This window comes from Rothia sp. HMSC069C10, from assembly GCF_001812205.1.
Lineage (GTDB): Bacteria > Actinomycetota > Actinomycetes > Actinomycetales > Micrococcaceae > Rothia > Rothia mucilaginosa.
This window is the reverse complement of the sequence record NZ_KV808291.1, coordinates 1-57,671: the sequence shown is the minus strand read 5'-3', so window position 1 is coordinate 57,671 and position 57,671 is coordinate 1. Positions and strand designations below refer to the sequence as shown.

The following is a 57,671-nucleotide window of genomic DNA, read 5'->3' as shown; positions in this document are numbered from 1 at the left end:
AGCCTTCCCACAGTTCCTTATCGCCGTACTTCTCGCCGTAGCGCACGATACCGCCGTCAATCTGGTAGATCTCCTTGAAACCGCGGTTCTTCATGAGCGCGGAGAGAATCTCGCAGCGAATACCGCCGGTGCAGTAGGTGACGACCGGCTTGTCCTTAATGTGATCGTACTTGCCGGACTCAATCTCGCGGATGAAGTCGTGGGTGGTGCGCACGTCGGGAACGATAGCGTTCTTGAACTTGCCGATCTTCGCCTCGAACGCGTTACGGCCGTCGAAGAAGACCACTTCGTCGCCGCGCTCTTCAACAAGCTTGTTGACCTCTTCAGGCTTCAGGTGCACGCCGCCGCCAACGACGCCGTTCTCGTCCACCTGCAGCTCGTCGGGAGCGCCGAAAGCCACAATCTCGTCGCGTGCCTTCACGGACAGGCGGGGGAAGTCCTCCGCGCCACCCTCGGACCACTTGAACTCCATGTTCTTGAAGCCGGGGTACTTGCGGGTTTCCTTGGTGTACGCCTTGACCGCGTTGATTTCGCCGCCGAGGGTGCCGTTAATACCGTGCTTGGAAATGAGGATGCGCCCGCGCAGGCCGAGCTTCTCACAGAGGACACGCTGCCAGAGCATGACCGCCTGCGGGTCGGCGATGGGGGCGAACTGGTAATACAGAATAATCTTATTTTGAGCCACGAAACTATTTTATCGTCATATACGCCTAAAGCATGCAGATTTTTTGATATGTGCGCGCTGACTACGGGGTCGGCAGCACAAAAGCGGTGCCGAGGCGGGGTTCAGACAGGCACGGGGCACAGATTCAGGACGGCACATGACCGGCGGCAGGTCGGGTTTTCGCCCGCCGCTCTACAATGGAACCCATGCCGCACAGCACCTCCTCGCAGAACGCCAACCAACACCCCGAACAGCAACCCACGCACCAGCCTGTACACCAGCCCGAACAGCCGCAGGGGCAGTCTGCGGCGCGCCCAAAAACACTACGCTACCGCGAGCTGCCCACGAGCGCACAGCAGGTGCTGGCATCCCTGCTGCCGGAGGCGGAACGTACCGGAATCCTGCCCGAGCAGGTGACCCATATTCACACCATTGCCGCCAGGGAGGCGAGCTACGCGCCGTGGCCGCAGTGGTTGCATCCGCGTGTGGTGGAGGCTTTTGAATCGCTCGGTATTGCCGAGCCCTACGCCCATCAGGTGCAGGCGGCGAACGCCGCCCATGCGGGCCTTGATGCGGCACTGGCGGCGAGCGCGGCGCGCTACGGCTGGCAGGCGGGGCGCATCGAAGCTGAGCGTATCGAAGCATCGGCAGCAACGCGCACCGAAGACGCGAAGAGTGCAGGCAGCGGCGGGCACGTGATTGTGGCGACGGGTACCGCCTCGGGCAAGACCCTGAGCTACCTGATGCCCACTCTGGACGCTATTTATCGCGCATCGTGCGGCGAACCGGTGAGCTCAACTTCCGCGTATTCCGGGACTGAGAACCTCAATAATAGAGCGAACGTTCTCTACATTTCGCCGGCGAAGGCACTCTCCGCCGACCAACTCACCGCCCTCACCTCCTACAACCTACCCGGACTCCACGCGGCAAGCTACGACGGCGACACCCCCACCGGCGAACGCCGCTGGATCCGCGAACACGCCAACTTCATCCTCACCACCCCGGACATGCTCAACTACTCAATTCTGAGCAACCACCGGCAGTGGGCGTCCTTCCTGCGCGGGCTGCGCTACGTGGTGCTCGACGAAGCACACAGCTACCGCGGCGTTTTTGGTGCGCACATCGCCAACCTGCTACGCCGCCTGCGCCGTGTCTGCGCGCTCTACCGCACCGTGCCCGTGTTCTACGGTGCCTCCGCGACCAGTTCCAACCCGGTCGAGTCTTTCTCCAAGCTCATTGGCGTGCCGCAGCAGGCGGTTACCGCCATTACCGAGTCCACCTCCGCGCGCGGTGAAACCACCGTCGCGCTCTGGGAGCCAGAATTCATGCCGCCCAAGGCGCACGATCAACTCGCCAAGGGTGCCCGCAGCACCCAGCAGCAGGCGGTCCAATCGAAGGCAGAGCAGGAGGCGCCGCGCCGCGTCTCCCCCGTGGAGCAGGGCGCGCAAATGCTCACCGACCTGGTGCTTTCCCGCACCCGCTCCCTGGTTTTCGCCGGTTCGCGCCGCAGCGTAGAAATCCTCTCGCAGAAGACCCAACGCTACCTCGACGAGGTGGAGGCGGGCCTCGCCCACCGCGTCGCCGCATACCGCGCCGGGTACACCCCCGAAGAGCGCCGCGAACTCGAACGCAAACTCCGCAACGGCGAACTGCTCGGCCTGGCGAGCACCTCCGCACTGGAGCTGGGCATTGACATCTCCGGACTGGACGCCGTACTCGTGGCGGGCTGGCCGGGTACCCGCGCCTCCTTCATGCAGCGCGTGGGCCGGGCGGGTCGAAGCGGCCAGGACGCGCTCGCAGTGCTCATTGCCGACGACAACCCGCTCGACACCTACCTGGTGCACCACCCGGAGGCGATTTTCGGGCAGGAGGTTGAGGCGACCGTATTCGACCCGACCAACCCGTACGTACTCTCCCCGCAGCTGTGCGCCGCCGCGCAGGAGGCGCCCATCCGCGCCGAAGAGCTGAGCCTGTTCGGGCCGCACACCGCCGCGCTACTGGACCGGCTGGTGCAGCAGGGGTACCTGCGTCGCCGCCCGGACGGCTGGTACTGGACACACGCCGAATCCGCCGCCGACCTGGTCGACATTCGCGGCACCGGAGGCGGCCCCTACCAGCTCATCGACGCCGAAGACGGCACCCTCGTCGGCACGATGGACGCCGCGCACGCCATGAGTCAGGGGCACCCCGGCGCGATCTACATTCACCAGAGCGTGCAGTACGTGGTCGAGTCCCTCAGCGAGGGCGAGCGCGTGATTCTGCTCAGCCACGTCTACCCGGACTACTACACGCGCGCCGTTGAGAGCACGGAGGTGCGTATTCTCGCAGAGCGTGCGAGGGTCAGCTACGGTGCGCACAACATGGTTGGGGAGGCGGTTCCCGGCGAGCCTGTTCCCGCAATCTCCACCCCCGAAACCGACGCACAGCAGCTCGCCCCGCTCACCATGCACCGCGGGCAGGTTCAGGTCACCGACCAGGTCACCGGCTACCGGCGCTTCTCCGTCTACGGCGGCGAATACCTGGGCGAAGAGGCGCAACCCATGCCGCCGGAAGTGCTCATGACCGAGGCGGTCTGGTTCACCTTCGAGCCCAGCTACCTGTTCGGCGCGGGCGTGACCGAAGAGGACGGCCCCGGCACCCTGCACGCCGCCGAACACGCCGCCATCGGGCTGCTACCGCTCATCGCCACCAGCGACCGCTGGGACTTGGGCGGACTCTCCACGCTGCTTCACGTGGACACCGGCAGGCCCACCATTTTCGTCTACGACGCCGCACCCGGCGGCGCCGGCATTAGCGAGCGCGGCTTCAACGCGGTTGCGCAGTGGCTGAGCGCCACCCTCGAAGCGATTGAAAGCTGCGGATGCGAAAACGGTTGCCCCTCCTGCGTGCACTCGCCCAAGTGCGGCAACCGTAACGAGCCGCTCAGCAAGCACGGCGCGCGGGCGCTACTGCAGGCGATGCTGCAGAGTATGGCGGAGGCGTAGGTTATTACAGGGGCGTAGATTACTGCAGGAGGCACGGGGCGTACAGGAGGCGCGGGGCGTGCTGGGGGGGTAGAGCATACCGGAATGACAACTCCCGATGAACGTAAATAGCCTAGTCGGTTAGGTTTTCTGGCTCAGGCGGGTTTTCTGGCTCAACTGGATTCTCTGATTCTGCGGAGCTTTCTGGTGCGGGAGGCTCGGGCGCTGAGTCCTGCGCAGCTTCCAGCTCTTCCTCCAGCTCGGCTACCTCATCGGGGCTCAGCTCCTCCACGTTGCCCGCCGCGTGCTCTTCTTCGGGGCGCCCTTCTTCGAGATGCTCAGCCCCTGCGCGGGCACGCACCCTCGCCGGGCCCAGCGCACCCATGGGCCCCGCGACCGGGACGGCGACCGTCACCTCCACCGTTTCGGGGCGATCCGGAAAAGTGCAGGATTCCAGGTGCGCGCCGTGGCGTTCGGCAAGATCCGCCGCGACCGCGCACGGGTCCCCCTCGGTGAGCCCGCGGTAGGCGTCTGCCGCCGCGAGCGCACTCAAATCGGCGGCCGCGGAAGCCCTGCGGTTTGCGGACACCACCCCAATGAGCCCGGCAATCACCACGGTCACCACCAGTAGCGCGGCAATAATGGTGAGGGCAAGGACGGTGCCGCTACCCGCTTCGGGGTATTGATTCTCGGAGGCTGTTTTCGGGGTGGGACCCATAGCGGCTCTACTCACCTTCATGACCCGCACCGTTTTCAGCATCGTTTTCAGCGCCGGCTTCAACGCGGGCGTGGGCGTCCGCCCGCAGCACCCAGCCGGTTGCCGAACCAATCACACCGGGGGCGGGGCGGCTCACCCGCACGTGCACCTGCCGGGTGCGCCCCGCCTCCGTCGCGGCTACATCATCAGGAGAAACAGAAATCTGCACGCTCTGCGCAGGGTCGATGCGGCTGACGGCGGAGCGAATCTGCGCCTCGGAGTCTCCGCGGGCGGCGGCTCGTGCAGCCGTTCGCGCGGACTCCTCCACCTTCAGCTGCGCAACCCCCGTGGAGGCGGCACCCAGGCAGAGGGCGAGCACCACCGTCACGGCGGGTAGGGCGACCGCAAATTCGGCGGTGATCACACCCTCTTCTGCCGGGCTCTTGTGCGGGGTCGAGAGTGTCGGGTCCACACTGGTTTTCCCTGCGGAGCAAGTGCGCCGCAAAGCACCCAAATTCACATGAGCGTTCATTCTTTATTCCTCCCTTCTGGCTTGATTTTCCAAAGAACCTAGCATCTAGGGACAAAACCCTACGGCGGGTTTTCCAATACCTCTAGACTAAGGCCTCTAGAGCAGTCCCGTATTGCCCGCAATGGACAGGGCGTTACGCACAATATCCAGGAGCATGGAACGCACCTCATCTGACTTGAGAATCAGCACCAGCAGGCCCGCGAAACCGACCGCCGCGAGCATCACGATGCCGTACTCCGCGGTGGAGGCGCCTTCCTCCGGGTCCCCCGCCGGGGCGTACTCTTCGAGTACCTTATCGTCGCTCTCAGCTGGTACATATTCGGTGCAGCCGGGCGCGTGCTCACCCAGGCTGCGGCAGGTGGCGCCGCATTCGTCCAGGGTGCAGCCCTCGGCGAGCGCACGGGCAATGGTCAGCGCCTGCTCGGGGCTCAGGCTGTTCGTGTTCATATCAATCTCCATTTCGTTAGGGTCAATCCTGGGGCCGGCATGCTTCTGTTCAGCGCCGGCGGAAAGTTCAGCATCATTGAAAAACTCGGCATCGCTGAAGAGCCCAGTATCGGCGAAAAGCTCGGGGCATTCTTCGCGCAACTGCTTCATGGTGGTTGCGATGGCAACGGACAGCGGCACGGGGCCCAGAATGGTCTGCGCCTCTGCGCCGGGTGCGGCGGGCTGAATTTCGCTCGGAATGCCACCCGGAGCACCGGCCGGGGCGTTGACCGGAGTGCCGACCGGAACATCGGCAGTGTGCAGGTCGTGGCGGATTGCTTCGCAGAGGGTGTTCGTCATTGGTTTTCCTTTCGTTGTGCCCCGTTCATTCGGGGCGGGGTGGGTGCTCATCCGCGTTCGCTGCAGATGGGCGAGGGTCTAAACTTTTCGGCATTTCAGCTGGTCAACAGCGCTTATGCGCATGGTTCTTTAGCCGGTCAGCGTGGGTAGTAGCGAAATGATGATGGGCACAATACCCAAGCAGATAAAGGCGGGCAGCGAGCACAGCCCGAGGGGTACCACGAGCGCTACGGAGAGCTTTCCGGCGGCGCGTTCTGCCGCGCGGCGCTCGCTGAGGCGGTGCGCATCGGCAAGGGAGAGCAGCAGCGCAGTGCTGGGTGCGCCACCCGTGTAGGCGGGAGCGAGCGCATCCCGAAGCTCACCGAAGGTTCCCGCCGCGGAGCCCGACCAGGCGCTCCCCCAGCTACTGCCCATCTGTAGGCGCTGGCAGACCGTATACAGGGGTCGGCTGTTGAGCGCCTCAGCGAGGGTACCCAAGGCGGCGAGCGGTGCAAGCCCGGCTCTCAACTGCGCGGCGAGTAGTTCCAGTACGAGGGCGGTATCAACAGTCGGTGCATTCAAGGCCTGCTCGCCTCCTGTATGCCCAGCTCGTGTGCTCTCCACCTCCGCCCGATGCACGAGCGCGGCGGTCCAGCGGCGCCCGGCGAAGGCGAGCCCCAGCCCGAACAAACCGGTAAGCGCCCCGAGAATGGAGCCGGTCAACACGCCCACGGGGTCGCTTCCCATGAGCACACCCAGACCCAGGCCGAGCAACGGCAGCCAGGAGAGGATTCTGCCGGTGGCGCGCGGTGCGGCGAGGGCGCTCTGCCTACCCAGGAGCGCGTCAATGCGTTCTTCGGCGTGTTCGGCGGCGCGTTCCAGGCTCGTGGCGAGCGGCGCGCCGGCGCTCTCACTCATACGAAGGCTCAGCTGCAGGTCGTGCAGGCGCTCGCGACTGTGCGGGCGCATCCGGGCGCTGTTTTCGAGCAGTTGGGCGCAGGCGAGGTGCGCTGGGGCACCCCAGGAGGTGACCGTGGCGAGCGCCTGCGTGAAGCGGCGAATATCTTCGGCGCACCGCTTCTGCCCGTAGTCTTCGGAGAGCGGCGAGGAGCTTCGCGCTCGTCGGAGTCGGGTGCTTTTCCGGGCGGTTGTTTTCTTCGCGTGCGTTTTCCCCGCACCCTGCACCAGCTCGTTCTCCCCGAACTGCCCGGACTCCCCGAGTTGCCCGGAGCCCGGGTTGGCGTGCACCGCTTCCTGCAGAGGAATACCGGCGCGCAGGCTCAGCGCGAGGGTGCGCAACATGAGCGGCCACATGCGCATTTCCTCGGCACTGGCGGGCCCGGCGATACGCTCAACCCAGCACTCAGCCCAGCGTCCGCGAGGGCTTCCATTACTCTTCTCTTTCTGCTTCATTGCTTCCTCCTTTCACGTTTTCCGTTTCCCCCATTTCGGGGGCTAGTACCCAACATTGGATTCGACAGAAATACGCCTGACCTGCAGGTACTTTTCGCTCCCCTGCGTGGCGGGGTGCAGACTGTAGATACCCTCGATGCGGCGGCGACCGTCCCGGTGTTCCAGGTGGATAATGCGTTCAAAAGCCGTCGCCGTATGTAGAGCGACCGTTCTACTATCCAGTCCGGCGAGCGCACCCAGAGCACACAAACGCAGAGGCACCGCCTGCGCACTATTGGCATGCAGGGTCGTTCCAGCACCGCGGTGACCGGTATTCATGGCGGTCAGCAGGTGCACCACCTCCGCCCCGCGGCACTCCCCCACCACGAGCCGATCCGGGCCCATGCGCAGCGCCTGCACGATCAGCTCACCCAGCCCGATTTCGCCGGCACCCTCGGAGTTCGCGGCGCGGGTTTTGAGGGCGATTACCTGCTCATGCTGCGGCGCAAGTTCCGGGGTATCTTCGAGCAAAATGAGGCGCTCCTGCGGCGTACACAGACCCAGCAGAGCGTTGAGCAGCGTGGTTTTGCCAGTGCCGGTGCCGCCGCTAATGAGGAACCCGCGGCGTTCGGCAATCATGCGGCGCAGGTAGGCGGCGGTCGCCTCATCGCACAGCCCGGCGGCCTGCAGCTGCGCCAGGGTGGGGCGCTCGCGGGCGGGTAGGCGCACGGAGAGCCGGGTGCGTTCGCTCAGCGGCGGGATAATCGCGTGGATGCGCCTACCATGCTCGTCGCTAATGTCAGCCGCCGGATGCGCGGCGTCCAGCTGCCCGCCGTGCCTGCGGATGAGCCGCTCGGCGAGGTCACGCACGCGCCGCTCATTGCCGAGGCTCAGCGCTACGGGGCGGGTGGTTCCGTTGATGCCCGCCCAGATATCGCAGGGCGAGTTCACGTAAATATCGGTGATGGTTCCGGCGCGTTGCCCCTCGTCGAGGAGCAGGTCGAGGACGCCGAGGCCGTAAAGTTCCGCGGCGAGGTAGCGCAGCGCGGTCTGCCGGTTGACGGGCACGTATTCCACGCTGGGGTAGCTCCAGGAGGCGGGCGCGGGCGGCGCCGTTTTGGCACGGAATTTTCGGGGCTTCGTCACATTAGTTCCGTCTACGCCCGTTCCTTCTGCGTTCGCGTTCCCCCAGGCATTCCCCTGGCATCCGCCGTCGATGGCGTAGATTGCCTCGTCCACGGCATTTTCGAGAATCTCACGGAGGGGCTGGGAGTCCTGGAGTAATTCACCGCCCGCGGCACTCGCAACGTTTGCACTGCCCGCGGCAGCTACACCCTCTGCGGGCGGGCGCTCCTCTGTCTTCTCGAACCCGGCACTGACCCCGGTACCAAATCCGCTGCCAAATCCGGCACCGAACCCGCCACTAAAACCATTCAGGGCGATAGCGCTCATCTGCGGCGAGCGCAGGATTAGCTCGCGGGCGTGCAGGGCGACGGCGCGGGCGCGGTAGTCTTCGGGGATGAGCAGAGCGGGTAGCGCGCCCATGTGCTGTGCGCTCGGCGTACCTAGTGCTTTCGTTCCCGGCGCTTTCATGCCCGGCGCGTTCTTTCCCTGCGCCTGCGTGCTTGGGCTCTGCGTGTTTAGACTCTGCGCGGTGCGGGTCGGGTATCCATTGGGGTTACCAGTGTTGCTGGCGGGGTTGCTGGTGGGGTTCATGGCTCTAGGAGAGCATTGCGCTCGCCTCGATTTTTAAAAGAATGAGCGTTCTGTGGATAACCCCTCGTGCACCCCGAAATATCCACGATGCACGCACCTCAAACGAACAAAACGCACGCATCCGGCGCTTTTATGACAAACCCCGGCGCGTTCTGCCCTCTCGCACCCACAGTACTTTTCGCACGTATCCCGTGCCCGCTCATCCGCAAACCGCGCGCCTTCGCACCCGGTCACCGATAATGGAAGAATGTACGTTCTACTCAGTCCTGCCACCGGCGCGGGTATTACCGCCCAGACCGGCACCCCCGCGCACCCGGTCACCTCGGCTATTGCCGCGGGTGCTTCGCCGCGCGGTGCCCAGCCGGTGACGTCGTGGGGTGCTTTTCATTTTTCGGCGCCGACCGCTGAGCAGTTGCAGGACCCGACCTTTATTCCGCGGATTACGCGTGCGGACCGGGTGAGTGCGGCGAATCTTCCGGCGTATGTGCGTGAGGTGGAGCGTCAGGCGTCCGAGTCGGCGGAGGCGCGTTTTCCGCGCTGGATTTGGGCTGATACCCGCCACGTTGACCCGCTGCTTCTGCACCGCGGGGTGCGGGTGCATCTGTGCCATGATTTGCGTCTGGTGCAGCGAATTTTGGCGACTGCCGCTACGCATCCGAGCGATTTTGTGGAGTACAGCCCGGTGCTGGATCTTGCTGATCTGCGTGAGGCGGTGGAGCCTCAGGGGTATCTGCCGGTGGCGCGGCAGATTCAGGGTCAGGAGGAGCTGTTCGGCGCTGATTTTTTGAGTGCCCCCGCCACCTCTTCCGCCGCACCCGCCGATTCCTCTGCAGATTCCTCCCCCGATTTCCTGGAGGCGGCACCTCACGAGCCTTTTGCCCCGCAGTTGGCGGCAGGCCCGGTGACTCTGCTTCCGGAGCATCCGGTGGTGCGTGTGCTGATGCGTGAGTGGTTGGCGCAGGCGCGCGCTATTAGCGAGTCGAGGCACCCGGAGCGGTTGCGTCTTTTGGCGGCGGCTGAGTCTGCCGGTACGTTGGTGGCGGCTGAGATTGGTTATTACGGCATCCCGTTTAATGTGCAGGCGCATCATGAGCATCTGTGCGAGTTGTTGGGTCCGCGCCCGGTGCCGGGTGAGCGTCCGCAGAAGATGCAGGAGTTGGCGGAGCAGATTCAGCGCATGCTGTTTATGCCGTCGTTGAACCCTGATTCGCCGCAGGATCTTTTGCGTGCTCTGCAGTCTGCGGGGGTTTCGGTGAAGTCGACGCGTTCGTGGGAGTTGAAGAGTTGGGCGGATGCGATTCCGGCTCAGCGACAGAAGCGTTGGGCGCTGATTGACCCGATTCTGCGGTATAAGAAGCTGTACCGCATTTGGACTGCTAACGGCTGGACCTGGGCTGATACCTGGGTTTCTGAGGGCGCGTTCCGCCCGCATCTTGAGGTGGGTGGAGCCGCGACCGGGCGCTGGGGCGCATCCGGCGGTGGTGCGCTGCAGCTTCCTGCGGAGATTCGTCAGGCGGTTCAGGCGCCGGAGGGTCAGGTGCTGACGGTGACGGACGGCTCGCAGATTGAGCCGCGCATCTTGGCGGCGTTGAGCCGTGATGAGGCGCTCGCTTCGGCGGGTCGTGGCGCTGACCTGTATGCGGGTATCGCCGAGTTGGCGCGCCTGAAGGGTGTGGGTTTGACGGAGCGTTCCCACGCGAAGGTGGGCATGCTGGCGATTATGTACGGCGGCCGCAGCGGTGAGATTGGTGCGCTGTTGCCGCATGTGGCGGCGCTTTTTCCGCAGGCGATGGAGTTTACGGAGCGTGCAGCTCGTATTGGTGAGGCGGGCGGTCAGGTGACGACTTTTTTGGGTCGTACGTCCCCGCCGGTGGATGAGCGTTTCCGTGAGATTGTGGCTGATCGGTCGTCGCCGGCGGCGGAGTCGCGTGCCGTGTCGACTGCGCGTGCGCACGGCCGTATGACCCGCAATTTTATTGTTCAGGGTACGGCGGCGGAGTGGGCTCTGTGCTGGATGGGCGCGGTGCGTTCTCGTCTGCTGTCTGAGCGGATTTTTGGTATGCCGATGCGCACCCGCATTGTGTATTTTTTGCACGATGAGCTTCTGCTGTGCGGTCCTGAGCTGGAGGCGGACCGTGTGGAGCGTATTGTGCGTGAGGGCGCTGCGGAGGCGGCACGTCTGCTGTTCGGTCGGGTGCCGGTTGATTTTCCGGTGTCGGTGGCGCGGGTGCACAACTACGCTGACGGTAAATAATCTGCGGGCGGATTAAGACAAAAATAGGGGCGGCGGGTAGCTTCGTTCAAGCTACCTGCCGCCCCCCTATCTATACCCCATATCTGCTAGTCAGACGCTTATTCCGCGAGAGTTTTATTCTTCGTAGCCGGGTGCCGGGCGCATCTTATTTTTATCCCAGGGCACGGTCCAGCCGAGCGAGTCAAAGATTCGGTCAAGCAGGATTGCGGTGAATCCCCAGACAGTAAATTCTTCGCCGCCGGGCATGCGCACCTCGAAGGCGGGGGTGCGGTGTGAGGTGCGGCCGCGTTTGACGTAGGCGGTGTGCCGGTTGGCGGGGTTGAGCAGGTCGCGCACGGGCACGCGGGCGATGAGCGCGGATTCGTTGTGGTCGACGACCTCGACGGGCACGGGGCTGTTCCACCAGGCAAGCACGGGGGTAACCATGAAGTTGCTGATGGGCAGCGGCAGGGTGCGCAGCTGGCCGAGGATCTGCACGCCGACGGGGTCGAGCCCGGTTTCTTCGACCGCCTCACGCAGGGCGGCGATGTGGGCGACGGGTTCGCCGGTGGTTTCGGCGAGTGCGTAGTCTTCGGGGTCGATTTTGCCGCCGGGGAAGGCGGGCTGACCGGCGTGTGAGCGCAGGGTTGCGGCACGCACGAGCAGGAGTACGTCCAGGTCGGCGCTGACGTTTTCGGGGCAGCCTTCAAAGTCGCCGGTGGAGGGCGAGTCGTCGAGCACGCCGAAGAGAATTAGCACGGCGGCTTCTTTACTCAGGGGGCTGGCGGGTGCGCTGCGCAGTAGGGCTTGGACGTCGAATTCCACGCCGCCTTCTGCGAGAGCCGTCAACGTCTGCTGGGCGGGGTGCTGCGCCTCCTGCTGGGGCGAGTTTTCGCTCATCTGTGTACCTCTTTTCTGCGCGGGCTGCTTTCCGGTTCAGTCGCCGTTAGGCGCTGAGCGGGTAGCCTTCTGCCATGAGTTCGCGGCGGGTTGCCCCCTGCAGGAATCGCAGGTGCAAGTCTTCTCGGCCGGGTGCCATTTCGTATTTCATGAGTTTACGTGCTGCTTGTTCGTTCGTCTCCCCGGCGCCATAGGACGGGCAGAGGTCGGCGACGGGGCATACACCGCAGGCGGGCTTTTTGGCGTGGCAGAGGCGGCGGCCGTGGTAGACCATGCGGTGTGAGAAGAGCGTCCAGTCTTTGCGTTCGATGAGTTCGGCAACGTCTTTTTCGACCGTCTCGGGGGCGTCTGCAGTGGTGAATCCCATGCGGCGGGCGAGGCGTCCGAAGTGGGTGTCTACGGTCAGTCCGGGCACGTCGAAGGCGTTTCCGAGGACCACGTTCGCGGTTTTGCGGCCGACTCCGGCGAGTTCTACGAGCTCTTCGAGGGTTGAGGGGACCTGCCCGTTGTGGCGTTCGACGAGCTGCTGGGAGAGGGTGACGATGGAGCGTGCCTTGGCGCGGTAGAAGCCGAGGGACTGAATGTAGGGTTCGACCTCTTCGGTGCGTGCGGAGGCGAGCGCGGCGGCGTCCGGGTAGCGTGCGAAGAGTGCACCGGTGACGGAGTTGACGCGCACGTCGGTGGTTTGTGCCGAGAGCACGGTGGCGATGAGTAGCTCGAAGGGGTTGTCAAAGTCGAGTTCTGCGACGGCGTAGGGGTAGGTTTCGCCGAGGATGCGGTTAATTTTGCGGGCGCGGCGCACGGTGGCGAGGTGGCTTTCGGGTGCGCGGGCGTTGAGGCGGCGTGCGGCGGCTGCGGCTTTGAATTCGGGAACGAATCGGATCTGTAGGAGCGATTCGGCGTTCTCTGCCGCGGTGTTCTGTGCGCCCGCTGCGGGCTGGGTGGCGTTCTCGGTCATAGCGCGAGGGTACCGGGCTTAGGTGTGTGGGCGGTAGCGAGGTTCACCGTACTTGGCGCGCGTCGCCCCCCGTATGCGGGGATGCGCATCCGCCACGCGCCTGCGCTCTCCCCTCCTCCGCATCATTTTCTGGGCAGTTCGCGTCGGCTAGCGCTCAGCGGGCGCTCGCTGTGCCACACTGGTTTTATGTCAGATACGATTTTTGTGCTTAATGGACCGAATTTGAACCTGCTTGGGCAGCGCCGCCCCGAGGTGTACGGCTACACCACTCTGCACGATATTGAGCGTATGGTGCGTGAGCGCGCGGCGGATCATGGTTTTGATGTTGAGTTTATGCAGTCGAATCATGAGGGCGCGCTGGTGGATGAGATTCAGCGTGCTCGTACTCGTGGCGCGGCGATTATTATCAACCCGGCGGCGTACACGCACACGTCGGTGGCGCTGCATGATGCACTGGAGGCGGCTGAGCTTCCGGTGGTTGAGGTGCATCTGTCGAATGTGCATCGTCGTGAGCAGTTCCGTCATCATTCGTTTGTGTCGCCGCAGGCTACCGCGGTGATTGCCGGTGCGGGTGCGTACGGCTATGTCATGGCGGTTGATTTCCTGGCGCAGCATCTGGCGGAATAACAGCGCGCCGCCTCCTTTCGTTAAATAGTTCAGGCTCCCGTTCCTCGCTAGAGGTTCGGGAGCCTGAATGTTTTTGTTAGCTACTTGCGGCAGGTGCCGGTGGAGACTGCGGCGGTGTTGTCGCCACCTTCAGCCAGTGCCTGCTTGAGGGTGCTTGCGGTGATGGCGTAGCCGGTCTGGCCGGTGGTTGCCTTACCGAAGATCACGCCGACCACGTTGCCGTTTTCGTCGAGGACGGGGCCGCCGGAGTTGCCGTGCTGCACGTCGGCTGCCAGTTGGTAGACCTGGCGCATGGCGTTGGCGCGGCCGGTGTCGGCATCGATGGTTTGGGTGTTGCCGATGCCCTGCACGGTGGCGGGCAGTGCCTTGAACGGGCCGCCCTTGGGGTAGCCCATGAAGGTTACAAGGCTACCTGCGGTGGCGTTGGTGCCGATGGTCAGCGGTTCGAGCGGCAGCTTGGGCACGCTGATGAAGGCGAGGTCCTGTTCGGTATCCATGTAGACGACGGTGCCGGGCCAGGTGCGGCCGCGGGAGTCCTGCACGACCGGGGAGGTCACGCCGGCGACCACGTGGGCGTTGGTGACGACCAGGCCGTTGTCCGCCACGAAGCCGGAGCCGGTGGAGGTGTAGCCGCACTGCTCTGCGGCACCCAGAATCTCAACGACGGAGGCAGCCGCCCGGTCCAGTGCCGCGGATTCTACGGTCTGGGTGGGGGCGCTGGTTTCGGGGGCGATGAGCTGGCTGACTTCCGGAATGGTTCCGAAGGCGAGCACGTCATTGCGTACCGTGTTGATGCGGTCCTTGACGACCTCGGGGGTGGAGGCGACCATCCAGGAGAGGGTCTTGGAGTCGCTGAGCGCAGTGTTGAGCTGCGGGATGGGTACGGTGCGCATGGAGATGGTCAGCACGACCATGACCAGGGCGCAGGCGGCGAGGTTCAGCACGCCGCCGAAGAAGCGTTCTACGCCCTTGAGCGGGGTGATGTCGGTGACGCGGCGGATGGTGCGTCCGGCAACGAGGCCGAGCCACTGTCCGATGGTCAGGCAGATGATGAGCACGCCGACGGCGGTAATGAGGCTCCACTGGGATCCCACGGATGCCACGGCGAGGGGCACGAGCCAGGCTGCGGCGCAGACGCCCAGACCCAGGCCGAGGAAGGTTCCGAGGGTGGTGAAGAATCCGCTGCGGACTCCGGCGAGGAAGTAGAGCAGCAGAATGATGGGGATAGCAATATCAAGCAGGTTGATGCCAGTCGTCACGACTAATTGCCTCCTTGGTGGGTAGAAATGGTCACGGTGTGCCCATGTGGTTGGTGCGGGCTGTGCCCGGTGAGTGTGGCGGCGCATTAACACCCAGTGGTGGGTGCGGCGGGCTTGTGTTCCCGGGGTTTTGGGCTCGGGTTTCTGCCTCGTCGCATCGTACCGTGTGTGGAGGCGGTGCGCCTCCTGGTCATGAGGGTGTCTGCGTGCTTGGTACCGAAAAAAGTACACACCTGAATGCCTGATATTAGGTGCTGAACCTGTGGGTAAGCTTTGAATTTTCTCGGAAGAAATAACTTTTGCTGTAAAGCTCGCCCTATCGGAATGCACAAACAGCTTTTTTAGGGTACGCTCATATCAGTTGAATATGTCACACTAGCTTGAGCCTTCTCACATTTCAGATGTTGAGACGCATGACACCGGTTCGGGCTCACTCACTGAACATTTACGAGTTTCGGCTCATCACCTCATATCTAGGAGAACTTTATGGATCTCGAGATCCTCCGTCGTACCCCTCTCTTTGCTAACCTCGACGACGCAGCTTTCGCTCTGCTGACCGATGACATTCAGGAGATTGACCTCTCCCGCAACGCTGTCCTTTTCTACGAGGGTGACCAGGACGACCAGCTCTTCGCTGTACTCTCCGGTAAGGTCAAGCTGGGTCGCACCGCCGCCGACGGCCGCGAGAACATGGTCGCAATCATGGGTCCCGGTGATGTCTTCGGCGAGATGGCTCTCTTCGATCCTTCGCCCCGTTCGACCAACGCTGTGGCTGTCTCTGAGACTCGTCTGGCTGCCATCAAGCACGAGTCCTTCAAGCGTGCGCAGCAGCTCGATCCCACTATCTCCGATCAGGTCATTAAGACTCTGGCTCGCCGCCTGCGCCACGCTAACGAGGCACTGGCTGACCTGGTCTTCTCCGACGTTCCCGGCCGCCTCGCTAAGGCGCTGCTGGACCTGGCTGACCGCTTCGGCCGCCCCGCAACCGACGGCGTGCTCGTTGCTCACGAGCTGACTCAGGAAGAGCTGGCACAGCTGGTCGGCGCATCCCGCGAGACCGTGAACAAGGCTCTTGCCGAGTTCGTTTCTCGCGGCTGGATTCGCCTGGAGGCACGCGCGGTGGTCATTCTGGACCTGCCCCGCCTGCGCCAGCGTTCCCGCTAAGGTTTCTTGGAGCCGGGGCTTTCTAGGACGCCCTCGCTAAAAGACGCACAGCTTAAATAGATCAGGAGCCGTTTCCCTCTGCATGGGGAAACGGCTCCTGATTTCTTTAACGCCTCATCGTACGAGCGAGCGGATGCGATACCCTCTTAGAGCACGCCCGTTGCGCCGGTGTAGATGGAACCGGTGGTAGCCGGAACCACCTCGGTGAAGGAGAGCATGCACGCGCCGTTGTGGGTGACGAGCACAGGCTTCCTCACCTCAATATTGCGGCGCTTAGACAGCCAGGCCACGGAAGTCTGAGCCTTCGCCAGGGATTCGAGCAGGCACATCACGCCGGGGGTGATGAGCTGGTCGAGGGTACGGCCCACCGTATTGGACTGACCGATGCGGTCACCGAGTTCGCTGGTGTCCTTAGCTTCGAGCAGTTCACGCACGTTCAGCCAGTCGCCCCACACACCCTTACCGAGCAGCAGCTTCGGGTCCTGGCCTACGGGTAGCGCCGTGGTGAAGTAGGCAATGTCGTAACGCTTGAGGAAGAAGTCCGGGGACTGCCAACGCGCTACGGGGCGCAGCAGGTCGGCGCGCACGCTCAGACCGCTGGAGGTCAAGAAGTTAGAGAAGCTCTTGTCCTGCTCGGCAACCGCTTCACGCCACGCCATGAGCTCAGGGGTGCTGGAGCGCTCCACGACGTCCTGTTCGTCCTCACCAGCGAGCAGAATGCCGGTCTCTTCAAAGGATTCACGCACGGCAGCCATGACGCTGCGGCGTGCTTGAGCAATATCGGAGAAGTGGAACTGCTCTTCCCAGTATTCGGCACCGGGGCCAATCCAGGATGCAGACTCATCATCACCGGGAAGAGCCGTGCCGCCGGGGAATGCGACCACGCCCAGCGGAGAGATGCCGGGGCGGTAGGTCAGAATCGTTTCGAGGCCGTTGTCACCATCGCGCACAAAAATGACGGATGCCGCCTGGCGCATCGTACAGCCGGTCGCACCTTCGTTACCGCCTTCACGCCAACTTTCGGCTGCGGTGCGCATGAACTCGGGAATCGTGTAGAGACGCTGGATGCAGGAGGTTCGCGGGTTAGCCGCAGACTGGCGGCCGGTAAACATGCGGGGGCGTTCCACGCCTTCAGCCGGGGTGGGGGTGCCGAAGCGGCGTTCCTGCACCGGCAGGGGCAGAGTCTTGATATCCTGTGATTCGCCGGATCCGTGACCGTCTATACCGTTCACCGTCTTTTGGGCGCCACTTTGTGCTGCCCGCTGAGCCTGGGCAGCACGAATAGCAGACAGCGGCAGCGCGCCGGTGTACAGATTAGACATATTCAACAATGATCTCGACCTCTACGGGCGAGTCCAGGGGAAGAACGGGAACGCCGACGGCGGAGCGGGCGTGCTGGCCTGCCTCACCGAAGATTTCGCCGAGCAGTTCGGATGCGCCGTTAATGACGGCGGGCTGAGCGGTGAAGTTCACCTCGGATGCCACGAAGCCGACAACCTTCACGACGCGCTGCACGCGGTCCAGGTCGCCAATGACGGACTTGACCGCTGCCAGGGCGTTGAGCAGGCTGATACCCGCGTACTTCTTCGCATTCTCGGGGGTCACGAAGCCTTCAGCACCGGAGTCGGACACCTTACCGGTTTCGGGCAGGGCGCCCTCAACGAAGGGCAGCTGACCGGAGGTGTACACGTAGGAGCCGGAAGTAACAGCCGGAACGTAGGCTGCGACGGGGGCGGGTGCTACGGGCAGTTCGTAACCGAGTTCGCGGATACGTGCTTCAATACGGGATTCAGTCATGATTACTCCAGAAGGATGGCGGGTGCTGGCACCCAAACGGTGATAGGGGAAATGCCGTAAATCTAAACGCTACTGATATTCAGGCAGCTGTTAAACGGCTAACCGGCGGCCTTCCTCATCTATTCCCGCGCTCCCCTAGTTAAAGGAGAGCCGGGATAGCGAGGTGACCGCCGGGTACGCTGCTCTTAGTCAGCCTTCTCGCGCTTAAAGTAGGCGATGGGGTTGCCCTGAGTCGGAGCGACCATGTTCGATGCGGGGGTTGCACCGGCAGGTGCGGAGGCACCGGGCAGCACGGTGACGAGCTCCCAGCCATCTTCACCCCAGTTATCGAGGATTGCCTTGGTCGTGTGGATCATCAGCGGTACAGTTGCGTATTCCCATTTCTTCATACCCTCTAGCCTAGCTTTCAGGGTCGAATAAGTAAAAGGGATTTACTATGGTTTCGGTCAATGTCCGGGGCTTTTTGGGGCTTTATTCTCAGGGCTGAGGCGCCCACCTCCCTGTGGGGTGGCGAGACGGGCTTTCTCTCACAGCTTCATGGGATAAACTGAATGAATGGCTTCATCTAAGAAAACCCGTGCGCGTCGCCGCCCGGGAGATTTTTTGCAGTTCCTCGCGTTCAGCGTGATTGCCGGTTTCCTCGCGGCAATTATTGTCGTACCCCCTGCCGTGAGCTTGGGTATGGTCACGAACGCGTCGATGTCATGGTTCCAGGACCTTCCTGACGACATTGCCGATGGCATTTCCTCCCGTCCTTCTACTATTTACGCTGCTGACGGCAAGACCGAAATCGCGACCTTCTTCGAAGAGAACCGTGAACCGGTCAAGCTGGATCAGATTTCTCAGCACATGAAGAACGCTATCGTCTCGGTGGAGGACCGTGACTTCTACAATCACGGTGCTGTCTCCGCTATCGGTATTGGTCGTGCGTTCCTGAACAACATCATTAACTCCAACAGCGGTCGCCGCCAGGGTGCTTCCACCCTGACCCAGCAGTACGTCAACAACCTCATTGTTGACTCCGCTGTGGCTCGCGGTGAGGACGCTACCGCGACCCTGAACGGTAACAAGACCTACGCCGCAAAGATTCGCGAGATGAAGCTTGCGATTTCTATGGAGCAGAACAAGTCCAAGGACGAAATCCTTGAAGGCTACCTGAACATCGTGAACCTTGGTGGTTCGAACTACGGTGTTGAGGCTGCTGCACAGTACTACTGGGGTATTTCCGCTAAGGACCTGAACGTGGCGCAGTCTGCGCTTCTTGCCGGTCTGGTGCAGGCACCGAACGTGTACGATCCGACCGTGAACCCCGAGCTCGCCCGTGAACGCCGCGACATCGTTCTGGGCACTATGCTCCGCGACGGCAAGATTACCGATAAGGAATACAGCGACGCTATCGCCAGCGACATTAAGCTCAACGTCCACCCCAAGTCCCAGGGTTGCTCCCTGGCAGGTGATAAGGCGTTCTTCTGCCGCTACGTGGTCAACTACCTGCTGCAGGATGAATCCCTCGGCGCAACCGCTGAGCTACGTAACACCGCCATCAAGCGTGGCGGCCTGAAGGTGATCACCACCCTGAACCCCGAGGCTCAGACCGCGGCAAAGCAGGCTGTGGACTCCACCCAGCCGGCTGCAACCAACTGGAACGACGTGAACTCCGCTCTGACCAGTGTTGAGCCCGGCACCGGTCGCGTCATCGCAATGGCACAGAACACCGAGCTCGGTAGCCCCGCAGACGCAAACGACCACTCCAAGACCGAGTACAACTACAACGTTGATGTAGCGTACGGTGGTACCCCTGGCTTCCAGCCCGGTTCGACGTTCAAGCCGATTATTCTGGCTCAGTGGCTCATCAGTGGCCGCGGCGCTAACGCTACCGTGAACGGTACCCAGCTGTTCTGGCCCACCAGCTTCGGTTGGAACGCCAAGTGCTACGAGGGCGGTAAGTACTACTACACCGGTCAGCCGAACGGCTGGTCCTACAAGAACGCGTTCAACGGTGGCCTAGGCTACAACACCGCGGCGTATGGTATTCGCCAGTCGTTGAACTCGTACCTGTACGGCATGCTCTCCCAGATTGACCTGTGCGATGTGCACGACCTGTCCATCAAGATGCACGCCCTGGATGGTACCGGCGAACCGCTGCACAGCATCCCCGACCTGGGTACCAACATTGGTGGTACCAAGTACGGTATCTCTCCGCTGACCAGCGCATCCATGTACGCTATCTTCGCTTCTGAGGGTAAGTACTGCACCCCGCGCCCCATCGAGAAGATCACCAAGACCAACGGTGAAACCATGAAGGAATACCAGAACCAGTGTGAGCAGGTTCTGGATCCGGACATCGCGAACGGTGTCAGCTGGGTTCTGAAGGGTGTTATCCAGCCTGGCGGTTCCGCTTCTCAGCGCGGTATTGGTCTGCCGAACGGTTCGGCTGCGAAGACCGGTACGAACGATAACTCCTCCCAGACCTGGCAGGTTGGCTACACTCGTGGCCTGTCCACCGCGTCTTGGGTTGGTTCTAACAACCTCGGCTTCCGTTCCCTGAACGGTGTGGGCATTAACGGTCGTGTTCTGAACTATGTGGATGGTGCGACCTACGCCGGTGCTCAGTGGCAGTCGTTCATGAAGACGATCGCACCGAAGTACAACACGAAGGACTTCACCACCCCCAGCGATAAGATTCTGTCGTACAGCTAGAATCACAGCTCATCAGCTGAAGCCTGAAAGGCGATTGATAATGTGTGAAAACGCAGTCAACGCCCGCGTCCCCGTGGCGGTCCCCGGCGCACGCGGCTCCTCCCCGCTCCTGAAGAAGGTAGCGGGGGCGGTAGCCGCCACTGCAGCTTTGGGGGCCGCCACGGCGGCGTATGGGCACTTTATTGAGCTGAACAATTTTCAGCTCCGCACCGAGTCCCTGCCAGTACTGCCCGCCGGTAGTCCTGACTTCAGGATTCTGCATATTTCGGATATGCACATGATCCCGGGCCAGCAGAAGAAGATTGATTTCATGCACTCGCTGGCTGCCCTGGAGCCGGATTTGGTGATGAACACGGGCGATAATCTCTCCCACGTGGACGGTATGGGTCCGCTGCTGGAGGCGCTCGACCCGCTCATGGATTTCCCCGGCGTGTTTGTGCCCGGCTCGAATTGCTATTTCGCGCCCGTCTTCAAGAACCCGGCACGCTACCTGTGGCAGCCGCGCACCCCGCAGATGATTGAGGAGGGCTCGCGTGTAGCACTGCCCATTGAGCGGATGCACGAGGCGTTCGAGTCGCGCGGCTGGACGGGCCTGGTCAACCGCTACGACACGCTGAACCTTAAGGGTCTGCGTCTGGAGTTCTCCGGTGTGGATGACCCGCACCTGCGCTACGATGAACACCCCGGCTTCGCCCCCGGCGCCTTCGATGAGGGGCAGGAGCCGAGCGTCCGTATCGGCGTGGCGCACGCCCCCTACATGCGTACCCTGTACCGCTTCGTGCAGGACGGCGCGCAGGCTATTTTTGCCGGTCATACGCACGGCGGTCAGGTCTGCCTACCCGGCGGTCACGCCCTGGTCAGCAATTGCGATTTGCCGCCTTCGCGTGCGAAGGGTGTCAGTGAGCAGTCCGGTATTCCGGTTCAGGTTTCTGCCGGTTTGGGCACCTCTCGTTTTGCGCCGGTCCGTCTGTTCTGCCCGCCGGAGGCAATCCTGGTGACCCTCACGGCTCGCGATAAGGGTGAGGCCGACGCTTCGAAAGGTGGCCGCCGCTAATGTCTGAGGCTTCTACAGCACGCACGACTAAGCGCCGCCGTAACCCCTTCTTGGAGACGGCGAGCGAACCGACCCCCGACCCGATCGACTACGCGCACGGTCAGCGTGCCCCGCACACCCTCGCCGCGTATGCGCGTCCGATTCGTGTGCGCTGGGGCGTGGGTCTGCTCGTGGCGTTCGGTGCCGGTGCCCTTGAGATTTCCATCCCGCAGGTACTGCAGATTATTGTGGATCATCTCTCGCAGAGCACCACCGAGAGCGCCATCTGGATTGCCGGCGGCCTGGTGCTTCTGCTGGGTATTGCGCATGCCTCCTTCATGTATTGGAGGCGCTGGCTGATTGTGGACCCGACCTCCACGATTGAGCTGTCCATGCGCATGAATTTCTTTGACCGCCTGCTCAGCGCCCCGCTTTCTCTGCTGGATCGTTGGCCCTCCGGTCAGTTGCTGACCCGCTCCATGAGCGATCTGGGGACGATTCGCCGTTGGTTGTCTTTCGGTATCGTTCAGATGCTGACTGTTGCGGTGATGTTCCTGGTCGGTGGCTTCTTCATGCTGCGTTCTTCGCCGTCTCTGGCGCTGGTGTTCGTGGTGACCGTGCCTATTCTGGTGCTGTCGCTGGTGAACTTCACCCGCAAGTACTACCGCGCTTCACATGAGATTCAGCAGATGACGGGCGACCTCTCCACCCGTATTGAGGAGTCGGTGCGCGGCATCCGCGTGATTAAGGCGCTGGGCCGCTCCCCCGAGCAGATTCAGGAATATTCCGAGTCGGTGGACGCCCTGCAGGTGCGCGAGTACGGCAGGTCGATGCTGGTGGCTCGTGTTGCCCTGTACCAGGGCCTGATCGTGGGTGTCTCTACGGCGGTGGCGCTGGCTGTGGGCGCTTCGCAGGTTGCGGCAGGCACCTTGAGCCTGGGTGCGATGACCGCCTACTTTGCGGTGCAGACGACCGTGCTCAGCCACGTGACGCGCTCGACCGCGCTGATGTCTGCCTATTTGAGCTATAAGGTGGCGTTGGAACGCCACAACGAGGTCATGGACGAGCCCGGCTTTGAGGCGGTGCCGCTGGTTCGTGGCTCCGCGGCTGTGTCTGGGCCCGAGCATCCGCAGGGTGCTTCTGATTCGTCAACAGTAGCTGGAGTATCTGCCGAGGGCGGCTCCGGGAAGGAAACTATGCAGTACCCCAGCGGTGGCGCAGTATCTGTCACTTTCGATCACGTTCAGTTCAGCTACGACGCTATCAAGGCGTCGGCGGAGGCTACCACTGAGGCGAATTCTGAAGTTGCTTCTGAGACGAAGGCACCCGAGGTTTCCGTGCTGAAGGACGTAGATTTCAAGGTCTTCCCGGGCGAGATTCTGGCGCTGGTGGGTGCAACCGGTAGCGGCAAGTCGACCGTGCTGTCGCTGGTTCCGCGTTTTTACGAGCCGACCTCCGGCTCCCTGCGTTTTGGCACCCGAGATACCGCCGACATGTCTATTGAGGAGGTGCGCGCCCAGACCGCGTTCGTCTTTGAGGAGGCGGTGCTCTTCTCCGGCACGGTCCGCGAGAACGTGCTGATGGGCGTTGCTGAACAGTACGAGCGCGGCACCGAGGATGAGGACTACCCCGCCGCAGAAGAGCTGGAGGCGACCCTCCAGACCGCGCTACAGCTGGCTGCGTGCGATTTCGTGGCGGAGCTTCCGCAGGGTCTGGATACCGTCATTGGTGAGGAGGGTCTGAGCCTTTCGGGTGGTCAGCGTCAGCGTCTGTCGTTGGCACGTGCCCTGGCGAAGCGCCCCTCCGTGCTGCTGCTGGATGACCCGTTCTCGGCGCTGGACGTGAACACAGAGGAGCGTATTATTACCGGTCTGCGTGAGGGTCTGGAGGGCCTGGGCGGCGCTACGACCCTGTTGACGGCGCACCGCCCCTCCACCGTGGCGTTGGCGGACCGTGTGCTACTGATGGTTGATGGTGCCGTGGTCGCCGAAGGCACTCACGCTGAGCTGATGGACTCTTCGGAGCAGTACCGTCAGCTGATGACGATGGAGGAGGGCTAATGGCCCATCATCGTCCGGCGGAGCCGCGGGAGCAGATGAGCCCGCAGGAGCGCGCGGAGACCCGTGAACGCTCGATGGCTCTGCTGCGCCAGATGTTGCGCCCGCACCGTGGGGCGTTGGCTCTGTCGATTATTTCAGTGCTTTTGGTCTCGGGTTCCTCGGCGGTTGCGCCGATTCTGATTGCCCGCGTTTTGGATAGTTCCATTGAGCCACTCAAGCAGGGTGACGTTTCTCCCCTACTGACCCTGCTGACGTTTTTTGTGGTGGCTACCGCGGTGACCGCGATTTTTTCGTGGGTCAACGTGGCGTACACGGTGCGCGTGTCGCTGGGCGTGGTGGTGTACCTGCGTAAGCGGGTGTTCCGTCACGCGCAGTTGCTGAGCGTGTCGTTCCATGAGCGGTACACCTCGGGCAAGGTCATTTCGCGTTTAACCAGCGATATTGATACGGTCCGCAGCTTCTTGGATAGCGGCATCAGCCAGTTGGCGATTACCTTGCTGTCCATGGTGATTTCTGCGGTCGCTATTTTCCTTCTGGATTGGCGTATTGGCCTGTTCATGCTGGTCATGGGCGTGCCGATTTACTTCTTGACGCGCTGGTTCCAGAAGACGGCGGTGCCGGTTTTCCGCATGATGCGTACCGAATCTGCGCATTTGACGAGCCGTTTTGTGGAGACTTTTACGGGTATCCGCGCGGTGAAGGCGTTTGGTGCGGAGGCGCAGATGCGTTCCGAGTACGCGCAGGCGTCGGAGCGTTACCGCCTTGCGGTGATGGATTCGATTAAGATTTTCGGCGTCTACTCGCCCATGCTGATGCTTTTAGGCAATGTGTTTATTGCCGGTGCGCTGGTGCTGGGTGGTTATGCGGTGCTGGGCGGCACCATGCAGATTGGCACCCTGCTGGCTCTGGTGATTTACGCGAACCGTGTGTTTGAGCCGGTCATGCAGCTTTCTGAGTTCTACAACATGTTCCAGTCTGCGATGTCTGCGCTGGAGAAGCTGTCGTCGTTCTTGGCTGAGGAGCCGGAGGTTGCTGAGCCGGATCATCCGTATGAGCGGACTGTAGAGCCTGCCGCCGGTACCGCTGAGGGCGCGTCCGGCAAGGTTCAGGGTGCCCTGGTGGAGCTGGATTCGGCGGTCTTTGGGTACACGTCGGATCGTCACGCGCTGAAGGAGACGACCCTGCGCATCGAGCCGGGTACGACCGTGGCGCTGGTGGGTGCTACGGGTGCCGGTAAGTCGACTATCGCTAAGCTGGTAGCTCGTTTCTACGATGTCTCAACCGGTCAGGTGCGTATTGACGGCGTGGATGTCCGCCAGCTGGCGGATGTGCAGCTGCGCCGTGAGGTGCTCATGCTGACCCAGGAGGTGTTCCTGTTCTCCGCGTCGATTCTGGAGAATATCCGCATGGGTAACCCGCAGGCCTCCGATGAGCAGGTGAAGACAGCCGCGAAGGCGGTGGGTGCTGACGCGTTCATTGAGCGTCTGTGTGAGGGCTACGAGTCGCAGCTGGGCCGCGGCGGTATTACCCTGTCGGCGGGTCAGCGTCAGCTGGTGTCCTTTGCTCGCGTGTTCTTGGCGAATCCGCGGGTGCTGATTCTGGATGAGGCGACGGCTTCGCTGGACATTCCGAGTGAGCGTGCGGTGCAGGCGGCGCTGCGAACCGTGTTGGCGGGGCGTACGGCGCTGGTGATTGCGCATCGCCTCTCGACAGTTCTGGGTGCTGATCGTGTGCTGGTGATTCATGAGGGCTCCGTGGTGGAGGATGGCTCCCCGCAGCAACTGATTGCCTCCGGCGGTCGTTTTGCGGCGATGTACGCCTCCTGGGATGAGCTGAATCAGGTTCAGGAGACTGAAGCCTAGAAGCTTTATCTGTCCCTCCTCCGAGCGGTGGTGTGCCGCTGTGTTGCGTTCTGAATTTTTTTGGGTTATCCTAGGTGAGTTGCCTACGGTATTCACTGATAGGTCAACATCGGGATGTGGCGCAGCTTGGTAGCGCGCGTCGTTCGGGACGACGAGGTCGCAGGTTCAAATCCTGTCATCCCGACAGATAGCCCCGGTCCTCTGGACCGGGGCTTTGTCGTACCCGCAGTATTTCTGTTGCAGATGTTGAGCACATAGAGGCGACCCCCTACCCGCGCAGGAACGCGGGGAGGGGGGTCGCTTTCGTATTGAGTTCAGATTGGGTTAGCCGCGCCCGGAGATGAGGGCGAGAATCGCCTCCAGGGGGCCGCGTCCGGCAATGGAGCGTGCCATGCGTGACCAGAGGGTGCAGAAGCCCAGGGCGATTGCGGCGCCGAGCAGCAGGAAGGCGCTCCAGTACACGGCGGTGCCCCAGCCTCCGGTGGCGACGTAGTGCTCCCCCACGGTGAGAGCCTTGACGGTGGGACCGGCGTAAATAATGATTCCGCTCAGCACAATGGAGGCGCTCAGCGACATCTGGCCCAGGCGTGCAATCGGGGTGAGCATTCCCGCCTGTGCGGAGAGCAGGCGCGCGCATTCGGCCCAGAAGTAGAGGGTTGCCGCGAGGTTTAGGGTTAGCAGCACCTGCGGGCTGTTGAGGAAGCCGAGCTCGGTGTAGGGGTTGAAGGTGCGGTAGACGGCGAGCGCCAGCACGGCGAGTACTACGGGGATTGCGAGCTTTGCCTGCAGGTTGTCGTAGAGGCGCACGAGCACGATGCCCAGGCACATGACCCAGATGAGCTGGGCGCTCTGCGCGTGGTTGACGCCGTGGCTTGCCAGGAACGGCAGCTGGGTAGCGGTCCACTGGTCGGCCCGAGCGGCTACATCCATGAGCAGGGTGTAGGTCCAGGTGATGAAGGGGCTGGTCAGCACCGCAAGCACTGCGACTGCCCACAGCGGCAGGTGCACGACGAATAGGGTCAGCAGGGTGAGTAGCGCCAGGTGCACGAGCATGTCGAAGGGCAGGGAGTAGGAGAAGCCCTGCGTCGGTACGGTCACGCCGGCTTGCGGCAGGTAGGTGATGCCCTGCATGAGTGCCACACCCAGTAGCAGCAGCGCGAGGAATCGCACGATGGTTCCGGCAAAGAGCTGCGGAAAGTTTGCGGTGCGGGCGTAGCGCCAGGCGGCGGCACCCAGGATTGCGGCGAAGAGCGGTTCTGCCGGTACGAGGGTCTGCGGGATCCAGAATTTCCAGGACACCGGGATCAGCTGTAGCCAGTATCCGAAGGGGATGAGCAGGCTGAGCACGGCGAAGGCGCGGGCGAGGTCGAGCCCGAGGTCGCGTCGGGTGCCTCCGAGGGAGGCGGCGCGTGCCCCGCTGCTGACGGTGGGGATGGGTTGTGTGCGCCCTGCTGCCATGTCCTCGCTCCTTGTAGTGCCGTGTTTGAGAGTCTGTGCGCCCTGCTAGGGCTACGCCAGGGGGTGTGCCCTGCCGGGGTATCTGCCGCGTCCGGTGGTGTGAGCCGGATGCGCTGGCATAGGTGTTAAGTGTAACGGTGGAAGCTGTGTCTGCTCGGGTGGTGGCGCGGAGGTTTTGCTCTCATGTGGTTTCCTCGTGCGGTTATTTTCGGTGTTCAGGCGCTCGATACGTGCTGTTCAAGTGTTGTTGCACGAGGTTAGGTGTGTACCATTGGTACGTTCTTAAAGGTGGGGCAATCCCGCGGGAGCATGATTTCGCTCCTTTTACTGTCCCAAACACGCCCCACCTGCACACACCACGTTGAGGTTTTATGTTTTCGACTTTTTCCCCGCTTTTCTTGACGGATTTGGGGGCTTCTGGTGCTCTTCTTGCTTCGGGTACGACTCTGTCGGAAGGGTCGAGCCACGATAGCGGCCAGTTTGTGTCCATTTTCTGGATTACGTTGGTTGCGTTGCTGTCCCCGATTCTTTCGCGTCTGACGGGTAAGAAGATCCCTGATGTGGTCTTCCTGCTCATTTTTGGTCTGCTGATTGGCCCGAATATGCTCAACCTTGCCAGCAGTGAGGGCGGTATCCCGCTGCTGAAGGAGCTGGGCTTGGGCATGCTCTTTTTGATTGCGGGCTTTGAGATTAACGTGTCGTCGTTGCGTAGCCGTCAGGGCTATAGCGCTATTGCCACGTGGGTGGTGTGCTTTGCTTTGGGTATGGCAGGTGCGGCGGTTATTACGTCGTTCTCGCATGAGCTGAATACGTATATTGCGGTGGGCGTGGCGTTGAGTTCCACGGCGTTGGGTACTCTGCTACCGATGTTGAAGTCTCACGGTGCTGCCGGTACGCCGGTGGGTAATGCGGTGCTGGTGCACGGTGCCGTGGGTGAGCTTCTGCCGATTTTCGCTATTTCACTACTGCTGTCTTCGCGTTCGCCGGGCATGGCGTTTGTGGTGTTGCTGGCGTTTATGGTGGTGGCGGTGATTGTGGCGCTGATTCCTCACCGTCTGTTTGCGCATGTGCCGGGTCTGCGTCAGATTATGGCTGCGGAGGCGAATACGACCGGTCAGACGGTTCTGCGTCTTGCCATGTTCCTGCTGGCGACCCTAATCATGTGCACTGCCCTCTTTGATTTGGATGCGGTGCTCGGTTCCTTTGCGGCGGGCCTTATTCTGCGTACCCTGACCCCTCCGGCGGCTTTGCATATGATGACTCGCCGCCTTGAGGTGGTTGGTTTTACGTTCATGATTCCGCTGTTCTTTGTGGTTAGCGGTATGGGCATTGATGTCTCTGCTGTGGTGGCTAAGCCTTTGGGTCTGCTTGCCGTGGTGGTGGGTATTCTGCTGTGCCGCGGCGTTCCGGTTCTTTTGGCGGAGCATTTCTTCGATACCCGTTCGGGTCTGACCACTCGCGCACAGAAGGCGCAGTTGGCGTTGTATTCGGCTGCGGGTCTGCCGATTATTGTGGCGGTGACGGAGGTTGCGACCAGTTCGGATCTTTTGGAGGAGTCCACGGCGTCGCTGCTGGTTGCCGGCGGCGCGCTGACGGTTCTGCTGTTCCCGCTATGGGCGTTGGGTATTCGTCAGGCGTTTGGTTCTGGTCAGCCGATTCAGCAGGAGCCGAGCCGTAAGGAGCAGATGAATGCGTTGAAGGCTCAGCGTAATGCGCAGGCGAAGCTTGCCACGGGCATGATTCCGGTGGTTCGTTTGAAGTCGCAGGCTGATTCCGAAACCCAGCCTGATTCTGAGTCCCAGCCCGATTCTGAGTCCCCGGCTGATGCTCAGCCCGGCTCTGCCGAGGCTACGGGCGCTTCCGCTGGTTCTAGCGTTGCGTCCCGAGCAGCCTCTCGGGCTGGGGCAAAGAAGCGTAAGGGTTCTGCGGAAAATACGGGTTCTGCAGAAATCTAGCAGCGGCTACGGTACGGTTGCCTTCGGCGTTTCAAGGTCGGTTACAAACCGGTTTAAGTGAGAATCTCGCTTACAGTCGCCGCAACCTTATGTGGGATTGAATTTATAAAACCACACAATACCAGGCAGTTAAAGCCCTGCAAACCAACATGCATCCCACATATAGAATCAAAACCCACCGCATCCCCTCTTGAGGCTGCGGTGGGTTTTTTGCACCCGAAAGACCCTATAAACCGCGGAAAGATGAGAATCTTCCTTAAATTCGGATTTTTTATGCAAATATTACAGAACATGACGTGTCTTAGCTTTCACGACTGACACTTTGTCCTATAAAATTGAAAGCGGACAGGGAATTTCCCTAAAACACACATAAACCAACATACATACACAGAGTCGCTTCCGCCCCAGCGGGAGCTGGCGCACCTCCCATCTCACACACGGGAGGCGCCCCTTTCGGGAGTATCCGCGACGATACCCCCGGCGGCTCCCAACCATGGAGGAGGATCATATGGTTCAGAAAGGTAACTATTTCTAACCTCGCATCTCAAGGCCTCGCACTGAATCCTAACGATTGTCTGCACACACAGTCATTTCCGAAGGAAATATCATGCACCAACTACTCCTCACCGCGAGCACTGGTGGCGTAGAGCTGGACTTCCCGGCCTGGCTCCGAATTACGCACTTCATCAATTTCATTATGATGGGCTTCCTGATTCGTTCAGGTTGGGAAGTTCTCGCCTCTCACCCCCGCCTGTACTGGAACAACCATTGCACCCCGGGTTCTGAGTGGATTAAGTTCACCAAGGACAAGGTCCCTACCACCCCCGGCGCATTTACTGCGCGCGATGACCAGCGCACCCTGTCTCCCCTGATTTCTCTGCCCGGTAAGGCTCAGATTGGTCTGGGCCGCGCATGGCACGCGCTGGTGACCGTCATCTGGATTGTTAACGGTCTGGTATATGTCTCCCTGCTGTTCCTGACCGGTCAGTGGCGCCGCATCGTCCCGACCAGCTGGGACATCATCCCGCAGGCGTGGGAATCCATCCAGATTTACGCTGGCTTCCAGATTCCCTCGATTGAGCACTTCCAGCCGTACGACGCTCTGCAGCAAATCATGTACTTCACTGTGGTGTTTATCGTGGCACCGCTGATGATTGCAACCGGCCCGATTATGAGCCCGGCATTCTGCGGCCGCTTCCCCGGCTACGTGCGCCTCTTCCGTAACCGCCAGACCGCACGTTCCATCCACTTCCTGGGCATGGCGTTCTACTGCGTCTTCACCGTCATTCACGTGGCGCTGGTGTTCGTGGTTCACCCCCAGTACAACATCGCCCACATGATGCTGAACAAGCCCTACAACGAGGTGGACGCAGCACAGTTCGCTCAGGCAGTCACCATGCTCATTGGCGGCATTGTCTTCGCTGTGGCTCTGTGGATTTTCGCTTCGTACTGGTCCCTGCGCGACCTGCGATTCACCCAGACCTTCATTTGGGGTCTGACCCAGCCGATTCGTAACGTCCTGCTGGACCGTATCACCTCCCGTCAGGTGCAGAAGAAGACCTTCACCGATGCCGACATCTCGCCCTTCCACTGGGTTAACACTCGCCCGCCGACAGAGCGTGAGAGCACCGAGTGGAACCGCCTGAAGGAGCACGAGTTCGTTGACTACCGCCTTGAGCTGGGCGGCCTGGTGAAGGAATCCAAGTCCCTGAGCATTGACGAGCTCAAGCAGTTGGGCAAGGAAGTCAACATCACCATGCACACCTGCATGCAGGGTTGGACCGGCATCGCCAAGTGGGAGGGCGTGCGCCTGCGCGACGTTCTCGCACTGGTCGAGAAGACCGACGAGGCACGCTACGTTATGGTGACCTCCTTCGGCCACGTGGGCCACACCTACGACGGCCGCCCGACCGAACCCTACTACGAGTGCCTGGACATCTCCATGGCAATGGAAGATGAGACCATCCTGGCGTGGGGCATGAACGACAAGCCCCTGCCGGATGTGTACGGTGGCCCGCTCCGTCTGCGTGCGGACTCCATGCACGGCTACAAGATGGTCAAGTGGGTTCAGAAGATCGAGTGGATCAAGGACTACCACGATGTTGGCGATGGCCAGGGCGGTAGCCGTGAGGACTCCGGTCTGCAGCACTTCGACGCACGCGCCTAAGCACCCTCACGGGGCGCTACGACGCTAACCGTCGATACACCACCCTATAAAGCACAGAACGGTGGCGGGAAACATGGGCCCGCCACCGTTCGCTTATCTTCTCCGCCGCTCTCTACTGCTCTGAAAGATGCAGAAGCCGAGAGGGCATAAAGAAACCGCCCGGGAGCCTTAGCTCTCGGGCGGTTTCTTTAGAGGTTTGCCTTCTGGCGCTGCACCTTAAGCGTCGTAGATGATGACGTCCAGGGTACGGGGGCCGTGCACGCCCTCCACGCGGATCAGCTCGATATCACTGGTTGCCGACGGACCGGAAATCATGGTCACAGGGCGGGTGTAGGTGATACGCTCGATCGACTCGGGAACCAGCTCCACCACGGTGGAACGGGGAACCACGCAGATGTGGTGGTCGGGCACCAGGGTGATGGCGCGGCGACCCTCATCGGGGTTGGTGTTCAAGAAGATCGTGCCGGTCTCTGCGCAGGAGACGGTCGAACCGGTCACCACAGCGTCAACTGCGTCCAGTTCCTTCAGGCTCAGGCAGCCGGGTTTGAGGGTGCTACCGGAGTCGGTGACGCGCTTGCGGTCAGCGGTGTCAGCCGGTAGCCACTCCATGTTCAGGCCCTCGGGAACCACGTAGGTGGACTTTTCACCCAGTCGCTCTGCGATGACCTTGGAGATGTTCTCCTTGTTCGCGTGGAACACGTTTGCCTTGTAGTCAATGAGGCGGTCGACGAGCATCTCAATGGTCTGCTCTTCGTTCAGCTCGCTGACGCGGCGGTAGTTACGTACGGGCTCGGGGGCGACGGGTGCGTCAGCCAGGGACGAGCGGATACGTGCGAGGATATCTTCCTTAGCAGAGGACATTAGTTGTTCTCCTTAGCTTCACGGGCTTCCTGAGCAGCCTTAGCGTTTGCAGCCGCTTCAGCTGCCTTACCCTTGTTAGCCTCGATGAGGGCCTGAATGTCAACGCGCTGTGCGTTATCGCGTGCCGGAGCCTGACCCTTCTCCTTCTTCCACCAGTTGCGGAAGGATTCCTTGGGGGGCTCGGGGATGTCGCGGTATGCGGTCCAGCCGCCGACGATACCGGGAACAGCGGTGATCTTGTGCTTGCGGCCGCTAATGAGGCGGGACATGGGCAGACCACGTTCTGCAATCGACATCATCTTGCCGGAGGTGAAGAGCTTCTTCGCACCGAGCATCATGCCGTCCATCTGCGAGAAGGGAGCCTTCTTGTTGCCCTCGAACTCGCGGATAGCGTGCTTGGACTCGACGTCCTTAGCGCGCAGGTGCACGAGGACCTCGGGGAAGTTAATCTTCACGGGGCAGACCTCGTAGCATGCGCCACAGAGGGAGGATGCGTACGGCAGGGAGTTGTTCTCTGCAGCCTCGATACCGGAGAGCTGCGGGGACAGAATCGCGCCGATGGGACCCGGGTAGGTGGAGCCGTAGGCGTGACCGCCTGCGCGCTCGTATACGGGGCACACGTTCATGCAAGCGGAGCAGCGGATGCAACGCAGTGCCTGGCGGCCCAGCTCGTCGGACAGAACGGCGGTACGGCCGTTGTCGATGAGGATGACGTGCATGTTCTGCGGGCCGTCACCGGGGGTCACACCGGTCCACATGGAGGTGTAGGGGTTCATGCGCTCACCGGTGGAGGAGCGGGGCAGCAGCTGCAGGAATGCCTCGTAGTCCTGGAAGGTGGGCAGAATCTTCTCAATACCCATGAAGGTAATGAGGGTGTCGGGCAGGGTCAGGCACATACGGCCGTTACCTTCGGACTCCACGATGGTCAGGGTACCGGTCTCAGCAATACCGAAGTTGGTGCCGGAGACTGCCACGGTGGTGTTCAGGAACTTGTTACGCAGACGGTTACGCGATGCCTCTGCCAGTTCTGCCGGCTCATCGGTGATGTCCGGGTTAATACCCTCAATTTCGCGCAGGAAGATGTCGCGGATTTCGCGGCGGTTGCGGTGAATTGCGGGCACCAGAATGTGGGAGGGGCGGTCGTGGCCGAGCTGGACGATTTCTTCCGCGAGGTCGGTCTCAATAGCGTTGATGCCGTTTTCCTCGAGGAATTCGTTCAGGCCGGTCTCTGCGGTTGCCATGGACTTAATCTTGATGATTTCGTCCACGCCCTGCTCGCGGATCAGGTCCAGAGCGATCTGGTTTGCTTCGGTGGCGTTGCGTGCCCAGTGCACGTGGCCGCCTGCGGCGGTGAAGTTACGCTCGAACTGCTCGAGCAGCTCGGGGAGGTTAGCCAGAACGTAGTTCTTGACGGACTCACCGGTGTTGCGCAGGTCCTGCCAGTCGGGCACCTCAGCGGTGACCTTGGCGCGCTTGTTACGAATCGCGTGGGTCACGAAGCGCAGGTTGGAGCGCAGCTGCTCGTTCTTGAGCTCTTCCTTCGCGTACTTGGGGAAGGGGGTTTCTTCGAAAATGTTGCCCTCGCCGTAGTGAACGACCTTGGGCATACCAAGCTGAATAGCGGTCATGAGGTCTTATCTTTCCTTAGGCGATTGAGAGCTCGAGGTGCTCGGCATCAATCTTGAGCGGGTTTTCCTTGGTGGATGCGAGGATCTCAGCGAAGTGGATGGTCTTCACGTCGGAGCCGCGACGGGAGAGTGCGCCACCGATGTTCATCAGGCAGGAGCAGTCGCCGCCGGTGCAGACGGATGCGCCGGTTGCCTCGACGTTGTCGGCCTTGTCGTTGACCATTGCGCCGGAGACGTCAGCGTTCTTGAAGGAGAAGGTACCACCGAAGCCGCAGCACTGGTCCATACCCTCAATCTGGGTGTACTTGATGCCCTCAACGGTGCGGACCAGGTCCTGCTGGCGGGTGCCCAGGCCGAGCATGCGCATACCGTGGCAGGAGCTGTGGTAGGTGACGTGCTCGGGGAAGTAGGAGCCGAGTTGCTCAGCGGCATTGGTGATGCCGAGGATGTCGATCAGCAGCTGGGAGAGCTCGAAGGTGCGGGAAGCAATCTGCTCTGCCTTCAGAGCCAGTGCCTCGTCGCCGCGGCTACGTGCGACCATTGCCTGCTGGTGACGCAGGGAGCCGACGCAGGAGCCGGAGGGTGCAACAGCTACGTCCCAGTCCCAGGAGTCAAAAGCCTCAACGTGGTTCTTGATGACTTCGTAACCGTCATCGAAGTAACCGGAGTTGACGTGCATCTGGGAGCAGCAGGTCTGGTTCGGGGGGAAGACAACCTCGTGGCCCAGGCGCTCAAGAATTTCGACGGTGGCGCGTGCTACGCGGGGGTACATGCCGTCAACGATGCACGTGGAGAAGAGTGCAATGCGCATGACTTGTCCGTCCTTTCCTCTGTGTTCAGAGTTTCTCGGTCTCACCGCCTGCGTCTGGGGCAGGCGGGGCACAGTCCGAATAAGTTCGGTCTTCCGTGTACTGCGGTTCAATGAGGTGAACCGGGGAAGCTGGGCCGGTTGGTTCCGGCTGATGTGCGCGCCCCAAGTGGAGGTGGGATGCGGTGGGATCAGAAACCGTGGTGATGTCTTATATCTTCCTTGCCATTTAACACCGTTGTGCGGCTTTTCTCTAGTCGAAATAGCGCATACTTTCCTTGTTAAATAATGGGTTAGGTCTACCTGACCTTAAGGTATATTTTCCTACCTTCCGGTACATATGACCTCATCTAGTTTTCACTCTCGCCACACCCCCTATGCCTCTTTAATTATTGAACGTTTATCAAACACACATCTTTGGCGGCTAAACCCCCTAGAAATCCGCCTTTCTGAAGCGTTAATGATTGTTTTATGGGGCGACTCCTCTTTAACACAACATTCTTTTCAAGAATGTGCCCACAGTTGAAGGTTCCTCAATAGCTAAAGCAGTCACTCATACACCCAATCCTTTACGCCTTCAGAAATATTCGAGTTTCAGAAGCTGGCATTAACTGTCAGAGCCGCAATATTTCGGTAAATTCACGGGATACAAACCCTCCAGACACCCCTTAGTCGCGGAAATGAGTCAGGTCACTTTTGGTGAAACGCCGCACTATCCGCTACTCTTCTAAACATGCGATCAATGGTCTGACCACATCCCCATGCAGGGAACAATGACTCGTTCCCCACAGAATTATCTATGGTCTGACCACACACAAAACACACCCTGAACCAAAGGAGTTCCAGTGGAAACTTATACCGCTGTAACCAATGCAGTGGGAGGTAGCCTCGGCCTCAGCGCGCTCGTGGCAACCATTCCCCTCCTCACCTTCTTTGTGATGCTACTGGGCGTTAAGGCACGCGCTCACTGGTCCGCACTCGTGGCACTGGCAGCATCCATCCTCGTAGCAGCGCTGGGCTTCCACATGCCCGCTGACCTCGCCGGCCTGAGCGCCGTCCGCGGCGCCATCTACGGCCTGGTCATCTGCTGGGTTATCCTCGGTGCAATCTGGTTCTACCAGCTCACCGTTCTCTCCGGCCGCTTTGAAGACCTGCGCCGCGTCTTCGACCGCCTCGGCGGCGGCGACCTGCGCATCCAGGCTATCCTCATCGCATTCTGCTTCGGCGGTCTGCTCGAGGCACTGGCTGGCTTCGGCGCTCCCGTTGCAATTACCGCAACCATGATTCTCTCCCTGGGCGTTAAGCCCCTTAAGGCTGCTGTCACCGTTCTGATCGCTAACACCGCACCCGTGGCATTCGGCGCAGTTGCTGTCCCGATCACCACCGCAGCTGACGTTGGCGGCAAGGACGCACACGTTATCGCAACCATCGTTGGTCACCAGGCTCCGTTCCTGGCAATGCTCGTTCCGCTCATCCTGCTCGTCATCCTTGACGGTATGAAGGGTCTGAAGGACGCATGGCTGCCCGCACTGGTCATCGGTGTCTCCTTCGCAATTGCACAGTGGGTCACCGCTGCTACCCCCGCATACAACCTGACCGACGTTGTTGCTTGCATCGTCTCCATGGGTGTTGCTGTTGTCTTCCTGCAGTTCTGGAAGCCGCGCGGCGTCGCAGGCGTTCGTGAACGCTACGGTCTGCCCGCACAGGCTGAAGAGAAGGAAGCTCTGCCCGCCGTTCGCGTCTGGATGGCACTGCTGCCCTACGTCATCGTCGTTGCAATCTTCGGTGTTGCTAACCTGCACGCTGGCCTGAAGGCATGGCTGAAGAGCTTCGTCATCAAGATTGATATCCAGGCTCTGAGCTCCCGCCTCGTCACCGCTGACGGCAAGCCCGTCAAGGACGCTGTCTACAACTTCGCGTGGATGTCCAACCCCGGCACCCTGCTGATCATCTCCGGTCTGGTTGTTGCTGTCGTCTACTTCTTCTTCAACGAGAAGGGCCGCTACGCCTTCAAGTTCCCGGCAATCTTCACCGAGTTCGGTTCCGTTGTCTACCGCATGCGTTGGTCCATCCTGACCATTGCTTCGGTTCTGGCACTGGCATACGTCATGAACTTCTCCGGTCAGACCATTGCCATGGGTACCTTCCTGGCAGGCCTGGGCACCGTCTACGCGTTCCTCGCACCGGCTCTGGGCTGGATCGGTACCGCTGTGACCGGTTCGGACACCAGCGCCAACGCACTGTTCTCCAAGCTGCAGGTGTCTGCCGCTGAGAACCTGCAGCACGCAGGTATCCACGGAGCAACCCCCGAGCTCATGCTGGCTGCTAACACCACCGGTGGTGTGGTCGGTAAGATGATCTCCCCGCAGTCGCTGGCTATTGCTGCTACCTCCGTGGACATGGAAGGCAAGGAATCCGACATCCTCAAGGCTGTCCTCCCCTGGTCCTTCGCTATGCTCCTGTTCGTCTGCGTCCTGGTCTTCCTGCAGACCAACGTGCTGTCCTTCATGATTCCCTAATCTGAAGCTCAGGTTTTAGAGAGTTCCTGAAGCATCCGCTTCACGAACAGTAGGACATTCGCCCCGGTTTGACCGGAGGCCACAGCGGGGCGGCGTACCTTTCCGGTATCGCCGCCCCGCTTTTTATGCCCCTTATGACTCGATAGGTTGCCCCAATAGTTTGGGAGAACATGCTGAGTCGAGACTTCTTTTCGTTATCCGCCTCGTTATCAGGAGAGAGTATGCCTCGTTCTTTTGACGACACCCAGCCTGCAGAGGCGCCCCCTGTGGTTGAGCGCCAGCCGATTCTGGCGGACCGCAGCTACAGCATCATTCTGGAGACCTTTGAGCGGCGCCTGCGCCTGGGTGAGTTGCGTGTGGGCGATAAGCTCCCCTCCGAGCGTGAGCTGGCGGCACGGCACGGTATTTCCCGTCCCTCGGTCCGTGAGGGCCTTCGGGTTTTGAACGCACTGGGTCTGATTCGTTCCAGTACCGGTTCGGGACCGAAGTCGGGCGCGATTATCATTTCGGAGCCGTCGGATGCACTCAGCTGGGCGCTGCGCATGCACATTGCGACCCGTAGCCTGCCGGTGAAGGACGTTGTCTCAACCCGTCTGCTACTGGAGGGCCCTGCGGCGCGTGCGGCGGCTGCCGCGCCGGACACCCCGGAGCGTGCGGCAGCGTTGGAGCGGGCGCGCGTACATCTGGCGGAGATGGATGAGCAGATCAGCGATGAGCGTTTCCATTTCTGCGATACGCGTTTTCACTATGAGCTGTCGAAGCTCGGCGGCAATATTGTGCTTGATACAGTGATTGACTCTCTGCACATGGCGACGATGAGTTATGTGCAGGAGGCGGTTCCTTTCCTAAAGGATTGGGAGGCGGTCAAGCGCACGTTGCAGCAGCAGCATTACGGCATTATTGAGGCGATTGCCTCTCACGATGAGCAGGCAGCCTATGAGCGGGTGTGCGAGCACATTACGTGGTTTTATTCGCTGTCTGACCGTGCTGCGGAGGAGCGGGCGCGGCAGCATCCGGCGCGGGATATTCTGCACGAGGATTTGTGCCACGAGAACGTACATGACGAAGACGTTCACGCCGGCTAGGCTTCGCCCCTCAACCCCATAAACCCACATAGCTAAAGGGCGGTGCCCCGGAAGAATGACCTTCCGGGGCGCCGCCCTTATGCGCCGAGCAATTATTTCAGCGGGGCAATTATTGCAAGAGCTCAAGCGGCTGAACCTTCGTTGCCGCGTAGGCGGGCAATGCACCCGCCACGATGCCCACACCCAAGCCGAGGAAAGGAATCCCTAGGATAAGGGGCGGCAGAGATAGCGCCCATCCGTTGAGAAGGCACACAACCCAGGAACCGAGAATACCGAGGATGAAGCCTCCAAGAGCGCCCAGGGCCCCGAGGAGAGCCGCCTCCGCAAGGAAGCTGACCGCCACATCTCGCCGTCCCAACCCTAATGCACGGTTAATGCCGATTTCCCGGCGGCGTTCCCAGACCGAAATCTGCATGGTCATCACAATGCCGAAGCTTGTCGAGGCGATAAGAACCACCAGGATGATGGTCGTAAGAGCTCGGCTATCCTTCGTCAAGGAAGCACGAAGAGTCACCGGTGAAGGCGGAATCTCAATGTTTGTATCAACGGGGGCGCGCTGCGGATCGAGTACCTGCTTGAGCTGTTCCGCGACCGTATCTGCGCTTCCTGGATTCACGATGACGTCCATACCGCGTTGCAGGGTGTGGGCTTGCGGCAAGAAAGTGGAGGTGGTCGGCAGGATAAGAGCGCTACTGAGAGCAGCGTTTTTGCCGCCGTCACGGATAATGCCGAGCACGTAGGCTCGCATTCCGTTGACCTCAATCATGTTCCGCCCGGGCTCAGTACTGACCCCTAGCTCTTTCGCGAGGGCAACGCCCAGATAGACGGTAGGCTCACCGGGGCGTTCGCGGGCAGGCTCCGAGAAATGTCCCTCAACAATGTGCGCACCTCGTGCTTTCAAACCTGCTTCTGAAACGATTGCGAGGGGTGTCTGTTGGCCCTCATGCCCCGGCCTGTTGACCTGCGGACGCGTTGTCTGCGTATCGATGGTGACTGTACCGGCAGCTTTGACCTCTGGAACTTGGTTAACGCGCCAGAGCAGTTCATCCTCCGGTATATCCCAGGTCTGCGGCTGGAGGCGCACACCGAGCCGGGTGGAATCGTAGCTGGCCAGCTGCGAGCTCGTGTTGAGCGCTGACGACTCGCTGACGCCCACCAGCATGATGATGGTGGTTGTTCCCGCGAGCATCGCCAATACCGTGAGCAGGTTGCGGCGCCAACGGTGAACAACTGCAAGGAGAGCGTAGTGAAGGTTGTTCCTTAGCATCTATCCTCCCCTGACGACGGGTTCTTTGAGCGTTTGGTGGGCCGGTTCTTCGGGGCTAGCGAGTTCGGGGCTAACGAGCATCCCATCGACCATGTGTAGCTGCCGGTCGCAGCGAGCCGCGATATCGGGTTCATGGGTGATGATGACCAGGCTTTGTTTCTCCTCGCGGCCGGCGAGGAGCAGATCCAACACCTTGTGAGAGTTTTCAGTGTCGAGGTTTCCTGTAGGCTCATCGCACAGTAGGATACGCGGGGCGCAGGCTAACGCACGCGCAACCGCGACTCGTTGCTGTTCACCACCGGACATGTTGCGTGGAAGAACCTCCAGGCGGTGCCCCAAACCCACCTGTTCGAGTGCCTGCAACGCACGCTGATGTGCCTGACGGCCCGGTACGCCGCGCATCCGGAGGGTGTGGGCAATGTTCTCGGTGGCGTTCAGATGAGCGATAAGGTGGTACGCCTGAAAGACGAAAGCGATGTGCTCACGGCGTGCTACAGTTCGCTCGGCGTCGCTGGCGGTGCCCATGTTTTGGCCCAATATTTTCAGCTCACCTTCGGAGGGCTGATCGAGTAGCCCGATGATAGAGAGGAGCGTAGATTTTCCGCTTCCGGAGGCACCGGTAATGGCCACCGATTCGCCTTCATGAATGCTGAGGGTTGCGTTTTTAAGCGCCCAGGTGGAGGGCGGGAAGAAACGCGCAATATTGTGGCACTCGATATTAGGTTTTGTGGCGGTAGAGCTCGCGGGGAGGGCACGTTCTGTCTCGTGATGAGGCATTTTAGCGCTCCTTCAGCTTCACGACGGTACCTGCCTTGAGTTCTGCTGCGGGGTTGACGAGCTCGCAGATTCCGGCGGAGCATACACCGAGGGTGACGGGAACGCTCTGACCGTTATCCAGGGTGATGGAGTGCGTTCCGTTTTCTTCGGTTTTGACGGCTGCTTCGAGCACCGCGAGGGCGTTTTCAGCGCCTCGGTTGAGAGTGACGGTTGCTTGAAAACGTGTTGATGCCGTCGTGTTTTCCGGCAAGTCGATTGTGATGGGGTAGCGTTTCCGTGCGGTAGCTCCCTGTGCGGAGGTATCGCTGTTAGGTCGCGCGCTGTTCTGCGCACCGTTGGAGGCACCTGCGTTAGCGCCGCCGTCAGCGTTAGTTGAGCCTTCGGGTGTGAGGGCCGAGCCCAGAGTGCCTTCGAGCGGACTTCCGTTATCGGTAAGAATCTGGACTTTCTGTCCTTCAGCGAGTTCATTGCTGAGAGCGCTACCGTCCGCGGAGAGTACCAGACGGTATCCACCCGCGGATAGGGTGCACAGCGCCGGAGTTGAGGTTTGGCCTTTGGTGCCGCAGCTGTTGTCTACGGTGTATTCATTGCCGTCAGCGAAGAGGTATTCAGAGAGCGGCAGTGCGGTGCTGTAGCGTCCTTCTTCGGTTCGGTCAGTATCCCCGGGAGGGTAGTAGCCACGATCCAGGTAGAAACGGTAGACAGCGTTGGCGGTGGCTTCGCCGTAGCTTCCTTCCTCATCCCAGATGCTGTAGCCGAGTGATTCCAGAGCTTCTTGGAGCTGTTTAACGTCATCGCCGCGAGCGCCTACGGCAAGGTCGCGGTAGGCGGGAATACTACCCTTGAACGCAATGATGGGACGCTCATTGATAGTGGTGATAATTGAGCCGTTACTCAGCTGGGTACCCGCCTTGGCGCCGTCCCTGGTCACCACTCCTTGAGGGGTTCCTACGGTGTAGCTTCGGGCGGGTGACACGCTGACTTCTCCCGAGTAGGTGCGGGTAACAGTCTGCGTGCTGATTCGGGTTGTTAGTTGCGCGGCGCGGGACGGCTGCGCATTGGATTCAACATTGGTGCGTAGCCCCGTATTAAGTGCGTAGATGGAGAACCCGCCGGTGATGACGAGCAGAATGACGAGCACCGGAACCAGGTAGGCGCGTATGGTTGCCGTCGTGGCGGCGCGGCGGGGGTTTTCTGAACTCTGCTGCGTGTTCATGGGTTCACCTTTCTGCGGTGAAATATGGGGCGGGACTAGGGGTAATTGCTGAGGGTAACAACGTGGCGGGGGTTGAATAAAGGGGTGTATCCTCTGCTCTCATCCGCGGGTGAACGCGGTTGAGAGCAGAGGACCGGTAGAAAATTTTCGCTAGAAAATGTCCAACGAGGAATCAGCGTTTACTGGTTGCCGTTGGCTAGTTGCCGTTGACTAGAGCTGCGGCACGCTCCTGTGCCTGACGTTCAATATCGCGTACTTCAAGGATGAGCGGCTCATGCTCATTGAGCCAGGTCGCAGCCTTTTCGTAGTAGATATTCTGTGCCTTAGTCAGGATTCCAGTAGACTTTTGGCAGTTGTAGTCAGCATGAGCTAGGGATTGCTCTTCCGCATTGGCGGCGGCATTGGCTGCCTTATACTTACCCCAGGTTTTCTCTGCGTAGCTGGGAGCATCTCCGAAGTGCTGGATATCGGTGTATCCGCTTTCTTTCATGCATGCACCGTAGGTGGTGTCATTACGGTAGTATTTCCCCATTTCTTCTACTGCGTTATTTTTGGATCCACCCACGATGAGCTCGTTAATGAAGTTGATGTATTTGAGGTAGTTTTCTGCTGAGCCAAAGACAGCCTCTGCCGCACGTCCCAGGCATGAATCTGTTGCCATGCCGGTCTGGGAACCGTTACTCATCGTGATGGTAACGGTTTTGCTGTCTGCGGCTTGGGGGTCGCCTTGAAATGCTTTCCGATATGCCGGGTTTTCCATCGCGGGTGCATTGCTGGAGCTAGCGTTGCCCTGCCGGGTGGATAAGTACCCTTGGGTGGCCGCTTCTTCGTTGGCGAAGTGGGCGTCACTCATCGCAAGTTCATGAACGGAGCTGCCGTCAATAATGTTCTGGCTACCGGAGTAGGTGAAGGACTTCTCACTCATGCACTTTTTGACTTCGTTAACGAGGGCCACGTTAATGTCCGGGGAGGGATTCTCGTAGCTTGCCAGGACATTGCGAATGTCTTGCTTAACTTCAACGGTGGTGGAGCAACTCGATACGCCCAGGCAGCAGGCAATACCGATAAGGACGAGGGGTGTGAAGGGCTTCTTTGCCATGGACTTCACCTTTCTCAAGCATCATTGATGGGCGAGAACCGGCAGTGATACGAGCGTATCGTGAGGGCTACCTACATACCTGCTATATGGTGTGAACCTGCGTTTCGTGGAGTAGAAGCGTAGTGAGCCGATTACTAAGTATGATAGAGGACAACCCCCCCCCGTACAATAGACACACAAGATGTATTTATGACGTATAGCACCTATAAGAATGCATGTAAAAGAGCTTATGGATTAAAGGGCGGTGCCCCGGAAGAATGACCTTCCGGGGCACTGCCCTTTAGCTATCTCAAAGACTTATTTCAGCCCGAAATATTGAGTTTAGAACTTCGTGCCGGTCAGACGCTCATACGCCTCAACGTAACGGGCACGAGTCTTCTCCACAACCTCCTCAGGCAGGTGCGGCACGTTATCCGAACCGTCCCAACCCGCGTCCGGGGAACGCAGCCAGTCACGCACGTACTGCTTATCAAAGCTCGGCTGCGCACGACCCGGCTCATACTGCTGAGCGTCCCAGAAACGCGAAGAATCCGGGGTCAGAACCTCATCACCCAGAGTGATCTCGCCGCGGTACGAATCAGTACCGAACTCCATTTTGGTATCCGCCAGAATAATGCCCTGCTCACGAGCAATCTTCTCCGCAGTGGTGTACAGGCTCAGGCTCAGCTCCTCCAGGCGCTCACCCACCGGCTGACCCACCTCAGCGTACAGCTCCTCACGGGTCACCAGCTCATCATGCTCACCCACCTCAGCCTTACCGGTCGGAGTGAAAATCGGGGTCTCCAGGCGGGAACCATCCACCAGACCCGCAGGCAACTTCACGCCAGCAATCTCACCGGTCTGGTTGTACACGGCCAAACCCGAACCGGTCAGGTAACCGCGCACAATGCACTCCACCGGGAACATGTTCAGGGAGCGGCAAATCATCGCGCGACCAGCCACAACATCCGGAACGTCAGTGGACAGCACGTGGTTCGGAACCTGCTTAAGCTGCTCAAACCACCACAGGGACATCTGAGTCAGAATCTTGCCCTTATCCGGGATCTCGGTGGGCAGAATACGGTCAAAAGCGCTAATACGGTCCGAGGCAACAACCATGACCGAACCGGCACGTAGCTCAGCGTCATCATTGACGGTCAAGCCGGTAGCGTCAAAACGTTCCTCATTCGGAACGTACAGGTCGCGGACCTTGCCGGAATAAATGTGAGTCCAGCCCGGGATTTCCACGGGGTTAGAACGAGAAGTCATGAGAATTTCTCCTGATGAGGTGGTGTGATGTGGATGCAAAAAGTCTGTGTAATTACAATACCGCGACAGGCACGGCTCCCGATAGTGCCAATCAGTCATCAATACGGCACAATCTTGAGAGCCCAACCTACCCCGGTCGCCGCCGACAGCACCCCGATTGGGGAAAAGCCGAGACGGCAAGAAGCCAAGAAGTAAGAGGCAAAGGGGCAAGTGGCAAAGAAGCGACCGGCTCCCCCACCCTCAAGCGGGGAAGCCGGTCACCTTAGGTTTTAGCCGCGCGGGGCGGGAATGTGGATACGGTTCTCCACAGCCTTCAGCGCGATATCGGTGCGGTACTGCGCGCCAGCCCAAGAGATAGCGCGAACGCCCTCGTAGGCGGCGTCGCGGGCGGCGCCCAGGTTCTCACCGAGCGCCACGACGGCCAGCACGCGGCCGCCGGCGGTGTGGATTTCCTCGCCGGAAACCACGGTGCCCGCGTGAATCACGTGCACGCCCTCCAGGGCGTTCGCCTCATCCAGACCGGAGATGACGTCACCCTTGCGGGGAGTGTCAGGGTAGTTCTCAGCAGCCATAACCACGTCAACTGCGGTGCGGGGATCCCAATCCAGCTCGGTACCCTCAGAAATTTCACCGCGAGCAGCCGCACGCAGTAGCTGACCCAGCGGGGTGCGCAGACGCGCCAGAACCGCCTGGGTTTCCGGGTCGCCAAAGCGTGCGTTGAACTCGATAACGCGCACGCCGCGGCTGGTCACAGCCAGACCGCAGAAGAGCACACCCACGAACGGGGTGCCGCGCTCAGCCATACGAGCCACGGTCGGGCGGGCAACCTTCTCCACGACCTCCTGAACGAAGCCCTCAGGCAGCCAGGGAAGCGGGGTGTAGGCGCCCATACCGCCGGTGTTCGGGCCCTCGTCGTTGTCGAAAATGCGTTTGAAGTCCTGAGCCGGGGACAGCGGCAGAACGTTCTTACCGTCAGAGATGACGAAGAGGGACACCTCGGGGCCGTCCAGGAACTCTTCGATGACCACGGTGCCGCCGGCGTTGAAGCATGCCTGCGCGTGCTCCAGTGCCGCGGTGCGGTCCTCGGTCACCACAACGCCCTTACCTGCAGCCAGGCCGTCGTCCTTGACCACGTAGGGTGCACCGAACTCGTCCAGTGCCGCCTGCGCCTCAGCGGCGTTCGTTGCCACGTAGGCGCGGGCGGTCGGCACGGAAGCCTCTTCCATGACCTGCTTAGCGAAGGCCTTAGAACCTTCCAGCTGCGCGGCAGCTGCGGAGGGGCCGAAAACGTCAAAGCCCGCCTCACGCAGTGCATCGGAGACACCTGCGACCAGGGGCGCCTCCGGGCCGATAACGACCAGGTCGGCGTTCAGTTCGCGTGCCAGGGCGGTTGCCTGGGCGGGGTCATTCGCATCAATTGCGTGGACGGGAACATCCTGGGCAATGCCGGCGTTGCCGGGGGCGCTGTGCACCTCAGTTACCTCAGGGTCGCGCAGAAACGCTCGGATAATTGCATGTTCGCGGCCGCCGGGGCCCAGTACCAAAACCTTCATGCTATTCAGGGTACCCGCTATCACGCTAAAAATGTGAGCTGGGAACACTAAAAATGCGGCTCTTCTCATCTAGCGGCACGCTCAAAAGAATGCCTATCAGAGAAGAACCGCATCGGGTGAGTATTCACCACAACATAGGTGGCTTTGATTCGGGTTAAACCAATGCTGTCACAGCCGCAAGACCACCAAAAACAATGCCGGGGGCATTAGCGATGACAATTGGTATGTCCTTCTTGGGGCGCCACAGGCCGTACAGCAACCATAGAGTGCAGTTTATAGCGGCTACCAGGGGCTGAATCCAGTCGCCCTTGTGACCGTTCAGGTTACCGATAATCTGCGGGAAGTAGAAGACATACATGAGCACGGCAGTAATCGAAGCGACTCGCGCAAGAATGGGGAAAAACTTGGCGTGAAATTCAGATTCAGCGCTCATGCCGCTTTTTTCTGCGGTGTTCTTAGGGGTGGTGGAAGAAGAGTTGTTCTGCTCTGCCATAAAATTACCTATTTCTGATGATCTAGTGTGCGTATTATCTGGTGCTGTCGTTCTCGCAAACAGTGGAGACGTAGATGATGGGAGGATCTGTTCTAGGTGGCTCCAGGATAGGTGGCGCTAGGATACATGGCGCTAGGAAGGGGCCGCTCCCATTTTGAGAGGTATGCGCAGACCTCACGGGTATACTCCACGAATATTCTATTCCTCCCCATGCTAAAGACGTAACCCCTACCACCAATTAATATGAGAGGTATCACATATACAGCTCACTGTCGGTCAAAAAATATCACATAAACATCCAAAAATAAGGATGAATCCGCCCCACCCTTACAAGCAACGTTCTGCACGGAAATATTTGCGGGGATACCATTCTGAGCCGCCCTATACGCGTAAAACCGCGTACATAAGGCAGAACAATACACCCCTTAAACTAGAAGAATGACCAACAGCACCACCCCACAGGCAACCACTCACACCACCGACCACAGCAGCACCTTCGACGTAGAACTCGCGCAGCTCACCCGCAACAACTTCATTGAGGCACGCCACCGCGGCCGCCTCATCCTGCTGGGCCCCGACGGCGAAGTACAGCTTGCCCTCGGCGACATTCACGAGCCCTTCTACCTGCGCTCCGCCGCCAAGCCGCTGCAGGCCATCGGATCCATGAAGGCGGGCGCACCCCTGCGCGGCTCCCAGGTCGCCATCGCCTGCGGCTCGCATCGAGGCACCTTCGAGCAGATGCGCGCCGTACAGGACGTGCTCACCCAGGGCAGCACCGAAACCAACCCGCTCACCCCGGCAAACCTGGCGCTCAAGCCCACGCTCCCTGCCGATAAGCAGGCACGCCAGGCAATGACTCAGGCGAACCTCGCCGCTACTGCCCTGGCGCACCCCTGCTCCGGCAAGCACGCCGCATTCCTGTGGGCGTGCACCGCCAAGCTTGAGCGCGGCGACCTTGAAGAGGGCTCGCAGAACTGGACCCTGCACAACTACCTCGACCCCGCACACCCGCTGCAGCAGGTCATCACCGAAGAACTTGAGGCGTTCACCGGCGAGCCGGTAGTCGCCATCGGCGTTGACGGTTGCGGCGCACCCGTGCACGCCGTCTCCCTGGCCGGTGCCGCACGCGCCTACTCGACCCTCGGCTCGGCAATCCGCAACCTCGGGGCGGATGCGCGCGCCTCCACGGTCGCGACCGCCATGGTGGATTACCCCGAACTGATTCAGGCGCCCGGCTCCCCCGACACCGTGCTCAGCGAAGAACTGGACGCAATCGTCAAGGGCGGCGCGGAGGGTGTGCTCTGCATTGGTCTGCGTTCGGGCGCGTCCGTGGTGGTGAAGATGAGCGACGGTTCGCACCGCGCCATGTACGTCGTGGCTCTGCGTGCTCTTGTTGCTGGCGGCTACCTGAGCGCCGAGGAATGCGAGCGCCTACTCGCGCTGGTGGTTCGCCCGGTGACCGGCGGTTACGTGGACGGCAAGCCTGTTGTGGTGGGTGAGCTGCGCGTACATGAGGAGCTCTTCACTCGCGAGAATCTGACTCTCGGTACCCAGGAAGGGAACTAGTTGTGGCGATTCGACGTAAAACTTCCGAAGCAGACGGCATGGCGGCGGTACGCGAAGTGCGTGCTTTCTTTGAGGCGCAGCGTGCGGCAGCCGGTGAGCCTGCGGATTTACATGCCCGAGGCGGGTACCTGCTGAACAGCCCCGAGGTGGCGCAGGCGTTTGCCGCGCTCCCCCGTTCGGTGCGCGCGACCTTCGTTCGCTTCACTCTTGAAGAGCTGGCGACCCTCGCCCCCGGCAATAGTGTGGAGGTACGTGTGCCCCCGCTGGGCGTGACCCAGTGCGTGGCGGGTCCTCGCCATACGCGCGGCACCCCGCCGTCCGTGGTGGAGGCGCGCCCGCTCGTGTGGGCGGTGCTGGTGTTGGGTGCTTGTTCGTGGGAGCAGGCGGTGGGTGCCGGTGCGCTTGATGCGTCGGGCGAGCGCAGTGATTTATCGGCGCTTCTTCCGCTCTTCTAGAATTTGCTACGAGCCCGCAGGTCCACGCAGTTTTCGTAATTTGGCGTGTTTGTTGCCTGTTCTAGTGGTCCATACTGAGGTATTTAGCGTATCCTTCACCACGTCTACATTGAAACCCGGTACACTTTTAAAGGTCTGGTGTATGCTACCGCACACACAGGCAGGTGCGAGTACAGAAACACACGTCCGTCTTGCGCCTGCGCAGACGCATCCGCAGTCCCAACGTCGAAAAGAAGTGAATTGATTCGCCCCGACGGAAAACTCACTCACGACCTCGATCCGATTGACCACGGCCCCAAGGACGCCTGCGGCGTCTTCGGTGTCTGGGCTCCCGGCGAGGACGTGGCAAAGCTAACCTACTACGGCCTGTACGCGCTCCAGCACCGCGGCCAGGAATCAGCAGGTATCGCAACCAGTAACGGCAAACGCATCCACGTGTACAAAGATATGGGACTGGTCTCCCAGGTCTTTGACGAAGCCACCCTCAGTTCCATGCCCGGCGACCATGCTATCGGCCACGCTCGATACTCCACCACCGGCGCATCCCACTGGGCTAACGCACAGCCCACCCTCGGCACCACCCCGCACGGCACGCTCTGCCTGGCGCATAACGGTAACCTCACCAATTCCGCTGACCTTTACGAGCGTATTCTCGAAAAGAACGGTGGCAAGCCCCCCAAGCACGGTGAGCTTGCTCAGGGTAACACCACCGACACCGCACTCGTTACGGCTCTACTGGCAGAGCATGACTTCGATTCCCTCGAAGAAGCAGCACTCGACCTGTTGCCGACCCTGCGCGGTGCTTTCTGCCTCACCTTCATGGACGAGAACACCCTCTACGCTGCACGCGACCCGCAGGGTGTACGCCCCCTCGTGCTCGGTCGTCTGGAGCGTGGCTGGGTTGTCGCATCCGAAACCGCGGCACTTGATATTGTCGGCGCGTCCTTCGTGCGTGAAGTGGAGCCCGGCGAGTTCATCACCATTGACGAGAACGGTCTGCGTTCCCAGCGTTTCGCAGAAGCTAAGCCCGCCGGCTGCGTCTTTGAGTACGTCTACCTCGCTCGCCCGGACACCACCATCTCCGGCCGTAGCGTCTACGAATCCCGCGTAGAGATGGGCCGTCAGCTTGCCCGCGAACACGCTGTTGAAGCTGACCTGGTCATGCCCACTCCCGAATCCGGTGTTCCGGCTGCTATTGGTTACGCCGAAGAGTCCGGCATTCCCTACGGTAACGGTCTGGTCAAGAACGCCTACGTGGGTCGAACCTTCATTCAGCCCTCGCAGACTATCCGCCAGCTCGGTATTCGACTCAAGCTGAACCCGCTCAAGTCTGTGGTTGCAGGTAAGCGCCTCGTCGTCATTGACGACTCCATCGTTCGCGGTAACACCCAGCGTGCCCTCGTGCGTATGCTCCGCGAAGCTGGCGCGAAGGAAGTGCACGTGCGCATCTCCTCCCCGCCCGTGAAGTGGCCTTGCTTCTACGGTATTGACTTCGCTTCCCGCGCGGAGCTGATCGCTAACGGCCTGTCCGTGGACGAAATCGCGTCCTCCCTGGGTGCCGATTCGCTCGGCTTCATCTCTCAGGACGGCATGATGGCAGCCACCGAGCAGCCCGCCGAAAACATGTGCACCGCATGCTTCACCGGCAAATACCCGATTGAGTTGCCGAGTGAGGAACGACGCGGCAAGTCCCTCTTCGACTCCGCGGAGAAGGGCAAGGGCGGACCCCTCGCCGGCAAGGCAGCTGAGGTAACCGTGGAGCGCCCCGTCCCCTCCAAGCCTGAGCATGCTGAGGCCGTCTCCATTGAGACCCGCGAAGGCACCGAAACTCTCGAAACGAAGTTCGATCCCTCCGCAGTACAGGTTGCCGCAGACGACGCCGGTATGGGCATGTGCAACCCCGGCCCCGACGCCGACCTCGAGGCATTGCTCACCGAGCAGGACCGCATCCCCGCAAACTCCTCCGCTACCGCTACCCCGAAGGAATCCTAATGAGCGAGAACACCACCACCGTAACCTACGCGAGCGCAGGTGTTGACGTAGAGGCTGGCGATCGCGCCGTTGAGCTGATGAAGGGCGCTATCAAGGCGACCCACAACTCCTCCGTCGTTGGTGGCGTGGGCGGCTTCGCGGGCCTGTACGACGTCTCCGAGCTCGTCAAGTACCGCAAGCCCTACCTGGCTACCTCCACCGACGGTGTGGGTACCAAGGTCGCTATCGCGCAGGCACTCGATATTCACGACACCATCGGTTACGACCTGGTCGGCATGGTCGTGGACGACATCGTGGTCTGCGGTGCGAAGCCGCTGTTCATGACCGACTACATTGCCACTGGCAAGGTCGTTCCCGAACGTATCGCTGACATTGTGCGCGGTATCGCTGGCGCATGTGCACAGGCTGGTACCGCCCTGGTTGGCGGCGAAACCGCTGAGCACCCCGGCCTGCTCGCAGAAGACGAGTACGACGTCGCGGGCGCAGCAACCGGTCTGGTCGAGGCAGATGAGCTGCTCGGCCCCGAGCGCGTGCGTGAGGGCGACGTACTGATTGCTATGGCGTCCTCCGGTATTCACTCCAACGGCTACTCCCTGGTCCGCAAGGTCCTGAACGTTGCCGGTTGGGGTCTGGAGCGTCAGGTGGACGAGCTGGGCCGCACCATCGGTGAAGAGCTGCTCGAACCCACCCGCGTGTACGCGGCAGACTGCCTGGATTTGGCGGCAGCATTCCCCGTCAACGGTGAGGACGGCACCACCGGTAGCGGTGTGCGCGGCTTCTCTCACGTGACCGGCGGCGGCCTGGCTGCCAACCTGGCTCGCGTTCTGCCCCAGGGCCTGGAGGGTCGCGTGGACCGCTCCACCTGGCAGATTCCTGCAATCTTCTCCCTGATCGGTTCGCTGGGCAACGTGCCCCTGGCCGATCTGGAGCGCACCCTGAACCTGGGCGTGGGCATGATTGCTATCGTTGATCCCTCCGTGGCTGAGGCCGCTACCAAGCGCCTGAACGACCGCGGCATCCCCTCCTGGATTATGGGTGACGTTGTTGCCGCCGGCGAGCCCGAGGCTAACAACCCCGATTACGTTCAGGGAGCTAAGGGCGTGGACGGCGGAGCGGTTCGCCTGCTGGGCTCCTACGCTTCCTAAGGACGCTTTCTCCAGTAGATTGCGAGCGCCAGTTTGCTGGTGCTGATGATTCTATAGACCGGGGCGGTCACCGACGCGGTGGCCGCCCCGGTCTGTGTGTGTGTCTACCGGCGGTGCGTGCTGTCCAGTGTATTGATGCCAGCTTTTTATTTATTTTCACGCGCATTTCAGGCTATTTTTATTTTTTGCTATCAACTGCATTTTTAATGCATTTCAGTGCTTGCACCACAGTGTTAAAACATTTATTCCTCTCCCCTGTCAGCAAGAGGTACCGCATATCCTGCCTCGCATATTCCAACCCTCAAGCTTTACTTACATAAACTCTCAATCATTGGGCACTATTCAGTCTCCAGAGGTTGATTTTCTGCACATTAACCCGTGAAAAGCACCTCAAAAATCCCTCAAGTTCACCTTGAAGTGATACCTTAGAAATGTACGTTGCACACCGTCCAAAAAGGGTTCTTCCGGTACGAAAAAGGGTCTACAAAACACTATTCCCTCACCCCATTCATTACTTCAGCGCGCCCAAAAACAGGTCCCTTTTGCTGCCCCGTAAAAACCCTATACGCACCTCGTGCACCTACAGACGGAAACACCAGTACACATCACACAGTTCGCATACCACCTACATCAGGAGAACCAGATGAGGCTTCCATACATCGGTGCGCAGCGCACCGAAACACCTCCTCGCCCCCGCATCGATAACCACTGCATCGATAACCGCCGCCGCAAGCGCCCCGCACGCGCAGCACTGAGCCTGCTCGCCGCCGGCGTCATCCTCTTCGGAGGCGACCTACCCGCCGTCCTCGCGCAGGGGCCCAGCGACGAAGCCATCCTGGCAGCAGCTCAGGCAGCGCCCCAGATTGAAGGGCCCGTCAGCCCCCTCACCCTCACACGCAACGGCGTAACACGCCCCACCACCCCCACCGTGGCGGCACCCGGCACGCTCCCCCAGCAGAACTTCGACCGATTCATCGTCACCTACACCAACGAAGCCAAGCAGCGCAAAATGCTGCGCGACGGCGAGTGGGATGCAGTCCGCGGCATCGTTGACGACATCATGGACACCGTCGACGTCGTCAGCGAAGCACTGAACGTCGACACCAAGTTCCTGCACAACACCTCCACCGATGACGCCGTCATCCAGACCTCCAAAACCCTCAACAAAAACGAGGCGAAGGAGTTCATGGCGAAGGTCGCCTCCGACCCGGATGTAGCCTCCGTCGAGCCCGACTACATCAACTACCCCGCCGCAGAGGGTGACATCACCTTCCAGTTCAACGACCCGCAGTACAGCAAGCAGTGGAACCTCACCAACCCCACCACCGGCGTTCAGAACACCGGTAACGCGCGCCTGCGCCGCGGCGCAAACGTGAAGGTCGCCGTACTTGACACCGGCTACGTGCCGCACCCCGACCTGGTTACCGGCATGGCGAACGGCTACGACTTCGTCAGCGACCCGCTCAGCGCCCGCGACGGCGACGGCCGCGACCCCAACCCCAGGGATGAAGGCGACTACGCACCCTACAACCTCTGCAAGGACCAGGCGAACGCCCACACCTCCACCTGGCACGGCACCAGCGTTGCTGGCATTATCGGTGCCCGCGGCAATAACCGCATGGGCATCGTCGGCGTTGCCGACCTCGCCCGCGTGCAGCCCGTGCGCGTACTGGGCCGATGCGGTGGCCGCACCTCAGACATTGCCGACGCCATCATCTGGGCTGCCGGCGGACACGTTGACGGAGTACCGGACAACGCCTACCCCGCCAAGATCATCAATATGTCCATCGGCACCGTAACCCAATGCCCCGCCGCGTACCAGCGCGCCATCAACATTGCACGCTCCAAGGGCGCAATCGTGGTCGCCGCGGCAGGTAACGGCAACACGGAGGCGTCCAAGTACGCGCCCGCCAACTGCATGGGCGTCATCACGGTTGGTGCAACCACCAAGGCTGGCACGCGAGCATCATTCTCGAACTACGGCACGAGGGTTAACATCTCGGCACCGGGTGAGGACATCCTCACCCTGTCCATGAACAGCCTCGACCGCCCTGATAACACTAAGTTCAGCTACGACTATGAGAGCGGCACCTCCATGTCGGCACCGCACGTCTCCGCCCTGCTGGCGCAGCAGCTGGTCAACGGCACCTCCATGACCACTAAGCAGGTCGAGGAGGCGTTCACCCTCGCGGGGGGAAACCGCATCAAGTGCGATAAGTATTTCTGCAGCCGAGGTATTATCAACAGCTTCAACCTGGCTAAAAAGGCTGGAAACCTGGACGCGAACGGCAGGGTGACCTACCTGCGACCGCGCAAGATTATTTCTAAGGGCCTGAGCGCCGGAGCGTCCAACACCAAGATTGCAGACAGGGCCGCCACCGACGAGGCAGCCGAGGCGACAGCAGAAGCTCTCACGGCAGGAGCCAACGGCGAGAGCCTCACCGGCGACTACGACCGAATTCCCGGCGCGCCCGCCATGGAAATCCCCGAAGATGCCCAGGTCTACGACCTGAACGGTGACGCCGAGCCCATCACCCAGGACGAACCGCTGGTCACCAACCCCGCGCAGAAGCCCCGCGAGGTCAATGAGCAATAAGCTATCCGCTACCGACACCCCATCAGGCCCAGTCGACAGCGCATAGTAAAAGCCCCCGATGAGAGAACTCATCGGGGGCTTTTCGTATCTAAAACGAGTTTTGACTAGCGGCGGTTACCGGTCGCAAAGCCCAGGTAGCCAGTGTTCGGGTATGCACTGCTCGGGTAACCGCTGCTCGGGTAGGTGTTCGCAGAAGCACCGTACCAGGAGCGGTAACGCGGGGTGTGGCCGTGACGCGGACGCGACGGGTAGGAGGGGCGAGTCACCGGGCGGGACGGGCGGGTCCTAGTCTTAGGAGCGGGGGTCACCTTCGGTGCAGGGGTTGCCTTAGGTGCGGGGGCCTGCTGACGCTTAGCGTCCTCTTCAGCCTTCTTGCGTGCCGCCTCTTCAGCCGCCTTCTTACGTGCGGCCTCCTCCTCAGCCTTCTTGCGTGCCGCCTCAGCCGCGGCAGCATCCGCAGCCTCGCGGTCGGAACGGACCTGCTGAACCGCGCGCGCCGCATTCACAATGCCGGAACCGCACGCGGACTGGTCGCACTCAACACCCTGAGAGGTGGACTGCAGGGCCTTCTTCGTCTGAGCGTACGTCAGCTTCGGGTCGACCGCCTTCATGAGCGCCACAATACCGGCAACATGCGGTGCCGCCATGGAAGTGCCCTGGTACTCGGCGTAGTCAGCCTTACCGGGAGCGGTCTTACCGGCGTTCAGGGTGGAGAGAATACCGCCACCCCAGTAGCGGCGGTCGCCACCGGGCGCGCTCACGTCCACGCGGGAGCCGTAATTGGAGAAGTAGGAGCGCTTGCCGTTCTTATCGGTTGCGCCCACGTTGATGACGTCCTCGCAGTTGCCGGGGCTGGACTTCGAGGCATCAAAGTTGTTGTTACCCGCTGCGACGACCACGATGGAGCCGCGCTTATTCGCCTGAGCAATCGCCTGGCGGTACGGGGTGGTGCAGGTGCCCTCGCTGCCGATGGACATGTTAATGACCTGGGCAGGATGGTGGTTCGCAGGAACGCCGCGCACGCTACCACCGGCAGCCCAAATAATGCCGTCGGTGATGTCTGAGTCGAAGCCACCGCAGGCGCCCAGAACGCGCACGGGCACGATCTTCGCCTCGGGTGCCACACCGGCAATGCCCTCGTTATTGTTCGCAATAGCGGCAATGGTGCCCGCCACGTGGGTGCCGTGCCAGTCGGAGGCGGTCGCCTTCGAACCGGTGAAGCACTGGTCGTCCACAGTCCAGTTACCGGCGTCGGTCGGGTCGGAGTCACGGCCATTACCGTCGTTGGAGAACGCCGACTCGGCAATAAAGTCGTAGCCGGGCAGCACGTTAGCGTCCAGGTCCGGGTGGGCGGTAATGCCGGAATCCAGCACCGCCACGGTCACGCCCTTGCCGCGAGTGGTGCCCCACGCCTCCAGGGCGGAGATGCCCTTCTCACCGGTGAGGGACCACATTCGGTTCATCTTCGGGTCGTTGATCTTGACGGTCTCCGAGGTGTTATCCACGGTGGCGTAGCGGCGCATATCTGGCGACACGGAGGCGACCTTGGAGTTCGCGCTCAGGGCGTCCATGTACTGCTGGGCCTGAGCGGGGGTGAGCTCTGCGGAGGTGGTGACCACGCTGGCATCCAGCGCGGTGGAGCGGACGTAGCTGGTCTTAATGTTCAGCAGCTCGTCAATGCTCTGCACCTCGGAGGTGATACCCGCGTAGAGTGCGTCGTTCCAGGTTGCCTGCTGGGTGCCGGCGGCCGCGGACCAGTCAATCTGATCTGCGGTGGCATCGGTGGAGGCGGCGTTCTTCGCCTCATCGGTGTAAGTGATGATGAAGCGGTTGTATGCCACGGGCGCGGACTGGGTGGTGTTAGAAGCCTGTGTCGCCACAGAAGCCTGGGTTGCGTGGGTAGCCTGCGCGGTGGGTGCCGCCACGGCGGGGATCACGCTTGCCGAGAGCAGGCAGGTTGCGGTGACGAAGCTCAGCAGGGAACGCTGTGAGGAGCGTGCCTGCGAGGGGCGAGCAATGCGAAGCATGGACGTCCTTGAGGTGAGTGGTACCGGGTGCGCACGATGCGGCGTAGCGTTGCCGTCTCGCGTTGAGGGCGTGTGCTCGGTACGAGTGAATACGGAAGAGTGAGGTGTTGGTGCATTGTGTGTGCTGTGAAGTGGTTCCACAATGTGCGTGCACGGGTACGCACCGTGAGATACTCTAGCACCCTTTTTCAGTTACTTTATGAATAAAATAACCTTTGTGATGCAGGTCATTTTATGCATAGATGAGTAAAACTTAAATCACTACTTTAAGTCGCGAGAATATTCCGACTAGGCATTTCTTTATCTGCATTTACATGAAAGAAAAATCTCATTATTTACGCCACACTATCGAGTTTTAGCCCCGCCAAACATAGAAAAAGGTGCTAGGATAGCGATATCTCACCACATAAACTACTTCCGATGAACTCCCGCACGGGGGTTTAGAGAAAAATACACATCAATGCAGTGATGTGCATTTTCTTTTTCTATTCGCTCCTCACAAGCAAATATGCAAAAGAATGCAAAAAATTTCTCAAAGGTGCATTTATGTGAGTGAATAACCAACCCACATGCCGCTTCCGGCACTCACATACGCAAAGGACCCCGATGTCTTTTACCACTCACCCCTCAGCACGCGGTGTCGCACGCACCGCACTGAGCCTGGGTACTGCAGCAACACTCGTCGCGACTCTGGGCGCCCCCGCATCCTTCGCGGCACCCGCACAGGCCAACAGCGCCGAACACGCCAAAGCCCACACCACCATCTCCTCCCTCAGCTCCGAGCAGCAGAAGGCAGGCTTCAACCGCTTCGTTATCACCTACACCGATAGCGCACTAAACGCAGGCGGCATCAACTGGGCAAGCCCCGCAGGCACCCAGGTCGCCACCTGGAACGACGCCCTCTACCGGGGCCTCACCTCCGAGGTGAAGAGCGTCGATGACCTCTTCAAAATCAAGACCAGCTACGTACGCACCACCGCTCAGAAGGCAACCGTGGTGACTCTCTCCTCCAAGCTCACCGCGGAGCAGGCAGAGAAGTACATGGCGGCGCTGAGCTCTAACCCCTCCGTCGCGTCGGTTGAGCCCGACCTGCTGCGCCGCTCCAACGCACGCACCCGTACCGCCGCAAACTCCAAGGTCGCTCAGGTAGCCCAGGCTGCCCAGGCGTCGAACCAGGTTGTGGCGCCGAACGACACCCTCTACCCGCAGCAGTGGAACCTGCACGGCACCAAGGGTCTGGCTACCCCCGAAGCGTGGAAGACCACCCAGGGTGCCGGCGTGACCGTTGCTGTGATTGACTCCGGCATCGTCAAGCACCCCGACCTGGACGCTAACGTCCTGCCCGGCTACGACTTCATCACCGAGCCCTCCATTGCTCGTGACGGCAACGGCCGCGACTCCGACCCGACCGACCAGGGCAACTGGGAAGAAGCGGGCGTCTGCGGTGCTGATGCAGAGGCAAGCGAGTCGAACTGGCACGGCACCCACGTTGCCGGCTCCATCGCGGCGATTATGAACAATAAGCGCGGTATCGTCGGCGTGGCACCCTCCACCAAGATCCTGCCCGTGCGTGCCCTGGGCATGTGCGGCGGCTACGACTCCGACATTGCGGATGCAATGGTTTGGGCAGCCGGCGGCACCGTTGAAGGCGTTCCTGCGAACTCCAACCCCGCCAAGATCATTAACCTCTCCCTCGGCGGCGAAGGCACCTGCCCCGCAACCTACTCCAAGGCTATTGCTGAAGTGAACAAGCGCGGCGCGATTCTCGTTGTCGCTGCTGGTAACGATGGTCAGGACACTTCCAAGGTCGCTCCGGCTAACTGCGGCGGTTCGATCGTGGTGGGCGCTACCGACCAGAACGGTAAGCGTAGCGACTTCTCCAACTACGGCAAGCTTGTTGATGTGAGCGCCCCCGGCAGTAGCATCATGTCCACCGTGGACCTGGGCACCACCGTTTCCAAGGGTGCGGGCTACACCGAGTACGACGGCACCTCCATGGCGGCACCCCAGGTTGCTGGCGTGATTGCTCTAATGAAGTCCGTGGATCCCTCGCTGAACGCTGAGCGTGCAAAGCAGATTCTGAAGCAGAGCTCCAAGCCGCTCACCTGCGATGTGAACGGTTGCGGTTCCGGCATTGTGAACGCCGCGAGCGCACTGGCTATGGTGCAGGGCAAGAAGGACCCGAACCCGCAGGCAAAGCCCTGGCCGAAGCGTGCACCCAAGCACCCGACCCGTGCGGCTCGTGTTGGTTACGTGACTAACCCGGCTGTTAACCACAACCCGCCGTTCCTGATTACTGCTCACGGCCTGATTCCCGGTCAGTAATCGGCATGTTGCCAGCTCGGAAGCCGGTGAGCCAATAGGCTTCTGAAGGATGCCACATACAAAAAGCCCCCGTTGAGTTTTTGAACTGCGCCCCGAAACTTGGACGCAT

Annotated in this window: 42 protein-coding genes and 1 tRNA gene (1 of these 43 running past the window's edge); 19 read left to right on the top strand and 24 right to left on the bottom strand. The window is 60.9% G+C overall.

Translation table 11 applies throughout. The annotated features are described in order from the left end of the window. Positions 1–685: the 5' portion of an oxygen-dependent tRNA uridine(34) hydroxylase TrhO gene (locus tag HMPREF2842_RS01640; protein WP_070642142.1), read on the bottom strand. The gene continues 227 nt to the left of window position 1, outside the view; only the first 685 of its 912 coding nucleotides appear in the window; the start codon lies at positions 683–685; its stop codon lies off the left edge, out of view. A gap of 176 nt (positions 686–861) precedes the next feature. Between HMPREF2842_RS01640 and HMPREF2842_RS01635 the strand changes: the two genes are divergently transcribed. Beyond that, positions 862–3,648, top strand: coding sequence for a DEAD/DEAH box helicase (locus HMPREF2842_RS01635; protein ID WP_070642138.1), 2,787 nt, complete (start codon positions 862–864; stop codon positions 3,646–3,648). A 112-nt stretch (positions 3,649–3,760) separates the two neighbouring features. Here the strand turns inward: HMPREF2842_RS01635 and HMPREF2842_RS01630 are convergent, their stop codons facing one another. The 5 genes from HMPREF2842_RS01630 to HMPREF2842_RS01610 form a co-directional block, all read right to left on the bottom strand. Continuing rightward, complete coding sequence (locus HMPREF2842_RS01630; protein ID WP_049357235.1) at positions 3,761–4,345, bottom strand: Rv3654c family TadE-like protein; 585 nt, start codon at positions 4,343–4,345, stop codon at positions 3,761–3,763. 7 nt (positions 4,346–4,352) lie between these two features. Then, positions 4,353–4,796, bottom strand: a complete 444-nt coding sequence (locus HMPREF2842_RS01625) for a TadE family type IV pilus minor pilin (protein ID WP_239665160.1) — start codon at positions 4,794–4,796, stop codon at positions 4,353–4,355. Positions 4,797–4,952: 156 nt separating this feature from the next. Continuing rightward, complete coding sequence (locus tag HMPREF2842_RS01620; RefSeq protein ID WP_049357238.1) at positions 4,953–5,642, bottom strand: DUF4244 domain-containing protein; 690 nt, start codon at positions 5,640–5,642, stop codon at positions 4,953–4,955. Between the two features lie 129 nt (positions 5,643–5,771). Then, a complete protein-coding gene (locus HMPREF2842_RS01615) occupies positions 5,772–7,034 on the bottom strand; it encodes a type II secretion system F family protein (protein WP_070642133.1) in 1,263 nt (420 codons plus the stop codon). Between the two features lie 42 nt (positions 7,035–7,076). Next, positions 7,077–8,729: a TadA family conjugal transfer-associated ATPase gene (locus tag HMPREF2842_RS01610; RefSeq protein WP_070642131.1), complete on the bottom strand. Its 1,653-nt coding sequence runs from the start codon at positions 8,727–8,729 to the stop codon at positions 7,077–7,079. A 247-nt stretch (positions 8,730–8,976) separates the two neighbouring features. Here HMPREF2842_RS01610 and HMPREF2842_RS01605 point away from each other — a divergent pair, with 247 nt between their 5' ends. Then, the gene (locus tag HMPREF2842_RS01605) at positions 8,977–10,983 is read left to right on the top strand and encodes a bifunctional 3'-5' exonuclease/DNA polymerase (RefSeq protein ID WP_070642126.1); all 2,007 of its coding nucleotides are present in this window, start codon (positions 8,977–8,979) and stop codon (positions 10,981–10,983) included. Between the two features lie 114 nt (positions 10,984–11,097). Here HMPREF2842_RS01605 and HMPREF2842_RS01600 read toward each other — a convergent pair whose 3' ends face one another. Continuing rightward, positions 11,098–11,862 carry an NUDIX hydrolase gene (locus tag HMPREF2842_RS01600; protein ID WP_049347162.1) on the bottom strand — a complete coding sequence of 255 codons (765 nt, stop codon included), beginning with the start codon at positions 11,860–11,862 and terminating at the stop codon, positions 11,098–11,100. A 46-nt stretch (positions 11,863–11,908) separates the two neighbouring features. Further along, positions 11,909–12,820, bottom strand: a complete 912-nt coding sequence (gene nth, locus HMPREF2842_RS01595; protein ID WP_070642122.1) for an endonuclease III — start codon at positions 12,818–12,820, stop codon at positions 11,909–11,911. A gap of 186 nt (positions 12,821–13,006) precedes the next feature. Between nth and aroQ the strand changes: the two genes are divergently transcribed. Continuing rightward, entirely contained in the window at positions 13,007–13,447 is a 441-nt protein-coding gene (gene aroQ / locus HMPREF2842_RS01590; protein ID WP_005504658.1) for a type II 3-dehydroquinate dehydratase, read from the top strand. Between the two features lie 80 nt (positions 13,448–13,527). Here aroQ and HMPREF2842_RS01585 read toward each other — a convergent pair whose 3' ends face one another. Then, entirely contained in the window at positions 13,528–14,706 is a 1,179-nt protein-coding gene (locus HMPREF2842_RS01585; protein WP_070642117.1) for a MarP family serine protease, read from the bottom strand. Between the two features lie 486 nt (positions 14,707–15,192). Here HMPREF2842_RS01585 and HMPREF2842_RS01580 point away from each other — a divergent pair, with 486 nt between their 5' ends. Continuing rightward, positions 15,193–15,870, top strand: coding sequence for a Crp/Fnr family transcriptional regulator (locus HMPREF2842_RS01580; protein ID WP_012902921.1), 678 nt, complete (start codon positions 15,193–15,195; stop codon positions 15,868–15,870). Positions 15,871–16,016: 146 nt separating this feature from the next. On the opposite strand, the gene HMPREF2842_RS01575 is transcribed toward HMPREF2842_RS01580, so the two are convergent. From HMPREF2842_RS01575 to HMPREF2842_RS01565, 3 genes are all read right to left on the bottom strand, one after another. After that, positions 16,017–17,192, bottom strand: a complete 1,176-nt coding sequence (locus HMPREF2842_RS01575) for an NUDIX hydrolase (protein WP_070642114.1) — start codon at positions 17,190–17,192, stop codon at positions 16,017–16,019. After that, positions 17,185–17,667, bottom strand: a complete 483-nt coding sequence (locus tag HMPREF2842_RS01570) for a RidA family protein (RefSeq protein WP_005508253.1) — start codon at positions 17,665–17,667, stop codon at positions 17,185–17,187. The genes HMPREF2842_RS01575 and HMPREF2842_RS01570 overlap by 8 nt, the downstream gene beginning before the upstream one ends. Before the next feature lie 185 nt (positions 17,668–17,852). Beyond that, positions 17,853–18,056: a DUF4177 domain-containing protein gene (locus HMPREF2842_RS01565; RefSeq protein ID WP_005504647.1), complete on the bottom strand. Its 204-nt coding sequence runs from the start codon at positions 18,054–18,056 to the stop codon at positions 17,853–17,855. A 166-nt stretch (positions 18,057–18,222) separates the two neighbouring features. Between HMPREF2842_RS01565 and HMPREF2842_RS01560 the strand changes: the two genes are divergently transcribed. The 5 genes from HMPREF2842_RS01560 (at position 18,223) to HMPREF2842_RS01540 (ending at position 25,506) form a co-directional block, all read left to right on the top strand. Beyond that, positions 18,223–20,367, top strand: a complete 2,145-nt coding sequence (locus HMPREF2842_RS01560) for a transglycosylase domain-containing protein (RefSeq protein WP_070642109.1) — start codon at positions 18,223–18,225, stop codon at positions 20,365–20,367. A 40-nt stretch (positions 20,368–20,407) separates the two neighbouring features. Further along, on the top strand, positions 20,408–21,421 hold the full coding sequence (locus HMPREF2842_RS01555) for a metallophosphoesterase (RefSeq protein WP_049351944.1): 1,014 nt from the start codon (positions 20,408–20,410) through the stop codon (positions 21,419–21,421). Then, positions 21,421–23,460, top strand: coding sequence for an ABC transporter ATP-binding protein (locus HMPREF2842_RS01550; protein ID WP_070642106.1), 2,040 nt, complete (start codon positions 21,421–21,423; stop codon positions 23,458–23,460). The genes HMPREF2842_RS01555 and HMPREF2842_RS01550 overlap by 1 nt, the downstream gene beginning before the upstream one ends. Beyond that, a complete protein-coding gene (locus tag HMPREF2842_RS01545; RefSeq protein WP_070642102.1) occupies positions 23,460–25,322 on the top strand; it encodes an ABC transporter ATP-binding protein in 1,863 nt (620 codons plus the stop codon). Before HMPREF2842_RS01550 ends, HMPREF2842_RS01545 begins: the two co-directional genes overlap by 1 nt. 110 nt (positions 25,323–25,432) lie before the next feature. Continuing rightward, a tRNA-Pro gene (locus tag HMPREF2842_RS01540) sits at positions 25,433–25,506 on the top strand. A 140-nt stretch (positions 25,507–25,646) separates the two neighbouring features. Here HMPREF2842_RS01540 and HMPREF2842_RS01535 read toward each other — a convergent pair. Further along, a complete protein-coding gene (locus HMPREF2842_RS01535; protein ID WP_070642100.1) occupies positions 25,647–26,780 on the bottom strand; it encodes a hypothetical protein in 1,134 nt (377 codons plus the stop codon). A 371-nt stretch (positions 26,781–27,151) separates the two neighbouring features. Between HMPREF2842_RS01535 and HMPREF2842_RS01530 the strand changes: the two genes are divergently transcribed. After that, on the top strand, positions 27,152–28,735 hold the full coding sequence (locus HMPREF2842_RS01530) for a cation:proton antiporter (protein ID WP_070642095.1): 1,584 nt from the start codon (positions 27,152–27,154) through the stop codon (positions 28,733–28,735). Positions 28,736–29,342: 607 nt separating this feature from the next. After that, positions 29,343–30,902: a molybdopterin-dependent oxidoreductase gene (locus tag HMPREF2842_RS01525; protein WP_005504634.1), complete on the top strand. Its 1,560-nt coding sequence runs from the start codon at positions 29,343–29,345 to the stop codon at positions 30,900–30,902. A 216-nt stretch (positions 30,903–31,118) separates the two neighbouring features. Here the strand turns inward: HMPREF2842_RS01525 and HMPREF2842_RS01520 are convergent, their stop codons facing one another. Genes HMPREF2842_RS01520 through HMPREF2842_RS01510 form a run of 3 tightly spaced genes read right to left on the bottom strand, consistent with a single transcriptional unit; the run spans position 31,119 to position 34,202 of the window. Next, the gene (locus tag HMPREF2842_RS01520; protein WP_012902909.1) at positions 31,119–31,763 is read right to left on the bottom strand and encodes a LutC/YkgG family protein; all 645 of its coding nucleotides are present in this window, start codon (positions 31,761–31,763) and stop codon (positions 31,119–31,121) included. Continuing rightward, the gene (locus HMPREF2842_RS01515) at positions 31,763–33,391 is read right to left on the bottom strand and encodes a LutB/LldF family L-lactate oxidation iron-sulfur protein (RefSeq protein ID WP_070642090.1); all 1,629 of its coding nucleotides are present in this window, start codon (positions 33,389–33,391) and stop codon (positions 31,763–31,765) included. The genes HMPREF2842_RS01520 and HMPREF2842_RS01515 overlap by 1 nt, the downstream gene beginning before the upstream one ends. A 16-nt stretch (positions 33,392–33,407) precedes the next feature. Further along, positions 33,408–34,202, bottom strand: coding sequence for a (Fe-S)-binding protein (locus HMPREF2842_RS01510; protein ID WP_049327463.1), 795 nt, complete (start codon positions 34,200–34,202; stop codon positions 33,408–33,410). An 842-nt stretch (positions 34,203–35,044) separates the two neighbouring features. Here HMPREF2842_RS01510 and HMPREF2842_RS01505 point away from each other — a divergent pair. Continuing rightward, positions 35,045–36,718, top strand: a complete 1,674-nt coding sequence (locus HMPREF2842_RS01505) for an L-lactate permease (RefSeq protein ID WP_070642084.1) — start codon at positions 35,045–35,047, stop codon at positions 36,716–36,718. Positions 36,719–36,939: 221 nt separating this feature from the next. Continuing rightward, positions 36,940–37,803: a FadR/GntR family transcriptional regulator gene (locus HMPREF2842_RS01500; protein ID WP_005508239.1), complete on the top strand. Its 864-nt coding sequence runs from the start codon at positions 36,940–36,942 to the stop codon at positions 37,801–37,803. 109 nt (positions 37,804–37,912) lie between these two features. Here the strand turns inward: HMPREF2842_RS01500 and HMPREF2842_RS01495 are convergent, their stop codons facing one another. From HMPREF2842_RS01495 to HMPREF2842_RS01465, 7 genes are all read right to left on the bottom strand, one after another. Beyond that, positions 37,913–39,070 (bottom strand): ABC transporter permease, encoded by a 1,158-nt coding sequence (locus tag HMPREF2842_RS01495; RefSeq protein WP_070642079.1) that lies wholly within the window; start codon positions 39,068–39,070, stop codon positions 37,913–37,915. Then, positions 39,071–39,847 carry an ABC transporter ATP-binding protein gene (locus HMPREF2842_RS01490; protein WP_070642074.1) on the bottom strand — a complete coding sequence of 259 codons (777 nt, stop codon included), beginning with the start codon at positions 39,845–39,847 and terminating at the stop codon, positions 39,071–39,073. 1 nt (position 39,848) lies between these two features. Continuing rightward, a complete protein-coding gene (locus HMPREF2842_RS01485; RefSeq protein WP_070642071.1) occupies positions 39,849–41,063 on the bottom strand; it encodes a peptidoglycan-binding domain-containing protein in 1,215 nt (404 codons plus the stop codon). A gap of 196 nt (positions 41,064–41,259) precedes the next feature. Beyond that, a complete protein-coding gene (locus tag HMPREF2842_RS01480) occupies positions 41,260–42,162 on the bottom strand; it encodes an adenylate cyclase (protein ID WP_070642067.1) in 903 nt (300 codons plus the stop codon). Between the two features lie 321 nt (positions 42,163–42,483). Beyond that, on the bottom strand, positions 42,484–43,410 hold the full coding sequence (locus HMPREF2842_RS01475) for a phosphoribosylaminoimidazolesuccinocarboxamide synthase (protein ID WP_070642063.1): 927 nt from the start codon (positions 43,408–43,410) through the stop codon (positions 42,484–42,486). 269 nt (positions 43,411–43,679) lie between these two features. Beyond that, positions 43,680–44,963: a phosphoribosylamine--glycine ligase gene (gene purD, locus HMPREF2842_RS01470; protein WP_070642060.1), complete on the bottom strand. Its 1,284-nt coding sequence runs from the start codon at positions 44,961–44,963 to the stop codon at positions 43,680–43,682. A gap of 154 nt (positions 44,964–45,117) precedes the next feature. Next, positions 45,118–45,456 carry a PQ-loop repeat-containing protein gene (locus tag HMPREF2842_RS01465; protein ID WP_049351963.1) on the bottom strand — a complete coding sequence of 113 codons (339 nt, stop codon included), beginning with the start codon at positions 45,454–45,456 and terminating at the stop codon, positions 45,118–45,120. A gap of 438 nt (positions 45,457–45,894) precedes the next feature. On the opposite strand from HMPREF2842_RS01465, the gene HMPREF2842_RS01460 reads away from it, so the two are divergent. From HMPREF2842_RS01460 to HMPREF2842_RS01440, 5 genes are all read left to right on the top strand, one after another. Beyond that, positions 45,895–47,022 (top strand): asparaginase, encoded by a 1,128-nt coding sequence (locus tag HMPREF2842_RS01460; protein WP_070642057.1) that lies wholly within the window; start codon positions 45,895–45,897, stop codon positions 47,020–47,022. Between the two features lie 38 nt (positions 47,023–47,060). Continuing rightward, complete coding sequence (locus HMPREF2842_RS01455; protein ID WP_049349865.1) at positions 47,061–47,477, top strand: sterol carrier family protein; 417 nt, start codon at positions 47,061–47,063, stop codon at positions 47,475–47,477. A 240-nt stretch (positions 47,478–47,717) separates the two neighbouring features. Beyond that, entirely contained in the window at positions 47,718–49,469 is a 1,752-nt protein-coding gene (purF, locus tag HMPREF2842_RS01450) for an amidophosphoribosyltransferase (protein WP_049347203.1), read from the top strand. Beyond that, positions 49,469–50,614: a phosphoribosylformylglycinamidine cyclo-ligase gene (purM, locus tag HMPREF2842_RS01445; protein WP_005504604.1), complete on the top strand. Its 1,146-nt coding sequence runs from the start codon at positions 49,469–49,471 to the stop codon at positions 50,612–50,614. Before purF ends, purM begins: the two co-directional genes overlap by 1 nt. 643 nt (positions 50,615–51,257) lie before the next feature. Then, positions 51,258–53,210, top strand: a complete 1,953-nt coding sequence (locus tag HMPREF2842_RS01440) for a S8 family peptidase (RefSeq protein WP_070633709.1) — start codon at positions 51,258–51,260, stop codon at positions 53,208–53,210. Between the two features lie 104 nt (positions 53,211–53,314). On the opposite strand, the gene HMPREF2842_RS01435 is transcribed toward HMPREF2842_RS01440, so the two are convergent. Then, entirely contained in the window at positions 53,315–55,237 is a 1,923-nt protein-coding gene (locus HMPREF2842_RS01435) for a S8 family peptidase (protein ID WP_070642054.1), read from the bottom strand. A gap of 606 nt (positions 55,238–55,843) precedes the next feature. Here HMPREF2842_RS01435 and HMPREF2842_RS01430 point away from each other — a divergent pair. Beyond that, positions 55,844–57,562: a S8 family peptidase gene (locus HMPREF2842_RS01430; protein ID WP_049345723.1), complete on the top strand. Its 1,719-nt coding sequence runs from the start codon at positions 55,844–55,846 to the stop codon at positions 57,560–57,562. Positions 57,563–57,671 lie beyond the last annotated feature (109 nt).

Bases quoted from the DNA above. Each gene is read 5' to 3' on its own strand.
- HMPREF2842_RS01635 (WP_070642138.1), top strand. From the start codon at position 862: ATGGAACCCATGCCGCACAGCACCTCCTCGCAGAACGCCAACCAACAC.
- HMPREF2842_RS01630 (WP_049357235.1), bottom strand. From the start codon at position 4,345: ATGGGTCCCACCCCGAAAACAGCCTCCGAGAATCAATACCCCGAAGCG.
- HMPREF2842_RS01620 (WP_049357238.1), bottom strand. From the start codon at position 5,642: ATGACGAACACCCTCTGCGAAGCAATCCGCCACGACCTGCACACTGCC.
- HMPREF2842_RS01615 (WP_070642133.1), bottom strand. From the start codon at position 7,034: ATGAAGCAGAAAGAGAAGAGTAATGGAAGCCCTCGCGGACGCTGGGCT.
- HMPREF2842_RS01610 (WP_070642131.1), bottom strand. From the start codon at position 8,729: ATGAACCCCACCAGCAACCCCGCCAGCAACACTGGTAACCCCAATGGA.
- HMPREF2842_RS01605 (WP_070642126.1), top strand. From the start codon at position 8,977: ATGTACGTTCTACTCAGTCCTGCCACCGGCGCGGGTATTACCGCCCAG.
- HMPREF2842_RS01600 (WP_049347162.1), bottom strand. From the start codon at position 11,862: ATGAGCGAAAACTCGCCCCAGCAGGAGGCGCAGCACCCCGCCCAGCAG.
- nth (WP_070642122.1), bottom strand. From the start codon at position 12,820: ATGACCGAGAACGCCACCCAGCCCGCAGCGGGCGCACAGAACACCGCG.
- aroQ (WP_005504658.1), top strand. From the start codon at position 13,007: ATGTCAGATACGATTTTTGTGCTTAATGGACCGAATTTGAACCTGCTT.
- HMPREF2842_RS01580 (WP_012902921.1), top strand. From the start codon at position 15,193: ATGGATCTCGAGATCCTCCGTCGTACCCCTCTCTTTGCTAACCTCGAC.
- HMPREF2842_RS01575 (WP_070642114.1), bottom strand. From the start codon at position 17,192: ATGTCTAATCTGTACACCGGCGCGCTGCCGCTGTCTGCTATTCGTGCT.
- HMPREF2842_RS01570 (WP_005508253.1), bottom strand. From the start codon at position 17,667: ATGACTGAATCCCGTATTGAAGCACGTATCCGCGAACTCGGTTACGAA.
- HMPREF2842_RS01565 (WP_005504647.1), bottom strand. From the start codon at position 18,056: ATGAAGAAATGGGAATACGCAACTGTACCGCTGATGATCCACACGACC.
- HMPREF2842_RS01560 (WP_070642109.1), top strand. From the start codon at position 18,223: ATGGCTTCATCTAAGAAAACCCGTGCGCGTCGCCGCCCGGGAGATTTT.
- HMPREF2842_RS01555 (WP_049351944.1), top strand. From the start codon at position 20,408: ATGTGTGAAAACGCAGTCAACGCCCGCGTCCCCGTGGCGGTCCCCGGC.
- HMPREF2842_RS01550 (WP_070642106.1), top strand. From the start codon at position 21,421: ATGTCTGAGGCTTCTACAGCACGCACGACTAAGCGCCGCCGTAACCCC.
- HMPREF2842_RS01545 (WP_070642102.1), top strand. From the start codon at position 23,460: ATGGCCCATCATCGTCCGGCGGAGCCGCGGGAGCAGATGAGCCCGCAG.
- HMPREF2842_RS01535 (WP_070642100.1), bottom strand. From the start codon at position 26,780: ATGGCAGCAGGGCGCACACAACCCATCCCCACCGTCAGCAGCGGGGCA.
- HMPREF2842_RS01530 (WP_070642095.1), top strand. From the start codon at position 27,152: ATGTTTTCGACTTTTTCCCCGCTTTTCTTGACGGATTTGGGGGCTTCT.
- HMPREF2842_RS01525 (WP_005504634.1), top strand. From the start codon at position 29,343: ATGCACCAACTACTCCTCACCGCGAGCACTGGTGGCGTAGAGCTGGAC.
- HMPREF2842_RS01520 (WP_012902909.1), bottom strand. From the start codon at position 31,763: ATGTCCTCTGCTAAGGAAGATATCCTCGCACGTATCCGCTCGTCCCTG.
- HMPREF2842_RS01515 (WP_070642090.1), bottom strand. From the start codon at position 33,391: ATGACCGCTATTCAGCTTGGTATGCCCAAGGTCGTTCACTACGGCGAG.
- HMPREF2842_RS01510 (WP_049327463.1), bottom strand. From the start codon at position 34,202: ATGCGCATTGCACTCTTCTCCACGTGCATCGTTGACGGCATGTACCCC.
- HMPREF2842_RS01500 (WP_005508239.1), top strand. From the start codon at position 36,940: ATGCCTCGTTCTTTTGACGACACCCAGCCTGCAGAGGCGCCCCCTGTG.
- HMPREF2842_RS01495 (WP_070642079.1), bottom strand. From the start codon at position 39,070: ATGCTAAGGAACAACCTTCACTACGCTCTCCTTGCAGTTGTTCACCGT.
- HMPREF2842_RS01490 (WP_070642074.1), bottom strand. From the start codon at position 39,847: ATGCCTCATCACGAGACAGAACGTGCCCTCCCCGCGAGCTCTACCGCC.
- HMPREF2842_RS01485 (WP_070642071.1), bottom strand. From the start codon at position 41,063: ATGAACACGCAGCAGAGTTCAGAAAACCCCCGCCGCGCCGCCACGACG.
- HMPREF2842_RS01480 (WP_070642067.1), bottom strand. From the start codon at position 42,162: ATGGCAAAGAAGCCCTTCACACCCCTCGTCCTTATCGGTATTGCCTGC.
- HMPREF2842_RS01475 (WP_070642063.1), bottom strand. From the start codon at position 43,410: ATGACTTCTCGTTCTAACCCCGTGGAAATCCCGGGCTGGACTCACATT.
- purD (WP_070642060.1), bottom strand. From the start codon at position 44,963: ATGAAGGTTTTGGTACTGGGCCCCGGCGGCCGCGAACATGCAATTATC.
- HMPREF2842_RS01465 (WP_049351963.1), bottom strand. From the start codon at position 45,456: ATGGCAGAGCAGAACAACTCTTCTTCCACCACCCCTAAGAACACCGCA.
- HMPREF2842_RS01460 (WP_070642057.1), top strand. From the start codon at position 45,895: ATGACCAACAGCACCACCCCACAGGCAACCACTCACACCACCGACCAC.
- HMPREF2842_RS01455 (WP_049349865.1), top strand. From the start codon at position 47,061: ATGGCGGCGGTACGCGAAGTGCGTGCTTTCTTTGAGGCGCAGCGTGCG.
- purM (WP_005504604.1), top strand. From the start codon at position 49,469: ATGAGCGAGAACACCACCACCGTAACCTACGCGAGCGCAGGTGTTGAC.
- HMPREF2842_RS01440 (WP_070633709.1), top strand. From the start codon at position 51,258: ATGAGGCTTCCATACATCGGTGCGCAGCGCACCGAAACACCTCCTCGC.
- HMPREF2842_RS01435 (WP_070642054.1), bottom strand. From the start codon at position 55,237: ATGCTTCGCATTGCTCGCCCCTCGCAGGCACGCTCCTCACAGCGTTCC.
- HMPREF2842_RS01430 (WP_049345723.1), top strand. From the start codon at position 55,844: ATGTCTTTTACCACTCACCCCTCAGCACGCGGTGTCGCACGCACCGCA.